Annotated in this window: 47 protein-coding genes (1 of these 47 only partly in view); 16 read left to right on the top strand and 31 right to left on the bottom strand. The window is 32.9% G+C overall.

Annotated features, from left to right (window positions below; genetic code table 11):
- Positions 1 to 66: 66 nt before the first annotated feature.
- The 12 genes from Q0921_RS10735 to Q0921_RS10680 form a co-directional block, all read right to left on the bottom strand.
- A complete protein-coding gene (locus Q0921_RS10735) occupies positions 67 to 1890 on the bottom strand; it encodes an RICIN domain-containing protein (protein WP_299256612.1) in 1824 nt (607 codons plus the stop codon).
- Between the two features lie 26 nt (positions 1891 to 1916).
- Positions 1917 to 4523 carry a T9SS type A sorting domain-containing protein gene (locus Q0921_RS10730; protein WP_299256610.1) on the bottom strand — a complete coding sequence of 869 codons (2607 nt, stop codon included), beginning with the start codon at positions 4521 to 4523 and terminating at the stop codon, positions 1917 to 1919.
- Between the two features lie 372 nt (positions 4524 to 4895).
- On the bottom strand, positions 4896 to 6707 hold the full coding sequence (locus tag Q0921_RS10725) for an acyl-CoA dehydrogenase family protein (RefSeq protein WP_299256608.1): 1812 nt from the start codon (positions 6705 to 6707) through the stop codon (positions 4896 to 4898).
- Between the two features lie 28 nt (positions 6708 to 6735).
- Positions 6736 to 7926: an acetyl-CoA C-acyltransferase gene (locus tag Q0921_RS10720; protein WP_299256606.1), complete on the bottom strand. Its 1191-nt coding sequence runs from the start codon at positions 7924 to 7926 to the stop codon at positions 6736 to 6738.
- A 16-nt stretch (positions 7927 to 7942) separates the two neighbouring features.
- Entirely contained in the window at positions 7943 to 8323 is a 381-nt protein-coding gene (locus Q0921_RS10715) for a four helix bundle protein (RefSeq protein WP_299256604.1), read from the bottom strand.
- A 39-nt stretch (positions 8324 to 8362) separates the two neighbouring features.
- The gene (locus tag Q0921_RS10710) at positions 8363 to 10768 is read right to left on the bottom strand and encodes a 3-hydroxyacyl-CoA dehydrogenase/enoyl-CoA hydratase family protein (protein ID WP_299256602.1); all 2406 of its coding nucleotides are present in this window, start codon (positions 10766 to 10768) and stop codon (positions 8363 to 8365) included.
- A 17-nt stretch (positions 10769 to 10785) separates the two neighbouring features.
- On the bottom strand, positions 10786 to 11241 hold the full coding sequence (locus Q0921_RS10705) for a MarR family transcriptional regulator (protein ID WP_299256601.1): 456 nt from the start codon (positions 11239 to 11241) through the stop codon (positions 10786 to 10788).
- A gap of 193 nt (positions 11242 to 11434) precedes the next feature.
- Positions 11435 to 13207 (bottom strand): long-chain fatty acid--CoA ligase, encoded by a 1773-nt coding sequence (locus Q0921_RS10700; protein ID WP_299256600.1) that lies wholly within the window; start codon positions 13205 to 13207, stop codon positions 11435 to 11437.
- Between the two features lie 268 nt (positions 13208 to 13475).
- Positions 13476 to 15887 (bottom strand): M14 family metallopeptidase, encoded by a 2412-nt coding sequence (locus tag Q0921_RS10695; protein ID WP_299256598.1) that lies wholly within the window; start codon positions 15885 to 15887, stop codon positions 13476 to 13478.
- 146 nt (positions 15888 to 16033) lie between these two features.
- Positions 16034 to 19702, bottom strand: a complete 3669-nt coding sequence (gene purL, locus Q0921_RS10690) for a phosphoribosylformylglycinamidine synthase (protein ID WP_299256596.1) — start codon at positions 19700 to 19702, stop codon at positions 16034 to 16036.
- Between the two features lie 147 nt (positions 19703 to 19849).
- Positions 19850 to 21766, bottom strand: coding sequence for an endonuclease (locus Q0921_RS10685; RefSeq protein ID WP_299256594.1), 1917 nt, complete (start codon positions 21764 to 21766; stop codon positions 19850 to 19852).
- Between the two features lie 20 nt (positions 21767 to 21786).
- A complete protein-coding gene (locus Q0921_RS10680) occupies positions 21787 to 22998 on the bottom strand; it encodes an RsmB/NOP family class I SAM-dependent RNA methyltransferase (RefSeq protein WP_299256592.1) in 1212 nt (403 codons plus the stop codon).
- 76 nt (positions 22999 to 23074) lie between these two features.
- Here Q0921_RS10680 and Q0921_RS10675 point away from each other — a divergent pair, with 76 nt between their 5' ends.
- Positions 23075 to 24142 carry an oxidoreductase gene (locus tag Q0921_RS10675; RefSeq protein ID WP_299256590.1) on the top strand — a complete coding sequence of 356 codons (1068 nt, stop codon included), beginning with the start codon at positions 23075 to 23077 and terminating at the stop codon, positions 24140 to 24142.
- Positions 24143 to 24300: 158 nt separating this feature from the next.
- Here the strand turns inward: Q0921_RS10675 and Q0921_RS10670 are convergent, their stop codons facing one another.
- The 9 genes from Q0921_RS10670 to Q0921_RS10630 form a co-directional block, all read right to left on the bottom strand.
- A complete protein-coding gene (locus tag Q0921_RS10670) occupies positions 24301 to 24744 on the bottom strand; it encodes a sensor of ECF-type sigma factor (RefSeq protein ID WP_299256589.1) in 444 nt (147 codons plus the stop codon).
- 10 nt (positions 24745 to 24754) lie between these two features.
- Positions 24755 to 25399 carry a hypothetical protein gene (locus Q0921_RS10665; RefSeq protein ID WP_299256586.1) on the bottom strand — a complete coding sequence of 215 codons (645 nt, stop codon included), beginning with the start codon at positions 25397 to 25399 and terminating at the stop codon, positions 24755 to 24757.
- 31 nt (positions 25400 to 25430) lie between these two features.
- Entirely contained in the window at positions 25431 to 25973 is a 543-nt protein-coding gene (locus Q0921_RS10660; protein WP_299257232.1) for an RNA polymerase sigma factor, read from the bottom strand.
- 684 nt (positions 25974 to 26657) lie between these two features.
- Positions 26658 to 28490, bottom strand: coding sequence for an ABC transporter ATP-binding protein (locus Q0921_RS10655; protein WP_299256584.1), 1833 nt, complete (start codon positions 28488 to 28490; stop codon positions 26658 to 26660).
- Between the two features lie 30 nt (positions 28491 to 28520).
- A complete protein-coding gene (locus tag Q0921_RS10650; protein ID WP_299256582.1) occupies positions 28521 to 30248 on the bottom strand; it encodes a phospho-sugar mutase in 1728 nt (575 codons plus the stop codon).
- Positions 30249 to 30375: 127 nt separating this feature from the next.
- Positions 30376 to 31323: a glycosyltransferase family 2 protein gene (locus tag Q0921_RS10645; protein WP_299256580.1), complete on the bottom strand. Its 948-nt coding sequence runs from the start codon at positions 31321 to 31323 to the stop codon at positions 30376 to 30378.
- Between the two features lies 1 nt (position 31324).
- Positions 31325 to 31834, bottom strand: a complete 510-nt coding sequence (locus Q0921_RS10640; protein WP_299256578.1) for a DUF4199 domain-containing protein — start codon at positions 31832 to 31834, stop codon at positions 31325 to 31327.
- A gap of 282 nt (positions 31835 to 32116) precedes the next feature.
- Positions 32117 to 32644, bottom strand: a complete 528-nt coding sequence (locus Q0921_RS10635; protein WP_299256576.1) for a DUF4199 domain-containing protein — start codon at positions 32642 to 32644, stop codon at positions 32117 to 32119.
- Between the two features lie 140 nt (positions 32645 to 32784).
- A complete protein-coding gene (locus Q0921_RS10630) occupies positions 32785 to 33315 on the bottom strand; it encodes a DUF4199 domain-containing protein (protein ID WP_299256574.1) in 531 nt (176 codons plus the stop codon).
- Between the two features lie 233 nt (positions 33316 to 33548).
- Between Q0921_RS10630 and Q0921_RS10625 the strand changes: the two genes are divergently transcribed.
- The 3 genes from Q0921_RS10625 (at position 33549) to Q0921_RS10615 (ending at position 35999) form a co-directional block, all read left to right on the top strand.
- Positions 33549 to 34025 carry a hypothetical protein gene (locus tag Q0921_RS10625; RefSeq protein WP_299256572.1) on the top strand — a complete coding sequence of 159 codons (477 nt, stop codon included), beginning with the start codon at positions 33549 to 33551 and terminating at the stop codon, positions 34023 to 34025.
- Positions 34026 to 34220: 195 nt separating this feature from the next.
- Complete coding sequence (locus tag Q0921_RS10620) at positions 34221 to 34472, top strand: type B 50S ribosomal protein L31 (RefSeq protein WP_299256570.1); 252 nt, start codon at positions 34221 to 34223, stop codon at positions 34470 to 34472.
- A 345-nt stretch (positions 34473 to 34817) separates the two neighbouring features.
- Entirely contained in the window at positions 34818 to 35999 is a 1182-nt protein-coding gene (locus tag Q0921_RS10615) for a GlmU family protein (protein ID WP_299256568.1), read from the top strand.
- A gap of 66 nt (positions 36000 to 36065) precedes the next feature.
- On the opposite strand, the gene Q0921_RS10610 is transcribed toward Q0921_RS10615, so the two are convergent.
- Complete coding sequence (locus tag Q0921_RS10610) at positions 36066 to 37166, bottom strand: hypothetical protein (RefSeq protein WP_299256566.1); 1101 nt, start codon at positions 37164 to 37166, stop codon at positions 36066 to 36068.
- Between the two features lie 124 nt (positions 37167 to 37290).
- Positions 37291 to 38922 carry an ABC transporter substrate-binding protein gene (locus Q0921_RS10605; RefSeq protein WP_299256564.1) on the bottom strand — a complete coding sequence of 544 codons (1632 nt, stop codon included), beginning with the start codon at positions 38920 to 38922 and terminating at the stop codon, positions 37291 to 37293.
- 172 nt (positions 38923 to 39094) lie between these two features.
- Here Q0921_RS10605 and mtaB point away from each other — a divergent pair, with 172 nt between their 5' ends.
- Positions 39095 to 40414: a tRNA (N(6)-L-threonylcarbamoyladenosine(37)-C(2))-methylthiotransferase MtaB gene (gene mtaB / locus Q0921_RS10600; protein WP_299256562.1), complete on the top strand. Its 1320-nt coding sequence runs from the start codon at positions 39095 to 39097 to the stop codon at positions 40412 to 40414.
- Between the two features lie 72 nt (positions 40415 to 40486).
- Here the strand turns inward: mtaB and Q0921_RS10595 are convergent, their stop codons facing one another.
- On the bottom strand, positions 40487 to 40789 hold the full coding sequence (locus Q0921_RS10595) for an N-acetyltransferase (protein ID WP_118457181.1): 303 nt from the start codon (positions 40787 to 40789) through the stop codon (positions 40487 to 40489).
- A 294-nt stretch (positions 40790 to 41083) separates the two neighbouring features.
- Between Q0921_RS10595 and Q0921_RS10590 the strand changes: the two genes are divergently transcribed.
- From Q0921_RS10590 to Q0921_RS10580, 3 genes are all read left to right on the top strand, one after another.
- The gene (locus Q0921_RS10590; RefSeq protein ID WP_299256560.1) at positions 41084 to 41743 is read left to right on the top strand and encodes an alpha/beta hydrolase; all 660 of its coding nucleotides are present in this window, start codon (positions 41084 to 41086) and stop codon (positions 41741 to 41743) included.
- A gap of 71 nt (positions 41744 to 41814) precedes the next feature.
- A complete protein-coding gene (locus tag Q0921_RS10585) occupies positions 41815 to 42762 on the top strand; it encodes a lytic transglycosylase domain-containing protein (protein WP_299256558.1) in 948 nt (315 codons plus the stop codon).
- Between the two features lie 70 nt (positions 42763 to 42832).
- Complete coding sequence (locus Q0921_RS10580; RefSeq protein ID WP_299256556.1) at positions 42833 to 43201, top strand: sulfite exporter TauE/SafE family protein; 369 nt, start codon at positions 42833 to 42835, stop codon at positions 43199 to 43201.
- 262 nt (positions 43202 to 43463) lie between these two features.
- Here the strand turns inward: Q0921_RS10580 and Q0921_RS10575 are convergent, their stop codons facing one another.
- Together Q0921_RS10575 and Q0921_RS10570 are read right to left on the bottom strand one after the other, a co-directional pair.
- A complete protein-coding gene (locus Q0921_RS10575) occupies positions 43464 to 44279 on the bottom strand; it encodes a redoxin domain-containing protein (protein WP_299256554.1) in 816 nt (271 codons plus the stop codon).
- Between the two features lie 149 nt (positions 44280 to 44428).
- Entirely contained in the window at positions 44429 to 44944 is a 516-nt protein-coding gene (locus tag Q0921_RS10570) for a DUF2892 domain-containing protein (protein ID WP_299256551.1), read from the bottom strand.
- Between the two features lie 171 nt (positions 44945 to 45115).
- Between Q0921_RS10570 and rpmH the strand changes: the two genes are divergently transcribed.
- The 6 genes from rpmH (at position 45116) to Q0921_RS10540 (ending at position 51254) form a co-directional block, all read left to right on the top strand.
- Positions 45116 to 45274, top strand: a complete 159-nt coding sequence (rpmH, locus tag Q0921_RS10565; protein ID WP_081414554.1) for a 50S ribosomal protein L34 — start codon at positions 45116 to 45118, stop codon at positions 45272 to 45274.
- A 108-nt stretch (positions 45275 to 45382) separates the two neighbouring features.
- Positions 45383 to 48235 (top strand): carbamoyl-phosphate synthase large subunit, encoded by a 2853-nt coding sequence (carB, locus tag Q0921_RS10560; RefSeq protein WP_299256549.1) that lies wholly within the window; start codon positions 45383 to 45385, stop codon positions 48233 to 48235.
- A gap of 113 nt (positions 48236 to 48348) precedes the next feature.
- The gene (locus Q0921_RS10555) at positions 48349 to 48840 is read left to right on the top strand and encodes a nuclear transport factor 2 family protein (protein WP_299256547.1); all 492 of its coding nucleotides are present in this window, start codon (positions 48349 to 48351) and stop codon (positions 48838 to 48840) included.
- 87 nt (positions 48841 to 48927) lie between these two features.
- Entirely contained in the window at positions 48928 to 50682 is a 1755-nt protein-coding gene (locus tag Q0921_RS10550; RefSeq protein ID WP_299256545.1) for a carbamoyltransferase, read from the top strand.
- Positions 50669 to 51082 carry a hypothetical protein gene (locus Q0921_RS10545; RefSeq protein WP_299256543.1) on the top strand — a complete coding sequence of 138 codons (414 nt, stop codon included), beginning with the start codon at positions 50669 to 50671 and terminating at the stop codon, positions 51080 to 51082. Before Q0921_RS10550 ends, Q0921_RS10545 begins: the two co-directional genes overlap by 14 nt.
- Before the next feature lie 10 nt (positions 51083 to 51092).
- Positions 51093 to 51254, top strand: a complete 162-nt coding sequence (locus Q0921_RS10540) for a DUF5989 family protein (RefSeq protein WP_299256541.1) — start codon at positions 51093 to 51095, stop codon at positions 51252 to 51254.
- 15 nt (positions 51255 to 51269) lie between these two features.
- Here the strand turns inward: Q0921_RS10540 and Q0921_RS10535 are convergent, their stop codons facing one another.
- From Q0921_RS10535 to Q0921_RS10525, 3 genes are all read right to left on the bottom strand, one after another.
- Complete coding sequence (locus Q0921_RS10535; RefSeq protein ID WP_299256539.1) at positions 51270 to 51965, bottom strand: methyltransferase; 696 nt, start codon at positions 51963 to 51965, stop codon at positions 51270 to 51272.
- Positions 51965 to 53485: a radical SAM protein gene (locus Q0921_RS10530; protein WP_299256537.1), complete on the bottom strand. Its 1521-nt coding sequence runs from the start codon at positions 53483 to 53485 to the stop codon at positions 51965 to 51967. Before Q0921_RS10530 ends, Q0921_RS10535 begins: the two co-directional genes overlap by 1 nt.
- 164 nt (positions 53486 to 53649) lie before the next feature.
- Complete coding sequence (locus Q0921_RS10525; protein WP_299256535.1) at positions 53650 to 54426, bottom strand: sulfotransferase domain-containing protein; 777 nt, start codon at positions 54424 to 54426, stop codon at positions 53650 to 53652.
- 136 nt (positions 54427 to 54562) lie between these two features.
- Between Q0921_RS10525 and cysC the strand changes: the two genes are divergently transcribed.
- Positions 54563 to 55093 carry an adenylyl-sulfate kinase gene (gene cysC / locus Q0921_RS10520; protein ID WP_299256533.1) on the top strand — a complete coding sequence of 177 codons (531 nt, stop codon included), beginning with the start codon at positions 54563 to 54565 and terminating at the stop codon, positions 55091 to 55093.
- A 154-nt stretch (positions 55094 to 55247) separates the two neighbouring features.
- Positions 55248 to 56294, top strand: coding sequence for an SGNH/GDSL hydrolase family protein (locus tag Q0921_RS10515; RefSeq protein ID WP_299256531.1), 1047 nt, complete (start codon positions 55248 to 55250; stop codon positions 56292 to 56294).
- A 28-nt stretch (positions 56295 to 56322) separates the two neighbouring features.
- Here Q0921_RS10515 and Q0921_RS10510 read toward each other — a convergent pair whose 3' ends face one another.
- Positions 56323 to 57510: a hypothetical protein gene (locus tag Q0921_RS10510; protein ID WP_299256529.1), complete on the bottom strand. Its 1188-nt coding sequence runs from the start codon at positions 57508 to 57510 to the stop codon at positions 56323 to 56325.
- 4 nt (positions 57511 to 57514) lie between these two features.
- Positions 57515 to 57671, bottom strand: the final stretch of a protein-coding gene (locus Q0921_RS10505) for a glycosyltransferase family 87 protein (protein WP_299256527.1). It continues 1385 nt past the right edge of the window; only the last 157 of its 1542 coding nucleotides appear in the window; the start codon falls outside the window, past its right edge; the stop codon is at positions 57515 to 57517.

Here is a 57671-nt window from a genome sequence, read left to right as displayed (position 1 = left end):
GGACTCATTGTAAGTTTGTGCTTTGACCAGCTTTGTGTTTATTAAAATTATGTAGGTCTATGTTTTTTAATGCTTAATTATTTTTTGGGTAGTAGTTCCATACCTGGTAGAAACCCTTACAATGTATAACCCAGATGGTAGTCTACTAGAATCAAAAGAAGTTGTTCCATTTTTGAAAACTCCGGAGTGTAATAATTTCCCTGTATGATTGAAGATAGTATACGAAGCTTCTTGGGAGTTTTTCAAATCAATCTGAAATCTATCAATTGTTGGACTTGGATATATAAGGAATTCACTAGTATTTTTAGTATCACTAACCCTATTGCTTGTTATTGGAGTAATAATCCAATGCAAGTTTTGACTAGTATTCGACGAATCCCAAAGTGCTATATTTTGACTATCTGATCCGCCAGAACCTCCATCTAGTGCAAACCCAGGGGCATTTCGTTTTATTAATTTAAACGCGCCACCACCAACGTCTACTTTTTGCCAATGCTGGTTTGGGTTATTTTCACTACAAGTCCATAAATATACATTCTGACCAGTCGCTCCATCACGATTTCCATCCATACAAAAGTTTGTCCCCTTTTTTTGGTAAGAATAATAACCATTTCCACGATCGATCTCAATCCATTGTTGATTAGCATTATTAGGGTTAGCTGACCATAAGTACACATTTTGTCCGTCTGCACCACTTTTATTACCATCTATAGCAAAGTTAGGGGCATTACGTTTTACGATATGCACTAATGAACTACCTCCAGTAGTACCTCCATCACTTTCGGTGATTTCAATATTAGATATCGTATACACTTCATCAGCGTAACTTGTTTTGGCTTCGATAATAAGCTCTAGTTTATTACCGCTGAGATTAGTAACTGAAAGCGTTTTTAAATCAAAAGCGTTTACATTTTTAGCAATGGTTTTTTGAGTACCTCCATCTATTTTATAATACACATTGATATAATCCGAATCTTCCATGTTTCCTTCCCCTTTGATATCCATGCTGATGTCTACTTTTGAAACACAAGAAATATCGATGGCTCCAGAACTGTAGTTTGCCGTTCTATTAGAAACCGTGAAATCATTATCTATCCAAGGTAAACTACATCCGGGAGGAGTAACGTCAGAAGGATTTACTATATCGTACCCATCTGAACCATTCCAAAGAGAAACATCATCATAAGTAACTGTTCTTGTCTCTCCACTAACGTACTCTTCATTAGCATAATTATACATACCCCATGAGCCAGGTGTCGAATAGGACTGATTATACTGACCATTTTCGTTCTGATCTCCAAAACCAATAGTCTGACCTGTTTTATTGAGCATTAGTTCGTCATCTATCCAAACCTGAACAATACCGTCACTAACATTTTTTAATTTCACGTGAATCACCACTTTTACAAATTGGTCTTTTGGAAAGTCAGGATAAATAACATATCTAGTAAAGTTTTGCCCCATATTATAGCGGTGTTGCCACCTAAGCGACCCATCACCAAAATATTGAAGCATAAAATAATGGTTTGCAGCTCCTTCTCTAAAACCCCAAGTTTGCATTAAGGACATTTCAGTATTTGGATTGTTTGCTAATGTATTGCCATGTACTTTTAACCAAAAGCCAGTCCAGAATTCTTGTTTAAATACATAGGCATTATCCTTAGCTCTAAACTCTGTTTTCTTAGAAGATGTTCCAGTTCCAGTATAATCACTCGGTTTCCATGTACATTCGAGAGCACCATCCTTAAAAGTCATTCTGTTAAGGTTTGTAGTTTCAAATGGTCCCAAAGTACCATTATTGAAGTCGTGTTTTAATAAATCTTGAGCGCTTAGCGTGGAGACTAATCCTAAGCACAATAAAAATGCTTTTAGATAAAATAATCGTTTCATAATTTATTTGTTATGATTTTTTTGGTTTATTTTTTAATTATTTTACTGGTAAGTACCTTGGATCTATTGGATACTTTTACGAGGTATAATCCCTTTGCCAATCCATTGACATTCAAAGAAATTGCACCTTCATTGATCACCCCTTTAAGTATGGTCTTGCCATTTATATCAATGATGGTGTACCTAGATATTTCTGTAGTGTTCAAACTAATATTGACCTGATCAACTACAGGATTTGGATACATAAGGACTTCACTAGTATCGTTAGTATCCGTATCTCTATTGTTTGTTATTGGAGTAATGATCCAATGCAAGTTTTGACTGGTACTAGACGAATTCCAAAGCCCAACATTCTGAAGATTAAATCCACCTGAACCACCATCGATACCAAGACTTGGATCACTACGCATAATCAATTTAAATGCACCGCCACCTACATCAACTTTTTGCCAATGTTGATTATGATTATTTTCACTTACTACCCATAAATACACATTTTCTTTATTATCACCTATACCACCTCCATCTAAGGCGTAATCAGTATCCATTTTTTGATAGGTATAGTAGCCATTACCTCTATCAATCTCAATCCATTGCTGATTCACATTATTCGGATTTTGACTATATAAATAAGCATTTTGAGTATTATCTCCTTCCCAATTTCCATCTATAGCATACCCTTTGGCATTACGCTTTGTAATATGTACTAATTTGGTGTTTGAGATACTAGTTCCATAAACTTCAACCTCCGCTAAATTCATAGTAGGTATTTCATTGGATTGTACTCTAATAGTCTGTCCAGTAGCTGATGGAATATCTATAATCATTAGAGGATTAGGAGTATCGGTGAATGTTTGTGAATATGTTGTATTACCGTTACCATCAAAAACTGATACGGTAAAGTTTGTTAATCTTCCTATACAGCAAGCATCGGTTCTATTATACACATGAATCTCATTAATGCTGAATTCATTTCCTAAATTTACTTCCCACCAAGCATTAGGACCTGTAGCCGCAATTACTGAATCTGCACCAAAAGCACCATTAGTATTACCATCATTTGCATACGCGGCTATTCCGTCATTTTGCGTTCCTGATTGCGAGGCTGTTCCATTTAAAGCTAAATTATCTCCATTATCAGGATTCGGATCAATAGAACCATTCACCACCAATGGTCGCTCTGCGGGTACTGCAGAGGTAAAAGTCCCAGCGCTTGCTTGGGTTGCTGTAATGGTAGTTTTACCTGGACCAATAATACGCACCTTACCATTTACTATAGTAGCTACATTAGTATTAGAACTTGTAAAAGATACCGCTAAACCAGAGGTGGCAGTAGCTGCTATAAAATCAGGATCACCAACTTCTTTTATTGGAATATCTGGAAATTCAATATATTGAGTTTCGTCAACAAAACTAGCATCTGCTGGCCTGGTATATGGTACATAATCTGGTTTAGGATCTATGAGCATTCTACGATTAATTTCCTTCATAATGTCCATTTCATCAGACATCATATGTCCGGCATCTCCATCTCCAAGATTTGGTGTTTCATTGGTGTTAGCAAAAGTGATCATTCCTCCATAATCCGTAATCCTCCTCACAAATCTATAAGCTTGTTCAGTATCAAAAACTATCGGTACTTGTGGAGAGTGCCATCTTTCTCTAATGGGAAACCAACCGTGTTTCAGTGCATTTTTTCCATTAAGAGATGAATATGATTCCGTCATTATATTGGGTATCATAAACTCCTCATATGACCATGAGTTTGGCGGAGCTCCTTGCCCTAATGGTACAATATGCCCATCTGTGAAATCGGACAAATCATCTGTTAGCTCATGTAGTTTTACATAATAATCTATAGGATTTGTGTCATTTATACCATCCGAATCAACAAAAATATCATTTCCATTGTGTTCTAATCTAATTCCGGCTCCTGATCCACATGCAATTAAAGCCGTTGGATCGGCTTCGCGTATCATCGCTACAAAATCTTCAAAGTTACCATCATCTCTTAGGGCAGATGTTGTGTCTAACCAGTATCCATCAGCATAACTTGCCGCGGCTTTTACAAAACCTTGTATGAGATGGCGGTACGCCAAATATTCATTTCCTCCAAAATTAGTATTATAATAATTGACCCAGCCTGTATTGATCTCATTAGTTGCTCTATCCAAATAATTGGTAGAAATGTATAGAATTATTTTCTTCCCTGAATTTCTTAAAAGCTGAATGGCTTCTACGGCAACTCCATCATTCTCAACACTAGGAATCATTGCAGGATGTATCTCATTTGCTACGTCTACATTGGTGTTTGCTCTTGTATTAAAATAATGGGAATGTGCAAAATACGATAGATTGGTAATCACGTGACCTGCTGTGGGGAGCTCATCTACTATTTCCTGAGCACCACTCATATAATTCTTTTCATTCTGATTAATTTCTGTATCTAATCTTTCTCCTCCAAAAACAGGAAACGTTACTCCCCAAGAGCCTGCAAGCAAATCCGTTTCTGGTTGTTGAGCTATTATTACATTGGAAAAGATTAATAAAATAAATAACAGACAACACTTATTAATAGTTGAAATAAGTTTGCCTTTAAAAAAGACCAATAAATTTTGATTGTTGATTTTCATTGTTGAGGTTTTGTTTTAAGAGTTGTTTTGTGTTTCTCAAACAACTTTTTAGAGAGACTGCACTAATTGAGTTGCTTGTAGTTTTGAGTTTTAAATTGGGTAACCAATTTAAAAGTTTCAATTTTACATAATTTATAATTGGTATGTAGTTACAGTTTAGAATTAGAAAGTATCTAACTAGAATTCGTCTTTAGTTAACATACAATTCAACTGGTATCGATAGAGATTTTTAATAATTGGTTTTAATTATAAATCTATTTTAGGACGAAACATTTGTTTAAATAAAAAACCGCCTTTCCCCAACAGAAAGACGGTTTCTTAAATCAAAATTAAACAACTTCCTAGTTTTAATCCTTAGGAACGGATAAATTATTAAGAAAAGCAGTATCCGTTTTCGGCAGCTACTTTATCAGCAATTTTATTTCTTAATGATACTACATTTGGTTGATTCGCATATTTAGTAAAACGTTTAAGTCCCATTAGCATCATACGCTGCTCATCACCTTCAGCAAAAGAAACAATTGCTTCTTTTCCTTTTTTGATCACGATATCTATTGCATTATAAAGATACAACTGAGACATTGCAATCTGAATTTCTTGAGAATCTTCTCCAAAACGTTTTGCATTTTTCTCAGTACGTAGAATCGTAGATTCTGCCATGTAGATCTCAATTAGAATATCAGAAGCGGCCATTAATAACTGTTGGTGCTCTTCTAATTGCGGACCAAATTTCTGCATTGCTGCTCCAGCAACCATTAAGAAAACTTTCTTCATTTTTGCAACAATCTCTTTTTCTTCTGCAAATAATGCAGAATAGTCAGGAGTGTCAAAAGAAGGAATACCTGTTAATTCGTCGGCAACTTTCATAGCAGGGTTTAAAAGATCTACGTGACCTTTCATTGCTTTCTTAACAAGCATACCTACCGCTAACATACGATTGATTTCATTGGTACCTTCATATATTCGAGAAATACGAGCATCTCTCCAGGCAGACTCCATAGGAGTATCTGCAGAGAATCCCATACCACCAAAGATTTGTAATCCTTCATCAGCTGTATTCTGAACGTCTTCAGAAACTGCTACTTTTAAGATAGAACATTCGATAGCATATTCTTCTACACCTTTAAGCTCCGCTTCCTGATGTGTGTTTCCTTCTGCTTGACGGATAGCAATTCTATCTTCAATATTTTTTGCAGCTCTATAACTAGCTGATTCATCAGCGTATGTATTAGTCGCCATCTCAGCAATCTTAGATTTGATAGCTCCAAAGTTCATTATAGGAGTTTTGAACTGAATACGCTCATTAGCGTATTTGGTAGCTTCTCCAATTACTCTACGTTGTGCATCCAAACAAGCCGCAGCTAATTTGATTCTACCAACGTTTAAAGCATTCATGGCAATCTTAAATCCGTTACCTCTTTCTGATAACATGTTTTCTACGGGAACTTTAGTATCACTAAAGAATACCTGACGAGTAGAAGAGGAGTGGATACCTAATTTCTTTTCTTCATCAGCCATAGAGATACCATTAGAAGGATCATTTTCTACAATAAACCCTGTAATGTTTTTATCATCTTCTATACGAGCAAAAACAATCATTACGTTACAGAATCCAGCATTAGAAATCCACATTTTCTGACCAGAGATCAAGTAATGTGTTCCGTCATCAGACAATACTGCTTTGGTTTTACCAGAATTAGCATCTGATCCAGCACCTGGTTCTGTTAAACAGTATGCTCCCATCCATTCGCCAGTAGCCAATTTAGAAACATATTTTTTCTTTTGTTCTTCATTACCATATAAAGAGATTGGCATAGTGCCAATACCTGTATGAGCGCCAAATGCGGTACTAAAAGATCCTGTTGCACCAGAAATATAATCACATACTAACATCGTAGAAACGAATCCCATTCCCAATCCATCATATGCCTCTGGCACAGCGACACCAAGTAGCCCAAGCTCACCAGCTTTTTTCATACACGCTTCTGTATACGCGTAATCCTTGTTTTCAAATTTTTCCCAATGCGCCCATAATTCACGGTCTACAAATTCTTTTGTACTATCACGCATCATTTTTTGCTCTTCAGAAAAATCTTCTGGAGTAAATACATCTTCGGCTTTTGTTTCTTTAACAAGGAATTGTCCTCCTCTAAGAATGTCTTTGTTTAAAGTTTCTGTACTCATTGTTTTATTATATTATCTCTATCGTTTCTTAATTCAAAAATTCAAAAATACCAGCAGCTCCTTGACCTGTACCAACGCACATAGTTACCATACCGTATTTACCTTTCATATCACGTTTACGCATTTCATCAAATAATTGTACAGATAATTTTCCTCCTGTACATCCTAATGGATGCCCAAGTGCGATCGCACCTCCATTTACATTTACAATATCCTGATTGATGTTTAGCTCACGCATTACAGCTAGTGATTGAGAAGCAAAGGCTTCATTAAGCTCAATTAACTCAATATCGTCTAGTTTTAAACCTGCTTGTTTTAAAGCTTTTGGGATCGCTTTTACAGGTCCAATACCCATAATTCTCGGTTCTACACCTGCAGCTGCATAGTTTACAAGTCTTGCAATAGGCTCTAGATTTAATTCCTTAACCATATCCTCACTCATAACCATCACAAATGCAGCACCATCACTCATCTGAGAAGAGTTACCAGCAGTCACACTACCTCCAAGTTCAAAAACAGGTCTAAGCTTCCCTAGTACTTCTTTACTAGTTCCTGCTCGTGGTCCTTCGTCTTTGGTTACAGTATATGATTTGCTTGCTTTTTTTCCGTTTTCATCTACATAGATTTGTTCCACGTTGATAGGAACAATTTGATCTTGAAAACGATCTTCTGCTTGTGCTTTTAAAGCTTTCATATGAGAATTATATGCAAACTCATCTTGATCTTCGCGCGATACATTAAATTGGTGTGCCACTGCTTCTGCAGTATTTCCCATTCCCCAATAATAATCTTCGTGACCAGATTTTGCTAAATCATAATTCAGTTCTGTTTTATATCCCGTCATTGGAACAGAGCTCATGCTTTCTGCACCACCAGCAATAATACAATCAGCCATTCCGGATTGTATTTTTGCAGTTGCCATACCAATAGTTTCTATTCCTGAAGAACAGAACCTGTTAACTGTTACTCCAGGAACATCAATAGATTCTAATCCCATTAATGAGATTAAACGTGCCATATTCAGTCCTTGAGATCCTTCCGGCATTGCATTACCAACGATAACATCATCGATACGACTTTTGTCTAGTTGAGGTAACTCTTTCATCATATGCTGAATAGTTTCTGCAGCTAACTCATCGGTTCTTTTAAATCTGAACACTCCGCGAGGTGCTTTTCCTACGGCTGTCCTGTATGCTTTTACTATATATGCGGTTTTCATTTTTTATAAATAGATTTTAGATATTAGTATTGAGTACTGAGATTTTGTTCGCAATACTTTTTTGTAATGAATAATTCATTTTTTGAACTTCAATCAGCAAGTCAATCGCATGTTGAACTTTTTCTTTTGACAAAAGATCTAGTTCTACTGTTAGCACTAATTGTGTCTGAAGTTCATAAGCCGAACCATTAGCAATACTCAAAAAATGTTTAAATTCTTTATTTGAATTTCTTCCACTGCCTTCTGCAATATTTGAAGAAATTGAAATTGCGCTTCGTTTTATTTGAGAAATTAATCCATATTTTTCATCAGAAGGGAGTTCTTTAGTTAATAGATATATGGATTTTGCCAAAACAATTGACTTCTTCCATATTTTTAAATCTTCAACTTTATGCATTACTTAACTTTCTAATTACTCAATACTTAATTCTCAATACTAATTACGTAAAGGTTTACCTTTTTTAAGCATATGTTCTATGCGCTCTAACGTTTTGCGTTCTGTACACAGAGACAAGAAAGCTTCACGTTCTAGATCTAATAAATATTGTTCTGTTACTAAGGTTGGTTCTGATAAATCTCCTCCAGCCATTACATAACCTAACTTATTCGCTATTTTATGATCGTGTTCCGAAATGTATTTACTAGCCTCCATAGAATCTGTACCTACTAAGAACATACCTAATGCTTGTTTACCAAGTACCTTTATATCCTTTCGTTTTACAGGTTGCGTATATCCTTGTTCTGCCATTAGTTTAGCATATGCTTTAGCAGTAGCAATCTGACGATCTTTATTTACAACAACAATGTCTTTCCCTTTCTGTAATAGATTTGTATCAAACGCTTCGTAAGCAGAAGTAGATACTTTGGCCATACCAATAGTTAAGAAGTGTTCCTGAAGTACATTAAGTTCTACATCATCTTTTTTGAAAAGATCTGAAGCTCTTAATGCCATTTCTTTAGAACCACCTCCACCAGGGATTACACCAACACCAAATTCTACTAATCCCATATATGTTTCTGCCGCAGCAACAACTTTGTCAGCGTGAAGTGATATTTCGCATCCACCACCTAGTGCCATACCGTGAGGAGCAACAATCGTAGGGATCGAAGAATAACGCATACGCATCATTGAATCTTGGAAATATTTAATTGCCATATTCAATTCATCATATTCTTGCTCTACAGCCATCATAAAGATCATTCCGATGTTAGCACCTACAGAGAAATTGGCAGCTTGATTACCAACAACTAATCCTTGGAAGTCTTTTTCAGCCATATCAATAGCTGTATTTAATCCTGCAAGAACATCTCCACCAATAGTGTTCATCTTACTTTGAAACTCTACGTTGAGTATTCCATCACCAATATCTTCTACAACAACACCGCTATTCTTGAAAACTTCAGATGATTTACGGATATTGTCTAAAATAATAAAAGCATCTTGTCCCGGAACTTTTACTTGCTCCTTTTTAGGAATGTCATAATAATGTGTAGCTCCATTTTTAACTGTATAGAAAGAAGTACTCCCTGAAGCGATCATATCATTAACCCAAGCAGCTGGTTCATGCCCTTCTGCTTTCATCATTTCGATTCCTTTTTCTGCTCCAATTGCATCCCAGATCTGAAAAGGACCGTGTTCCCAACCAAATCCAGCTTTCATAGCATCATCAATCTTATAGAGGTCATCTGTAATCTCTGGAATACGATTCGATACATATGTAAATAATGCAGCAAAACTTTTACGATAAAATTCACCTGCTTTATCTTTTCCTGCAACCAATACTTTAAAACGATCTACTACCTTATCAATAGTTTTAGTCATTTCTAAAGTAGCAAAGGAAGCTCTTTTGCTAGCTCTGTATTCTAATGTATCTAGGTCAAGAGAAAGAATTTCTTTTTTTCCTTCTGCGGAAACGTTCTTTTTATAGAATCCCTGTCCTGTCTTACTTCCTAACCATTTATTCTCCATCATTGTATTGATGAAATTAGGAAGTTTAAACAATTCGTGACGTTCATCATCAGGACAATTATCAGCAATCCCATTAGCAACGTGTACTAAAGTATCTAATCCAACTACATCAACTGTACGGAAAGTAGCAGACTTAGGACGTCCAATAACTGGACCTGATAATTTATCAACTTCTTCAATTGTTAATCCCATATCTTTTACCATATGGAATAAGCTCATAATACTGAATATACCTATTCTGTTTCCAATAAATGCAGGAGTATCCTTAGCAATTACAGATGTTTTTCCTAAAAATTGCTCTCCATATCCATTAAGGAATTCAAGTACTTCGGCAGAAGTATTTGGCCCAGGGATAATCTCAAACAATTTAAGGTATCGTGCAGGGTTAAAGAAGTGGGTTCCACAGAAATGTTTTTGGAAATCTTCACTTCTTCCTTCGTTCATGAATTTTATAGGAATACCCGAAGTATTAGAAGTAATTAATGTTCCAGGTGTTCTATGTTTCTCTAGATTTTCAAAAACTATTTTTTTAATATCTAGTCTTTCTACGACTACTTCAATAATCCAATCAACATCGGCTACTTTTGCAATATCATCTTCCAGATTTCCTGTAGTGATGCGATTTGCAAATTTTTGATGATAAATCGGAGAAGGTTTAGATTTAAGAGCGGCGGTTAGTGAATCATTTACTAACCTGTTACGAACCACTTTGCTTTCTAGTGTAAGGCCTTTTGCCTTTTCTTTATCATTTAATTCTCGAGGTACTATATCCAATAAAAGCACTTCTACGCCGATATTAGCGAAATGACATGCAATACCGGAGCCCATAATTCCTGAACCAACGACTGCAACTTTTTTGATGACTCTTTTCATTTTTTAACTTCTGGTTGTTAAGATGTTATAGATTCTTTTTTTGTGTATATTTTCTTGGTAGCAATGAGATCATTAATCAATTGAAATACTTCTAAGAAAGTATCAAGTTTTTCCTTTGGAACTTGCTTTCTTACAGCATGATCAAACGTAAAAACTACATCCTTTGAAAAATTTCTCATTTCTACTCCGAAAGGAGTTAGATATATTAGAACACCACGTCCGTCTTGAGGATTTTTCTTTCTAAAGATTAATCCTTTTTCTTCCATGGTTTTTAAAGTTCGTGATAAACTAGTGGCTTCCATGCCCATTTTAGGACCTAATGAGGTAGATGGAGTTCCATTTTCAGGATCAATGCTAATTAATGCAAAACCTGTTGCCATTGTACTACCTTTTTTACCTGCTTCTTCATTGTACATCTTGGCAACAGCCATCCATGTAGCACGAAGTGCATAATCAATCGTTTTTTCTCTCATTCAGAAAATTTGTTATGGTGTAAAGGTAAGAAAAATTTATTATGCACGCATAGTAAATTGTGTAAAAAATTGTGAAAAGAGAAAGTAATTTACATTTTTCTATTGAATTAATAAAAAAACTCCTCATAAAATGAGGAGTTTACTGATTTAAAGTTAAAGTTTTACACGATACATTTGTAATCAGTGAATTGAATTAGCCATAAATTTTACTATATAGATCTTGGTATTTTGCCTTGATCACTCGTCTTTTTAGTTTCATAGTAGGAGTGAGGTGTTCTGCCTCAATGCTCCATTCGTCTGATGTAAGTTCGAATCTTTTGATACGTTCCCATTTTCCGAATTTTTCGTTATGTTCGTCTACTTCTTCTTGAAAACGATCAATCACAGTTTGATTATTTACGATTTCTTGATTAGTGGTTCCAATTGGAATTCCTTTTCGGGTAGCCCAGTCTTTCACAAATTCAAAATTTGGTTGAATAAAAGCGGCTGGCATTTTTTCTCCATCTCCAATAACCATAATTTGCTCAATGAAACGAGATTGTTTCATAGCATTTTCAATTACCTGAGGAGCAATATATTTACCTCCAGAAGTTTTGAACATTTCTTTTTTACGATCTGTAATACGTAAGAAACCTTCACTATCTATTTCTCCAATATCTCCTGTGTGGAAATATCCATTTTTAATAACTTCTTTACTTTTCGCTTCGTCTTTATAATATCCGATCATTACTTGTGGCCCTTTTATAAGAATCTCACCATCTTCAGCAATTTTAACCTCTGTATCAGGAAGCATTTTTCCTACGGTACCAATTTTAAAACCTTTATCTCTAATATCATTCACGGAAACCACGGGGGATGTTTCTGTCAATCCATAACCTTCCATTACATTAATACCTGCAGCATTGAACACTCTTGCTAATCGGGATTGCAGTGCAGCACTTCCCGAAGCAATTACTTTTAGATTACCTCCTAATGCTTCTTGCCATTTACTAAAGATTAGCTTTTTAGCAATTCCTAATTTCTTTTCGTACCACCATCCATTAGCTCCGTATGGTTCATATTGCAGTCCTAATTCTACTGCCCAGAAAAATAATTTCTTTTTTACACCTGTTAGATCTGCTCCTTTTGCAATAATTTTATCATATACTTTTTCTAAGAGTCTTGGAACAGCAGTCATCATGTCTGGCTGTATCTCTTTTAAGTTGTCACTGATAGTTTCTAGAGATTCTGCAAAATAAATACCAATACCTCTATATTGGTATAGATACATTAACATTCTTTCATAGATATGGCAAACAGGTAAAAAACTCAATGCTTTAACCTCTCCTCCAAAATCTGCAAATCTTGTTGCACTATGCAAGGCGTTAGATACGATGTTCTTATGACTAAGCATTACACCTTTTGGTCTTCCAGTCGTACCAGAAGTGTATATTAGGGTAGCAAGATCATCTTCTTTTACAGAAGCCTTGATTTTTTCTACTTCTTCTTGATTGCTATCATCTTTTCCAAGTTCTAATACTTTTTTCCAGCTATCACAACCTTCAATATCATTAAAAGAATATACTCCTTTAAGAGAAGGAACATTGTCTTTTATGTTTTTTACTTTTTGTAAAACTTCATCATCCGATACAAAACAATACACAGACTCGGAATGGTTTAAAACATATTCATAATCTTCCTGAGAGATAGTAGGATAAATAGGTACATCCTGAGCAGCAATTTGTAATACACCGATGTCAATAATATTCCACTCTGTTCTATTGTTAGAAGAGATAATGGCTACTTTGTCATTTGGTTTAACACCTAGTCGTAATAAGCCACGACTTATTTGGTTTGCTTTTTCTACATATTCTTTAGTAGAAGTCGCAATCCACTTTCCATCATATTTTGTTATTAAAGCTTTGTCTAAATTGTATTTCTCTAGTTGATAATGTGGAAAATCAAATAATCTAGTAATTGTATTCATACTTTGTTTCAGATATGTTTTTAAAGACCTTTAAATTAAGCATTATGTTTTAAAAAATGTAACGCTTACCTATTATAATAAAGTTGCACAAGAAATTTGTTTAATATAATCAAAATTCTCTTCGTTTTATGTGCTAGAGAATTTAAAAATTACTATGCGCGCATAGTTTCGCAAATTATAAAAAATATAACAATACACAACCCTAATATATAAAAAAAGGAGCTATCTTTTGATAACTCCTTAAGTTTTATGGATTTTAATTGAATAATTATTGTTTTAAAATTTTAAAAGTTTTAGTATTTCCATTTATTTCTATTGTTAGGAAATACAAGCCAGAATTTAATTCTGAGACATCAAACTCTTGATCTCCAGAAGCTTTAATTTTAGTAGACACCTCTTGTCCAATTAAATTCCTTAAACGTAGATTAAAATCAGTAGTAGAGGGAGGTAGTATTTTTAGAAAATCTTTAACTGGATTAGGGAAAATTTTGAATTCGGAGAATAGATTATCCTGAAGACCCAATACATTTTGATTTATAGAATTAACAATCAGATCATCAAAAAAGAAACCATCACCTTCAGTATTACCGTCAGAAACAAATTGAAAACGAACCTTTATAGTTTCACCAAGATAATCACTAAGGTTAATTTCTTCCAATACCCAATCTGTCTGGCTTCCATCATATAATGGCTCACCTGTTGGTTGTCCTGCATTAATACTACCAGAATTTGTAAAGTTTCCACATTGAGGAATCCAAGAACTTCCGTTGTCTATTGAAACTTCGAATTGTGCATAATCCCAATTGTTCTCAATGTCCCATTTTGCATAAAATTGAACATTAGCAAAAGCAGCATCGCTAAGATCAATACTTTCAGTAAGTTCTATTGTTTTATTTTGATTAGCACTATAATTTCCTGAAGGTGATTCTGTTATCGAAGCATTTGATGATACAAAGGTGGCTGTTGTAGTAGACCAACCAGATTGTGTATACTCATTTAAATTATTAGCATTATTATTAACAATACTCTGAAGTGAACCATATTTTTTGGTAATGGTAATAGATTCGGTAATTGCACCACCGTCTATTTGTATACTATAAGAAATGTCATCCCCAATTTGAACTGAATTATTAATATTAATGAGAATGCTATCAGGTATATCTGTACCAATTTGTGTATTAGTATAATTTTTAGAATTGCCCACACTAGTAATATTACCGGATATAGGTGTTATGCTTACGGTGAAATTTCCGTTGCCTGTTACACCCAATCTTTTAAGTGTGTAATTAGCATCGAAGGAAGTGTTTTCTCCAATAAAGACGTTTCCTATACTTTCTATTTGCGCATAATTATTAGTCATTTTTGCGGCTGTAAGATTTAAGTACATCATTTCTTTACAAATTCCATCTATTTGGTTAAAAGCTGGCCAGAAAGCGGTACCTACTTCAGGAGTAAAAGAAAATATCTTATTATGTGGTTTTGTAGTTCCTCCATACATGAAGTCATCGCTATCTCCCGCAAACGGAGAATCTCTTAATGGGTTATAACCATTTTGGGATGTAAGTTCTGCTCCAATCGTTACAAAAATATCTTCGTCTGGTGTAGGGGTGTTTGCAGCATAAGAATAAGGGAAATATAATAGTTCACCAAAAGTGTGATTGTTAAGAGCGATAACAAAATTGTGTTGTTCTGTAAACCATTTCATTGCTTGATTTTCTATTTCAGAAAAAGCGCTATTACCGTGATATGTTTCACTATTTACGTTGTTTGATGAACCAGGACCGCTCCAAGTTGCGGTTGCAGATGTTCCATCAGGATAATGATCATAGTTCCGATTGTTATCTACACCACCATTATTTCCTGAAGCATCAAACCTGTTTTTCCTCCAGAATCCACCTCCATTTGGATTAGTAACTTGATTGTATAAGTATCCATCAGGATTTAAAACAGGAACAAAATATAGTTCAGTATTATCTACGATTTGTTTAATATCGGGATCAGAATTATAATTTTCTAATAGATACCACATATAATAGATAAGCTGAGACAAACTCGCAGGTTCTCTAGCGTGATGGATAGCATCATATAATATTTCTGATTCATTTTCATCTACATCGGGATTGTCAGAAATACGTACCCATTGTATCGTATTACCTCCTATTGGTGGAGTTACAGAATTATCCGGAGTACCATTAGTAACAAATGTGCCTATATCTGCTCTTGCAGAAATCAGTGTTGGATATTGAGCGCGCATGGCATCTAGATTATCTAACATTTCTTGGTAGGTTAAATATCCGCCCATGGATCCTAACGAAAAATTAGATGGAGTAGGGTAGTTCATCGTAGTTCCATTATCAGAAGGACAGCTTATATTTTGTATCGCTTTTTGTGTTTTGGCAATTTCATTTCTTTTAATAAAATCGGCTTCTACATCTTCTATTATAATGTCAACTTGGAAACCAAGATTTCGTGCAGTTTCAATTTCTATTGAAGAAAAATCAGAAATAATAAAAATTCCACGTTTATGCTGGCCATGATCCATTGGAACTCCAGCTTCCATAAGTAATTCGAAATTCTCTGAAGTATTATATGTAATTTTAGCTTTGCTATATGTTAGTTTTGTTTGAGAAATAGCAAAAGCCGAAACCAATAAAAATAGGGTTACGAATATTTTTTTCAAGGTTTACGTATTTTGGGTTAAAAAAAATGTTGATACTACTGTAAAAATACTGATTAAATTATCATCTGGTTATGAAGCATAAATCGGTAATACAGTTATTAGTATATAACAGTTTAATAGTGATAAACCCTAAATAAAAAATAAAATTACTTTGTGTCGTCAATCCATAACCTAGCATTTACAAAAGCTTCTATCCAGGGTGAAACTTCATCTTGCCTTCCTTTTGGGTAATTAGCCCAATTCCATTGGAATGTCGAACGCTCGATATGAGGCATCATTACTAAATGACGGCCTGTAGTATCAGACATCATAGCCGTGTTATAGTCTGATCCATTAGGATTGGCTGGATATCCTTCATATCCATATTTTGCAACTATGTTATATTGATCTTCGGATAATGGAAGGTTAAATTTTCCTTCTCCGTGTGAAATCCATACACCAAGTGTACTTCCTTCTAGAGAAGAAAGCATTATAGAGTTGTTTTTCTGAATTTTGACAGAGGTAAATCCACTTTCATGTTTGTGAGAATCATTATGGAGCATTTTTCCGTGTTCGTTATGTTCTGGATTGATTACTTCTAATTCCATAAATAATTGACACCCATTACAGATTCCTACAGATAATGTGTCTTCTCTTTTGAAAAAGTTATTCAAAGCAGTATTTGCTTTTTCATTATAAAGGAAAGCACCTGCCCAGCCTTTAGCAGAACCAAGAACATCACTGTTAGAGAACCCACCTACAGCGCCTATAAACTTAATGTCTTCTAATGTTTCACGACCAGAGATGAGATCGGTCATGTGTACGTCTTTCACATCAAAACCAGCCAGATACATAGCATTAGCCATTTCACGTTCAGAATTACTTCCTTTTTCACGAATAATAGCAGCTTTTGGTCTCTCTATTCCGTTCGAGATAATAGGAAGTTTTCCTGTAAACTGTTTTGGAAAAGTGTATTGTAAAGGTTGATTAGCGAAATTTTCAAAACGATCATTAGCCAGATTATTGGCGGTTTGCTTTTGATCTAAAAGGTATGATGTTTTAAACCATATTTTTCTTAACACCGCAATATCAAAATCATATGATTTGTCAATGTTTTTGATTTCTAATGAAGGTTTATTAGTTACTTTACCAATATTGAAAAACTGAATATCATTCTCAGAAAGTATAGTTTCTATATCCAAATCATTTGTACTTTGAAATACGATACCGGCGTTCTCCGAAAAGAGTAACTTGATAGCATCTTGTTCTCCTATTTCCGAAAGGTCTAATGTTGCACCTAAATTAATATCTGCAAAACATAATTCTAATAAAGTGGTAATTAAACCACCAGAAGCAACATCATGACCAGCTAAAATTTTGTTATCTTTTATTAATTGCTGAATTATATTAAAGGTGTTTTTAAAATTTTGTGCATCTTTAATGCTAGGAGCTTCTGAACCAATTTTATTAACTACTTGAGAGAAAGAAGAGCCTCCTAGTTTATAAGTGTCCTGAGATAAATTAATATAATAGATGTTTCCACCGTTCTTTTGAAGCACAGGTTCTACTACTTTGGTAATATCATTGCAATTAGCAGCAGCAGATATGATGACTGTTCCAGGAGAAATTACTTCTTCATTTGGGTATTTCTGTTTCATCGAAAGAGAATCTTTACCAGTAGGTACGTTAATCCCTAAATCAATAGCAAAGTCAGAAATTGCTTTTACAGCTTTATATAAACGTGCATCTTCTCCTTCATTCTTACATGGCCACATCCAGTTAGCAGATAAAGAAATAGATTGTAAACCATCTTTTAGCGGTGCCCAAACAATATTAGTTAACGCTTCTGCAATAGAGTTTTTACTTCCTGCTTCTGGATCGATAAGTCCAGAAATTGGAGAGTGACCTATAGAAGTAGCAATACCTTCTTTAGAAGTGTAATCCAAGGCCATTACACCACAATTATTAAGAGGTAATTGCAAAGGCCCGGTGCACTGTTGTTTAGCAACTTTTCCTCCGACGCAGCGATCTACTTTATTTGTGAGCCAATCTTTACAAGCAACAGATTCTAGTTGTAGTACTTGTTCCAAATAGGCATGAATATTTTCTTTTTGGTATGAAATGTCCTGATAGTTACGATCAATAGTTTTATCAATCATAATGGTTTTGGGAGAACTACCGAACATATCCTCTAAAGCTAAATCCATCGGTTTGTCACCTTTGGTCTTTGATTCGAAGGTAAATCGATCATCACCCGTTACATCTCCTACCTGATACATTGGAGAACGTTCTCGTTCTGTAATTCGTTCTAAAGTGTCAATATCTTTTTGTCCGATAACCAATCCCATTCTTTCCTGAGATTCATTACCTATAATTTCTTTGGCAGATAGTGTAGGATCCCCAACAGGAAGTTTATCAAGATCTATTTTTCCTCCAGTTTCTTCTACTAATTCAGAAAGACAATTAAGATGTCCTCCAGCTCCGTGATCGTGAATAGAAACGATAGTATTAACATCACTTTCTACCATACCACGAATGGCATTTGCAGCTCTTTTCTGCATTTCGGGATTAGAACGCTGAATAGCGTTTAATTCGATACCGCTACTAAACTCTCCAGTGTCTGCTGAAGAAACCGCAGCTCCACCCATACCGATTCGATAATTTTCACCACCAAGGATTACAATTTTATCTCCGATTTCAGGTTTATCTTTAAGCGCTTGTTCTGCTTTGCCATACCCAATTCCACCAGCCTGCATAATCACTTTGTCAAAACCTAGTTTACGAGCATCTTCTTCATGTTCGAAAGTTAGAACAGATCCAGTAATTAGTGGTTGTCCAAATTTATTGCCAAAATCTGAAGCTCCGTTAGAAGCTTTTATTAGAATGTCTACCGGTGTTTGGTAAAGCCATTTTCTTTCTTCCACTGATTGTTCCCAAGGTCTATTTTCTTCTAATCTCGAATAAGAAGTCATATAAACAGCTGTTCCTGCTAATGGTAAAGAACCTTTTCCTCCAGCAAGACGGTCTCTGATTTCTCCGCCAGAACCTGTGGCAGCACCATTAAATGGTTCTACGGTTGTTGGAAAATTATGAGTTTCCGCTTTTATTGAAATTACACTTTCAAAAGGTGTTTCTTGATAGAAATCAGGTTTATCAGCACTTTTTGGTGCAAACTGAGTGACCTTAGGACCTTTTACGAAAGCTACATTATCTTTATATGCAGAAACAATATCGTTAGGATGTGTTTCTGAGGTTTTCCTTATTAATTTAAAAAGAGAAGTAGGTTGCTCTTCTCCATCAATAATAAAGGTTCCATTGAATATTTTGTGTCTGCAGTGTTCTGAATTGACTTGAGAAAACCCGAATACTTCAGAATCTGTTAATTTTCTTCCAATTTTTTTGGCTACTCCTTCCAGATATTCAACTTCTTCTAAATTTAGTGCTAAACCTTCAGCTTTATTGTATGCATCGATATTGTCTATTTCTCTAATAGCTTCAGGTTTAATATCTATTTTATAAATATTCTGATTTAAACCAGTATATTTTTGAGAAAGCATTGGGTCAAAATCTGTGAAATCTTCTGATATTGATTGAAACTCTTCAATACGAATGATTCCTGTTATTCCCATATTTTGGGTAATTTCCACAGCATTAGTACTCCAAGGTGTAATCATTGCAGCGCGAGGACCAACAAAAAAAGCGTCAATAGACGCCAAGGATATTTTTGGTTGGTTGCCAAATAACCATATTAATTTGTTAATATTTTCTGTTGAGATTTCATCAGTGGTTTGTACCGCAAATATATTCTCATTTTGATTTCCGAAGAAGTGGATCATGCTTCCAGACTTTGTGTTATTTTTAATAAGCTGCAAATTTACTACTTTTAAATATAAAGTGTTGTATAAAGTCTTATCGGAATAATGGAGTTATTCACTAAATTTTTAGACAATAAAATAAAAGCGACCGAAGCCGCTTTTTGTATATTAATTAATAACAACCTTTTTGATAATACTCTTTTTGGAAGTGGTTAGCTCCAAGAGTAATATTCCTGGGGGTAGATCAGACAGTATGGTGTTTTCTTTTGTGGACAAAACATCGGTAACTAGGATTAATTTTCCTGTAATATCAAATACTCTAATTGCTACATTTTCAGAAATATCTTTTACATTAACAAATATAGTTCCGTTTGATGGAATAGGGTATACAGAAAAAGAGTTTTCGGATACATCAGGGTTGGATAATAGTGAGGCATCAATTATTTTAAAACTATCTACCGTCCAGCGAGTAGGTGATCCATCAGAATAGTATTTGAAGGCAAAATAAACTGTACCAGATATACTACTTATATCTACACTTTCAAAGAAAACTTCTTTTTCTTCGCTATTAGAGATGTCTGTTGGAATTGTGATATTTGGAACATTATTCCAAGTAGCAACGGTAGGGTCTCCACTACCAGTATAGTCATTAGAATATACTAACTCTAATATGGTTGAACCAAAACGATAATCTAAAAAGAAACTTAGTAGTTCAGTTCCCGAAGTATTAAAGTTAAAGCTATTCGTTGTAATTAACCAATCTTTACTGGCTACGTCTTCTCTAAAACCGTTTATCTGATATGCTCCAGAGTTATTTTGTCCAAACGATGTCTCGCATGACCAACTTTTATCACTTGCTTCATCATATGCCACAAAATTTACTGCAACTGTTGCACAATTTTCAAAATTCTCTTCGATAATGATATTATTGATTGCTGTAGTACCTGAAACTTCAGTACTAAGCGAAGAAGCGTTTCCAGATGTATCTCTGGCTAAAACAGAAAATCTATATGTAGTTTCAGGAGTTAGACTAATAATTGTAGCAGCGTTAGAAGTAGTCGTAGAATTATATACATCATCTACATAAATATCATAATTTAGTACTTCTACATTATCAGTTGAGGATGTCCAGGAAACATCAATAGTCGTTGAGGCTTCATTAGAAACCAAAACATTATTAGGAATGGTAGGAGCTTCCGTGTCTGGAGGTGTTATTGTCCAAATCATTTCTACGTATTCTGGATTGTTAATAAATGGGTTTGCATTTCCCTGATAATTATAAGAAGCATTATTTCTGTCCAATTCTTTTTGCGAAACAGGGTCTGCATTATGCCAGGAAATCAAAAGATTGATAAACCAAGCTTCATAGAATTGATCTATAGATCCATTCATTGGATTGTTTGATCCAGTATGGGGGTCCCAAGTTCCTGTTCCATCAGCAGGAGCATTTGTTGCTTCATCTTCATACCTGGTAGCAAAATATAATAAAGATCTTGCAATATCACCTTTAAACTCATCAATAGGTTCAAATACAGTTCCTACATAACCTGGAAATGAATTACTCCCAATTTTAGAACCATTATCAGATGTTTCTGTTGCAGAAGTTACTTCTCCAAATGGAAAATTACTTCTAAGACCATTAACAAATCCATCGGTAGGAATAACGTGATGTACATCTGTTCTCATTGGATTTAGACTATTAAAAAAACCTTGAGGAAACAAGTGTTCTCTGTTATAACAATCTCCTTCGAGACTAAACCCCGAGCTTCCACAGGCATCACCGGGATCAGTTCCCCCATTAGTATCGTGAGCATAATTATAAGAATCCATACTAGTTGGATTCTCGGAATACATATCTAAAACAGAATCGTCGTTTTCGAAGTATGTATCATTATCTGTTGTTTGATATGCTGTATATAACGCTCCATAACCTTGATCAATGTGACCAGTAGAGATAATGTTTTTTAATTCAGTTTTTAGAGTGTATCCAGTTAACCCATTAGCTGAATCATAATAATTAGCAGGTACTTGAGCAAAGCTAATAAAGCTTGTTAAAAATAGTAATATAAATAGTTGAGTTCTCATTGTTAATATAATTTTTCCAGTTATAGCTTACGTTCTAATAAAGCCATATAAAATCCATCAAACCCTGATTCTGAAGAAAGTATTTTTTTATCTTTCACAAAGATAAATTCTTTTCCTATTTCTTTGGTTAAGAATTTTTTAACCTGATCCTGATTTTCTGAAGGTAAAATTGAACAAGTAGCATATACTAATTTACCTCCTGGTTTTACCATTTTCGAATAGCTTTCTAATATTTGAGATTGAGTTTGTTTGATTTTTTCTAGGAATTCTGGTTGTAGTTTCCATTTAGCATCGGGGTTTCTACTTAAAACTCCTAATCCACTACAAGGAGCATCGATTAAGACACGATCCGCTTTACCGTGTAATTTCTTAATATCCTTGGTGCTTTCTATAGTTCTAGGTTCTATATTATGAGCACCTGCGCGTCTCGCTCTTCTCTTAAGTTCTTTTAGTTTATTACTATAAATATCCATAGCAATTACTTGACCTTTGTTCTCCATCAAGGCTGCTAAATGGAGTGTTTTTCCTCCTGCTCCTGCACAAGTATCTACTACGCGCTGACCTGGTTTTACTTCTAAAAAATCAGCAACTAGTTGAGATGAGCCATCTTGTACTTCAAATAGGCCTTTTTTAAAAGCTTCAGTAGAGAATACATTAGTTCTTTCCGTTAGCTGAAGCGCAGATGGATATCCTTTAATAAACTCGGTGTCTATATTTTCATCTTCAAGAATTCCTCTAAGTTTATCTCTGGATGTTTTTAAGGAATTAGCTCTTAGTACTACCGGTGCCTGTTGGTTTAAGGAAGCGATTTCTTTATCCCATTTAGCTCCTAACTCTTTTTCTCCTAATTCGTCCATCCAATCAGGGATGGATTCTCTGAATTTCCTTGTATTACTAAGTTCATCAAAGCGACCTTTGATACGTCTCGTTGGAGTCGGAGCAATTTGTTTCCAATCCGGCAATGTGATACCTCTTAGTGTTGCCCAAACAGCAAATATCCTCCAAAGATTTTCTCTAGAAAAAGGTTCAGAAACATCAGCGATTTCAGCATAAAGACGTTTCCATCGTACGATATCATAAGTGGTTTCTGCAATAAAACTACGGTCACGAGATCCCCATCTTTTATCGCGTTTCAGTAATTTTTGAACTACTTTATCAGCATAAGCTCCTTCATTAAATATTTCAGTAAGTCCGTCTATAACAGCAAAAACCAAAGTTCTATGTAAACGCATTGTCATTTTTTTTAAGGTTTGCAAAGGTAATCCTTTGCTTTAGAATAGTATTATATTTGATTCAAAAATATTGGGTATGAGATTTTTACTATTGTTATTAGTTGTAGCGCTTCATTTTAATTGTGGTTCTAAACAACAAAAATCGATTCAACATGATTTTTCTGAAGTAACTGTCGAAACAATTTTTAGTGATTCAACTAGTATCAGAGCTATCGTAATAGAAGATAATCTATTAATGTTTGCGGGTAGTAATGGCGTATATGGAACTTTTGAAATAGGAGATAAGCTTACTATCAAGAATAAAAAAATCGATACTTTAGATTTTGAAGGTAAGAAAGTTCACTTTAGGGCTATTGCAGATACGGAAACTGAGTTTTTTATGCTGAGTATTACATCACCGGCTTTATTATATAAAGTCAATAAAGTAACAGGAGCAATAATGTTGGTGTACAAAGAAGATCACGAAAAGGTTTTTTATGATGCTATAGCTTTTTGGAATAATAAAGAAGGAATTGCGATGGGAGATCCAACTGATGGATGTTTATCCATTATTATTACCACAGATGGAGGAGAGACATGGGATAAACTTCCTTGTGAAGATTTACCAGAAATAAAAGAAGGCGAAGCAGCTTTTGCAGCTAGTAATGGAAATATAGCAATAGTCGATAATCATACCTGGATTGTTTCGGGTGGAATAAAATCGAGAGTTTTTTATTCATCAGATAAAGGTGATAACTGGCAAGTTTTTGAAACTCCAATAATACAGGGAGTTGAAACAACTGGGGCTTATTCCATAGATTTTTATAACGAAAGTTACGGGATTATTTTTGGAGGAGATTATACGAAACCTGAAGATAACAAAAGAAATAAGGCAGTTACCGTTGATGGAGGTAAAACTTGGAATTTAGTAGCGGATGGAGTAGGAGCAGGATATAAAAGTTGTATTAGATACATACCCAACGGAGGTGGTAAAGAAATGGTGGCGCTAGGTTTTACCGGAATCTCAATATCTAATGATTCAGGAAATTCGTGGAAAGATATTAGTAAAGAAAGCTTTTATACACTTCGATTTATAAATGATAGTGTTGCAGTGGCAGCGGGAAAGAATAGAATAGCAAAATTACTTTTTAAAACAAAAAAGTAAATGATAGAGTGATTTCATTTACTTTTATTTAAAATCAGAAAGCTTTTTATTAGTGGTACACCTTGGCCTAATCAAAAATTGCGTAGAAACGAATCCAAAATAGATAGTTGAACTAATCACGTTTTTTGGTAGGATTTTTAAGTTGAACACTCCACAGTTTACTGTCTTTGCCGTCTATTCCTCAATTGTTTTAGAAGACGTTTGTTAAATTCCCTCTCTGCTTTAACCAGTTTTAGGATCTTTTTATGAGAAATGACTTGTCTTAGATCTTTAATTAATTTTTTATGCACATTTAGCTTTTGCTCTTCTCCCTTTAGGTGATTTCTTAAAAATTCTTCAGCTTCTTTTTCACTTATACCTTCTGAACCATCTGCATCTTTTATTAATTTAATAGATCTACGTTCTTCCTTTTTAAGGCTATCCATGGTCTCGTCATGCTCGTTATAAATAGGCCAAAACTGTTGAGCTTCCTTACTGCTTAAATTTAATTGTTCTGTTATATAGGCTATTTTTAAAGTTTTCACTCTTTCTCTTGATCCTCTTTGAGAATAGGAAACATTAATAGTAAAAACAATAATAAATAGTAATAGTATCTTTTTCATGTGTTTTTTTTTATTCAACATATATAATCTCATCAGACAGCTCTTCATCAGATAAATAATTTTCTAATTCTTCATCACTCAGTTCCGTATTACTAAATGTATCGCTTAAATTAGTTTCATCATCCAGTAATTCGGCAATTTCAGCATTACTTAATTCAGCATTTCCTTCCTCAAAATATTTCTGAATATCAGCAATCTCAATAGTGTCAAAACTAAAAGAATCATTTTCCTTATTTATCGAGATAGATATAATGATAGCAATCATGGCTGCAATGCTTGATACGTATAATATGTTCTTTTTAGAGAATAGTGATATTACCTTAGTTTCTTTATTTATTGTAACTGTCTTTTGTAAAATGGTTTTTTCCAGGTTTTCAAAATACTTTTCGGGTGTTGTTAAGCCTGTTTTTATTTTATTATCAAGTATAGAAGCTTTATCCCTCTCAGTAGAATTCAGTTTTTTCATAAGCTGATTCTCGAAAGTATTGAAATAATCATCAGGGGCTTTTAGGCCAGTGGATATCATGCCAGATAGTATGGAAGAATCTTTATCTTCTTTAGAAATTTCCTCCAAAAGCTTCTCTTCGAAATTATCGAAGTAATCTTTTGGAACTTTAAACCCTTCTTTGTTGTTATGTAAATTATTCTTTTTCACTATATATAAGACGATGTAAATGTAAAAAGGTTTAATTAGTTTTTAAGTATTCTTCAATTTTTTTAGAAGCGATATGGTACGAAGCTTTTAAAGCACCTTCACTAGTTTCTAAAATTTCGGATATTTCTCTGTATTTCAATTCCTGAAAATATTTCATATTAAATACCTGTTGTTGTTTTTGAGGTAATATAGCGATGGCCTTTTGTAATTTAAGTTGGATTTCATCTCCTTCAAAATATACATCAGCTTCCAGATTTTGGATGAGTTGTTGCTGTAATTCTTCATTACTAATATTGTGTTTTTTTGCCTTTTGATTTAAGAAGGTAATGGATTCATTGGTAGCGATTCTGTACATCCACGAATATAACTTACTGTCACCTTTAAACTTTGATATATTTTTATAGACTTTAATAAACACATTTTGTAATATATCATCGGTATCATCGTGGTTTTTCACCATGTTCCGAATATGCCAATATAATCTTTGCTTATAAACGGCAACAAGTTTGCTAAAAGCATTATTGATGTCTTTATCCGTTTGCAGGGCAGTAAGTAAGTTTTCTTCTTCTTGAATATTCAATAGTAAAAAATAGTTTTAGATGGTCGTTAGTATACGTTACTATGTTATAAGACTAAAATACATAAAAAAGGTTTAATGAGCTTTTGAAAATATTATTTGTAGGAAAAATGTAAGAAAAACCGTAATTACTTAGATTAAATGCGTTTTTATTTAGATAAAATGAATTAAAACTTGGTGGATTTAGAAATTTTAGTATCTTTACACTGTAATAATGAGTTATCACTTTCATTTTCCCCAAGATGAAAGTTTTTAATAAAAGTGAGTTTTAATTTTAGATTAAGCCCCTAAATTAAGATGATTTGTGTGAAGAAAAAGAGCGTGGAGACGCTCTTTTTTGTTTTCTATATATTCCTTGTAGGTTTTCTATTGTAATAGTTCAGTATTCAAATTTATTCGATAGAATGTAAGTTATAACTTACTTACTGATTTTTTTTGATGTGAAAAAATGTTAAAAAGCGTATTTTTTAGATTAAATGCATAAAATGTTTTGTCGTATTCTAAATTGATTGTATATTTACAAAGTAAAAATGAGTTAACGCTTTCATTTCCCCCAGAGTGAAAGTTTTTAATAAAAGTGAGTTTTAATTTTAGATTAAGCCCCTAAATTAAGATGATTTGTGTGAAGAAAAAGAGCGTGGAGACGCTCTTTTTTGTTTTTATGTGTTTAATATTCAGTATTTAACTATCAAAAGACTGCATAGTGACTAATTTATGATAAGCACCATTATTAGCTATAAGTTCTTCGTGAGTCCCTTGTTCTACAATATTTCCTTTTTGCATTACAACGATTAAATCTGAATTTTGTATGGTAGATAGTCTATGAGCGATTACGATACTAGTCCGGTTTTTCATCATATTTTCTAAAGCTGATTGTACCAATCGTTCACTTTCTGTATCTAAAGCTGAGGTTGCTTCATCCAGAATCATAATAGGGGGATTTTTTAGTACTGCTCTTGCGATAGAAAGTCGTTGTTTCTGACCACCACTTAATTTATTACCACTATCACCAATATTGGTTTCTATCCCTTTAGGAAGGTTTTTTACAAACTCCCATGCATTCGCTATTTTTAAAGCTTCTAGTATTTCTTCGTCAGATGCATTTTCGTCACCAACAAGTAAATTATTTTTGATCGTATCATTAAATAAAATAGAGTCTTGAGTCACCAATCCCATTAACCCTCTAAGGGAGTTTTTAGTGATATCTTTGATATCAATACCATCTATTTTAATGGCTCCTTTATTTACATCATAGAATCTAGTAACTAAATTGGCTATCGTGGATTTGCCACTACCTGATTGCCCAACAAGAGCAACAGATTTTCCTTTAGGAACATTAAGGGTGAAATTGTTTAATACATATTCGTCCTCGTATTTAAAAGAGATATCTTCTAAAAGAATATTATCTTCAAAATTATTCTTATCAACTGCTCCAGGTTTATCTTTTAATGGAGAATCTGTATTTAGGATTTCTAGCACACGCTCCGCTGCGGCATTTCCCTTTTTTACTCCATAGTTAGCTTTAGATATAGCCTTAGCAGGAGTTAAAATATTATATGCTAAGCCAATGTAGGCCAAGAACATTTCAGCTTCTAAAGTTTTACTAACAAATACTAGCCTCCCTCCATACCATAGCAATACAGAGATCACGCAAATTCCTAGAAATTCACTAGTTGGAGAAGCCAAATTTTGGCGATTCAATAAGGTATTTGAAAATTTTAAAAACCGTGATGTAGATTCTTGAAACTTGTTTCCAAATATTTTTTCAGCATTAAACCCTTTAATTACTTTAAGCCCTCCTAGAGTTTCTTCTACAATGGATAAAAAATGACCTTGCTCTTTTTGAACTTTATCAGAATGTTTTTTTAATGTTTTACCGATTAAGGAAATTAGAAACCCTGAAACAGGAATAAAAATGAATACAAAAAGTGTAAGTGTTGTACTCAGGTAAAACATGAATATCAAAGTAAAAAGAATAGTAAGGGGTTCTCTAACAATTAGTTCTAGAATTGATAAAAAAGAATGCTGTATTTCTAATACATCAGTAGAAATTCTGGCAATCGTATCTCCTTTTCGCTTTTCCGAAAAAAAAGATAATGGAAGACTGATAGTTTTTTCATACAGCTCATCCCTAATATCTCTTAATACACCATTTCTTAGGAATGTAATAAAGTACATTGCTAGATAATTAAAGAGATTTTTAAGCATGAAGATAGTAATAATAGCTATAATCATATAAGTGAGAACATATAATTCTCCTTTGGAAGCAACATTCTCAGAAATAAAAAGGTTTAGGGAATCCATTAAATAATCCTTAGAACTGGTGATGCCTTTCCATACAGGTTCAGGATATATCGTATTTTTTTCCTTATTAAATAATACCTTAAGCATTGGTATCAATGCTATAAATGACAACGCGCTAAACAGTGCATAAAAAATATTACATATAATATTTAGAATCCCGAAAGATTTATAAGGTTTCGCAAAGCGAAGAATTTGTTTAAAATAGTTCATTAATTATTCAGCAACGGTGATTGCTGCTATTTAAGTTAATTGTAAATCTTTTTTGATTGTTTCTATTTTACTATCTAATTTTTGTTGCACTTTATCAAAATCGCCCACAGTTGCTAAAGTTTCTTGTACACTTATATAGAATTTGATTTTTGGCTCAGTTCCGCTTGGTCTTGCAGCGATTTTACTTCCTGATTCTGTGTAAAAAATTAATACATTGGATTTAGGAATATCAATAGTTTGCTCCGTACGATCCTGAGTGTTTTTAGCAAGACTGGTTTGATAATCCTCTATCAATACTATTTTTTCATCGTTAAGCTGTTTCGGAGGATTATTTCTTAAATCAATCATTGTTTGTTTAATCTCCTCAGCTCCCTTAATTCCTTTTTTAACAAGAGAAATTAAACTTTCTTTATAAAAACCGTGGTCTGTATATAGTTTTAATAACTCTTTATAAAAAGAACTACCATGAGATTTAGTATACGCTACTATTTCACAAGCCAATAGGGTAGAAGTAACAGCATCTTTATCACGAACAAAATCACCAACCATAAAACCAAAACTTTCTTCTCCGCCACCAATAAAATGTTTTTCTGGGAAATCTTTGATGAGTTTAGCAATCCACTTAAATCCTGTAAGCACTTCTTTATATGCTACACCATATGCTTCTCCAAGATTTTTCATCATAGGAGTAGAGACGATAGTAGAAGCAATAAATTCATTACCGTTTAATCCTTTTTCTTTATAGTGTTTTAATAAAAACCAAGTCATTACGACCATGGTTTGGTTTCCATTAAGCAATTGTAATTCTCCATTATTATTACGAATAGCGATTCCTAGTCGATCACAATCAGGATCTGTACCAATCACAATATCCGCATCCACTTTTTTTGCTAATTTCATGGCTATAGCAAGGGCTTCGGGTTCTTCTGGATTTGGAGATTTTACCGTTGGAAAATTACCATCAGGAACTTCTTGCTCCTTTACGATGTGTACATTTTTATATCCTGCTTTTTCCAATGTTTCAGGAACGGCAGTAATAGAAGTGCCGTGTAATGAGGTAAATACAATAGTTGTATTATCTTTTGCTTCCTGAGTTGCAGCAAAGCTTCCATTTTTAACACTGTTTTCTATAAAAGGAGTATCAATTTCCTTGTCAATTTTTTGAATTAAATCACTGTTCGCATCAAACTTGATATCTGCATAATTCAATGAGTTAATTTCGGTAATAATCTCACCATCTTGTGGAGGAACTAATTGCCCTCCGTCTTGCCAGTAAACTTTATACCCATTATATTCTGGTGGATTATGACTGGCAGTTAATACAATTCCGCAATGACAATCCAATTCTTTTACGGCGTATGATAACTCTGGTGTTGGTCGTAAACTAGAGAAGAGGTATACTTGGATTTCATTAGCAGAAAATACATCGGCAACAAGTTGTGCTAATGTGTCGCTATTATTTCTACAATCATATGCAATTACAGCCTTTGCTTGTTCTCCAGGAAATTGTTTTTTTAAATAATTACTTAATCCTTGGGTGCTTTTTCCTAACGTATATTTATTTATGCGATTTGTTCCTACACCCATAATACCGCGCATACCGCCTGTACCAAATTCTAAATTCTTATAAAAGCTCTCCTTAAGAACTTCAGTATTGTTTTGTTTTAATTGTGAAATTTCTTCTTGTGTCTGAGCATCAAAAATAGGTGATAACCACTCTTCAACTCTATTGTTTATTAAGGAATCTGAAATCTGCATTCGTTTAGGTTTTGGTAGCAAAAATACTATTTAATTTTGTTTTGGAAGCCTTTCGAAAAAACATGTGTTCCCCTAAATTTAGGTAGTTACACGATTTTGATATGAAAGCTATACTGCATGTGTTGTTTTAGAGATGTATTTTCTCAGAAATGTTATATCGTTCTTTATCTCGCTTGCTTGTTAAAATAATTTCTCCTAGAAATCCAGCTAAGAAAAACTGTGTTCCTAATATCATGGATGTTAATGCAACATAAAATTCAGGTCGCTGAGCAATTAATCTTCCTTGTTTTTCTATAAAAAGTTTATCAATTCCCAGATACAGAGAAAAACAAAAGCCAACAATAAAAAGAATGGTGCCAATTAGTCCAAAGAAATGCATTGGACGCTTACCAAAGCGAGACATAAACCAAATGGTAATTAAATCTAAGAAACCATTTATAAAACGACTCATCCCAAATTTGGTTTTACCATATTTTCTTGCCTGGTGCAGTACTACTTTTTCACCAATTTTATTGAAACCCGCATTTTTTGCCAATACAGGAATATAGCGATGCATTTCTCCGTGTACATCCACATGCTTCACTACTTGATTTTTATATGCTTTTAGTCCACAGTTAAAATCGTGCAATTTTAGACCCGATGTTTTTCTTGCCGCAGCATTAAATAATTTGGAAGGTAAGTTTTTAGCGATTACAGAATCGTATCGTTTCTTTTTCCATCCAGAAATCAAGTCATAATTATCTTTGATAATGAGATCATACAATTCAGGAATTTCTTCTGGATTGTCTTGTAAATCGGCGTCCATGGTAATGACCACGTCGCCTAATGCTTCTGCAAAACCCGCATGTAATGCCTGGGATTTACCATAATTTCGTAGAAATTGTATTCCTTTTACATTTTGATCTTTTTTGGATAAAGTAGTAATAGCATCCCAAGATGCATCTGTACTACCGTCATCTATAAAAATGATTTCGTATGAATAAGAGTTAGATTGCATCACTTTTGCGATCCAATCATATAATTCGGTAAGTGATTCCTGCTCGTTAAGCAATGGTATTACAACAGAAATATCCATATTATTTTGATGCTGAATTAGTTTTATAAACGGAGCCTGCAATTAAAGATATCACAGCTCCTAAAAATACAAACCAAATTGTATACATAATGACACCAATATAAGATTTACTGGTATCTTGATTGGCGAGATTCTGTTTTACCTGATCCAACTGATCCGGAGAGAATTGTTCTGTGAATCGTAACTGTGTGTTAACTTGAAAACCAGGATCAATATACATATCATAAACATAGGCCATGGAACAGTAACATAATCCAGTCACTCCCATAATAATGATACCTGTTTTTAAAGTATCTATAATGGTTAAGGAGCCTTTTAGATTTTTATACTTTTTAATTACATATATAATAAGGACAATTTCTAGTATAAAAGCGACCAAAAAAGTAAGATAGTAAAGAATAGGAGAGAGTTCTGCTATTCTGGATACGTAGTCTAAGGCAACTCTGGCAATACCAGATAAAAGGGCCACAACAAGAATATAATTAAGAAAATTTTTATGAGAAACCCCCATTGATAATTTAGTAAAATGATTTGGTTGACAAATATAGGTATTACATCAATAGAAAATATGAACTCATCTTGACTTTCTGTTTTGAATCAAAAAATTGGCTTTTGTGTTATATTGAAGATGTTTTTTCTAAGTATAACAATAGCTACGATACTAAAATGTGGCAAAGTTAGAATACAAAATGTGAATTTTATAGGCTAAAGGAAAAATTATGATGAGTTCTGTAATAAAAAAATTGGATTGCCGTATCAGCAATCCAATTGTAATTTTTGAATTATATAAGTTTTAATATAAAGGTTCTTTCTTTTTTACCGCCAAACAAGCTAATAGACCAATGATGATATAAACAAGTATGCCATAGAACCATCCTTTTAGTTGAGAAACAAGACTGAATTGATTTTCTCCTTCCATTTTAGCTACCGCTTTTTCAATTTCGGACTCAGGAGCGCCAAATTTTTCCATAAATCCTACTGTAGATTCTATAACTTGTTCATTTATTCCTGTGGCTGCATCCGGATCGACCACCACATATATCAATATACTTACCGCTGAACCGATTAGAGTACCAATGGCAACAGTTATTAAATAAGATGTAAATGCTTCTTTGAAACCAATATATCCTCCTAAAAGTTTTCTGCTTTTTACAGCGGATACAATACCGAAAGTAATGATCATAAGGGATAAACCGATTCCTGCCATCCAGTTTGTGTACATGCCTTGATACATGGTGTACGCAATAACAGTTACCAGAGCGAGAATTACTCCTAATATGACTCCCAGAGATATAGCGTTAGATTTAACAGATTTTTCCATAATTATATTGTTTTGGTTATTTAGATATAACACATAAGTATACAAATGTAGCAAATTGTTACATTTTGCTTTTGAAAAAGATGATAATGGAAAATTCTGAATGGAGATAATTTTTTAGAACCTATTATTTATCAGTAGCACTAATTAAAAGGGTCTCGCTTTTTCCTGATGATAAGGCCGCCAATAAGACCGAATAAAATACCATTAATCAAATCTTCTGCAAGAGCAATTAAAATCATTCGAATGGGAGAAGTGTATTTTCTTGTGATCGCAATTTTTCTTTCAATATTTTCTTGGGTGAAATTGGTAGCAGTTTTTGCAATACGTTTGATTTGCTTGTCTTCAATTTGTGTAATAATTTCAGGATCTATTACTTTTATTAATAAAACCTTCCATAATATAGCGATTAATCCTCCTAACAAAGATATTCCTATACTAATCTTTAACGCTTCTCCAAGACTCATATAACCATTGTTATTTTTTTTAAAAATAAGCAGACCGGCAATGATGCTGGTAATAGTTATGAAAAAAAGAATAATTAAATGGAATACACCTTGATCGGTGTAATTACCGGTTAAGTAAGAGGTAAGACTAAAAATAATACTCGCTATCCCAAAAAGAACACCATATTTTAAGATATATTTTTTTGAAGGAATGCTCTTACTTTTCATTGTTTCCTTTAGTTGTTTTTGTAGAGTTTAAAACTCAAATATAATAAAATGTTAATAGTAAATTGCTTAATTTCTTCTTTTTTAATGGGTAATTATCGAAAAAAGATTATATTTACGTTATAAAATTACGGTTAAACCATCGTTTTTATTGTTTTTTACAAGTAAGACATAATAAAGATAAAAATGCATTTTAGCTGTTTTTTTTGACTCTTTAACTCCCGAAATATTGGCTTATGAAAACAAAATTACTTTATTTAACGAGTTTTTTACTTGTGTTTATTACTTCTTGTTCGTCTGATGAGAGCATTAACGGTTCTGTGGAACAAGAAAAAGATTTAAAGGTGAAAAGTCTTATTGAGGCTTTTGCGAAAGATGTAATTCCTTCTCCAGGTTTTTCTAAATTCATTGAAGAAGTACAAAACAAATCATCCTCTGGATTGACTACTGAAGAAGCTGCTCAATTGGAACAAGAATTTTTGAGTCGACAAACAGAAGAGTTTGTTGAGCTGTACTATTATGTATTAGCATTAGATTTATCTAAAGAAGAACTTAGAGGTTTTATAATTGAATATTTATCTATTATCAATAAAAGTTTCAAAGAGAATACGAAAAATGATACCGATGAGTGCGCAGCTGGTGGGGCTGGAGATGATGACTCTATTTTGTGGGCATTAATTCTTGCAATCTTTTGTGAAGAGAATAAAGTATGACAACAACATCTATTAATTTAATATTGTAAGGGCTTTCTAATAAAGAGAGTTAAATTTCTTTTAAATAAAAGAGTATTGCTGGTATCAAGACACTTTCTACAATAGAAATTTAAAATTATTAAAATAATTTTATTTAGGGTTGTTGTTTTATAAAAAATGTTTAAATTTGCACCTCGAAAATGATAATATAATACAATGAGAAAAGATATTCACCCAGATAATTACAGACTAGTTGCCTTTAAGGATATGTCGAACGATGAAGTTTTTTTAACTAAATCTACTGCGAATACTAAAGAAACACTTGATGTTGATGGTGTTGAGTATCCGTTAGTGAAACTAGAAATTTCAAGAACTTCTCATCCTTTCTATACAGGTAAATCTAAACTTATCGATACTGCAGGACGTATCGACAAGTTCAAAAACAAATACGCTAAATTCAAAAAGTAATTTAGTTCGTAAAAATTATAGGAAAGCCTTTCTTCATAGAAAGGCTTTTTTGTTTTTGGATGTTACCGTATTTTTGAAACTTGATGACATAGAGTAATTGAATTTTTGTAATGTAACTTGAATAGTAGATAGCGGTTTCATGTGGTTAATTACATCACTTCGAGTGATCCGCCTTAAGCGGATTGTATAGAGAAGCTTTCAAAAACGAAAATTTACTTGTCTTCGATACAATTTTTTATCAAAAATTACTCTGACTGACGTAAATTTTCTGATCATTATTCGCGTTAATATGGTGATATTGATAATCTGAGTAAAATAACAATACAAACTTTTCATTTTATAGCTATGAATTATATTCTTTTTGATGGGGCTTCCAGAAATTCACTACTTCCTTTTACATATACAAGACCAGTAGCTGATATCAGGATTGGTATTTTAACCATTCGTGAGAAATGGGAGCACTATTTGGGATTTACAACCTCTACAATTACCGAAGAATACCTTAGTGGTAAGTTTCCTATGGTAGAATTAGAAGAGAATGTAATGATCAATGCTTCTTATTTACCGACAGAGAATCTGGTAATTATGGTGAAGAACTTAGAGCCCAATCAAGCTATATTTTTTGAAGACGAGCCAATTGCTTTTTATGCAAAAGAAGATCAGGAAGTAGATTTTGATACCTATGATGTGATTCAGTATAGCTATGATGTATTTACGGTAAAATATACCTGGGATATTTTTTCTAAAAATGAAAGAGCAATCAAGGAAGATTTTGATTTACTCACTAAAGATCGCCAAAGTCAACCAATTCCGGCAAGTAATAATGTTATTGCGCCAGAAAATGTTTTCTTAGAAGAAGGAGCTAGATTAGAATTCGTAACACTTAATGCATCTGGAGGGTCGATATATATAGGAAAAGATGCAGAAATTATGGAGGGTAGTCTTATTCGAGGACCTTTTGCGCTTTGTGATCATTCGACAATTAAAATGGGAGCAAAGATATATGGAGGGACTACCGTGGGACCGCATTCTAAAGTAGGAGGAGAGGTCAATAATTCCGTGATATTTGGATATTCTAATAAAGGACACGACGGTTTTATAGGAAATACGGTAGTAGGAGAATGGTGTAATCTGGGTGCAGACACCAATACATCAAATCTTAAAAACAACTATGCTCCGGTAAGATTATGGAGTTATGAAACTGAAGGTTTTGCCAAAACAGGATTGCAGTTCTGCGGATTAATGATGGGAGATCATTCTAAATGCGGTATCAATACCATGTTTAATACGGGAACGGTAATCGGAGTTAATGCTAATATTTTTGGTAGTGGATTTCCACGTAATTTTGTTCCTAGTTATAGTTGGGGTGGAAATAGTGGATTTACTACCTATTTAACTAAGAAAGCTTTTGAAGTAGCAAAAGTAGTGATGTCCAGACGCGGTATTGAATTAACTGAAGAAGATCAGAAAATTCTGGAACACGTTTTTGAAGAAACGCAACCATGGCGTAAGAGTTATGATTCATAAAAAAAACACCCTCCATTTTTATGGAGGATGTTTTAACTTCACCTTCTTTAGAAAGACTTATTTAATTTACTTTGTGTAAAATGTTTGTAATGATATGCCATCATCTTGACTGTCAATTCTTAATTCAGAACCATTTACAAAGGTAGTCCCTGATAAATAAAATAAATAGCCAAACTCTTCAGTATAAGATTCTACCATGTCATCCTCAAAATAAATACTTGTTTCCTCAAAAACTATCAAGTTTAGTTTAGCTTCTTCCTCGTCATATGCCCACATACCTTTAACTGATTCTTCAGATCCAAAATTATCTTCTACGGGATTATTAACTACGGAACAAGAATTAGTACTTTCGCTAAAATCAAATTCTTGTTTTTGGAAATTTAGGTCTTTATGGGTAAAAGTACCATCGGCATTTAATGTTAAGTTAATTTCGGTAGAAGCATAACACCATCCTTCATTTTCTTCTACAACCAAAGTACTGTCATTGTTACAAGTAATTGTTCCCGGTCCTTCACAGAAATTAATATCCCCAAGTACAAAAGTTTGATTATTGATAATTTGTTTTGTGTAATTCCAAGTACCTACTAAATTAGGATTTCCTGCCCAAGCTTCAACTTCTACACAAACTTCTACAGGTTGGCTAATGTTACCTTCGGTATCGTAAATACATATTAAATAACAAAATGTTCCCGGAGATACTGCATCTTCAAAATCTACATCAATTTCCACTTGTTGATCGTTTGATTTGCTAAGTTGTTTGTTAAATAGCCCTTTTCTTTTATTGTTGTTAATTACATTTGATCTCCCTGGTACGGTAACGTTCCAATATTCAGCTGCCATTGTTCCATCAGATGATTGTAATTGAATGTATGCTCCTGCATAATTTGTTGGCGCACCAAACGAAATATCAAAACCGTTTTTCTGAAAACCGGATTGTGTTGTTTGATCCATAGTAAAAGGTAATGTCCCTGTAGGAGTTGGGGCATCACCAGCAACGATTGTTCCGTTGTTAATGATAATGTTTCCTGATACATCGTCAGGATTTAAAGCAATTTCTTCTATTGGATCAGGATTTACAGTTACAATTCCAGTACCTGAGTCATCATCACTACAAGATACGGCAACTAGAGATAGTAATGCTACTGCGCATAAATAGGATTTTTTCATAAGAATTAGGTTAAAAATTTATGTTAAAAAAATAATAATCGATGGCGAATATAGATAAAAAACATCGACTAAAGGTGTTTTTATACGATTAAATGCATTTTTTTTTGATCTGTAAAAATAGAGATTACTGGTGCTTCTCTTTCCAAACTCGTTTTAAGACTAAGAAGTTCTGAGGGTTATTAGTCAATCCTTTTACACTTTTTCCTGTAAAACGAACTACCTGATCATAATATAAAGGCACGATAGGAGCGTGGGAGATAATGATAGAATCCATTTTTGCATAATATGCTTCTCTTACTTCTACATCGGTAATAGAGAAACTTTCTTCGTAAAGTTGATCAAAAGTTTCATTCTTAAAATGGGTATAGTTAGGACCGTTAGGAGTGAAGTTTTTGCTGTAATACGGAGACAAGAAATTTTCTGCATCAGGATAATCCGCGATCCAACTGGCTCTAAAAACATCTAATTCTCCGCTCCATTTCTTTTTTCTAATGGTTGAAGGAGGCATTACATCGACAATAATATTTAATCCAATTTTTTCTAATTCACGCTGGATAAATTCGCAAATACTTTGGTAATTGCTATCTGTAGCAATACTTATGGTTGGATTTTTATTTCCGGTTAATTCGATATATTCTTTGATGAGTTTACGGGATTTCTCAGGATTATATTCATATCCTTTTTGATTATTGAATCCTGGTAGCCCTTTTGGAATAAAACCGCTGGTTGCGGGAGTGCCTACTCCGTTTTTTAGGTAGGTGATCATTTTTTCTCGGTCAAAACCATAATTGATGGCTTTGCGAAGTAGTTCTGATTGTACTTCTTCTTTTTCTCCATCAAGATAAAAACCGAGATACTCAGAATTTAGATACGACCCTTTAGATAAGTTTACCTGATCTTTGTACTTATCTCTAAGTTTACCACTAGGAGTGAGTAATTCATCTTTATATGATGCGTCAAGACTGTTTAAAAAATCAATATTTCCTTTAGCGAATTGTAGAAATTCTGTTTGCTTATCTGGTAAAAATGTTACGGCTACGGCTTCGAGATATGGTAATTGTTTTTCGTTTTTGTCTTTTTCAAAATAGAGCTCGTTTCGGCGTAGTACAAGTTTTATGTTTTCTTCCCAAAGCTTGAATTTAAATGGTCCAGTTCCTACTGGGTTTGCTCTAAAGTCAGTTCCGTAGAATGCTACAGCTTCTTTTGGCACTACAGAGCAATAGCGCATACTCATTAATCCCAAAAAGGCAGGGAAAGGTTTTTTTAATTGTATCCGAAATGTAGTATCATTAAGTGCTTTATAATTTGCTACATTTTTTAATACCCAATTTCCAGGAGATGCGACTTTGGGATCAATAAGTCTATTAAAACTATATTCAAAATCCTTTGCTATGACTACTCGAGTGCTGTCTTTAGTTTTAAAAGCAGTGTGTTTGTGAAACTTTACCTTATCTCTTAATATGAAGGTATAGGTCAAATTATCCTCCGAAATAGTCCATTTTTTTGCAATATCCGGTTGTACGTGTAATGAATCATCTAATTGTACAAGGCCATTGAATAATTGATTTGTAGCCCAAATAATTGGTGGATTTCTGGCAAATGCAGGATCTAAAGTGGAAATATTAGAATATTCATTGTATCTGAATACCAGATGATCTTTATCTTCCTTAGAAGAATTTCCACAAGAAAAGCAAAGAACACATAGGTAAACTATTGCTAAATAGTGAATTATAGAAGTTAATTGATTGGTTTTCAATTTTAGTAAACGGATTATTGTTGGTATCTTTGCACCCTTTAATTTAATAAGGGTGTCCTGAACTCGTTTCAGGGGCTAATTATTAATAGTATAATCCAAAATCAGGGGTGTATCATTCCTGTTTTTGTGCTATAAGCGTGTAAAGTTAAGAAGATACTGAAACAAGTTCAGCATGAATAGAAAAAAAGTCGCTTTTTATACCTTAGGTTGTAAACTGAATTTTTCAGAAACCTCTACGATTGCCAGAGACTTTACTAATGAAGGCTTTGATAGAGTAGATTTTTCTGAAAACGCGGATATCTATGTAATCAATACCTGTTCCGTTACGGAGAATGCAGATAAAAGGTTTAAAACTATTGTAAAGCAAGCGCAGAAGGGGAATCCAGATGCATTTGTTGCTGCGGTAGGATGTTACGCTCAGTTAAAACCAGAAGAATTAGTTGCCGTAGATGGGGTTGATCTGGTATTGGGAGCAACAGAGAAGTTTAAGATTACTGATTATATTAATGACTTGTCTAAAAATGAATTTGGAGAAGTCCATTCTTGCGAAATTGAAGAAGCTGATTTTTATGTAGGTAGTTATTCTATAGGTGATCGTACCAGAGCATTTTTAAAAGTTCAGGATGGCTGTGATTATAAATGTACCTATTGTACCATTCCTTTAGCTAGAGGGATTTCACGTAGTGATACTTTAGGTAATGTGCTGAAAAATGCGAAAGAAATTTCTGAACAAGGAATAAAAGAGATTGTGTTAACGGGAGTTAATATAGGTGATTACGGGAAAGGTGAGTTTGGAAATAAAAAACATGAACATACTTTTTATGAATTAGTGCAAGCGCTGGATGAAGTAGATGGTATTGAGAGATTACGTATTTCATCTATAGAGCCTAACTTACTTAAGAACAAAACAATTGATTTTGTTTCAAAATCGAGGACATTTGTACCTCATTTTCATATTCCATTACAATCAGGAAATGATGAGATACTAAAATTGATGCGTCGCAGGTATCTTAGTGGTTTGTATGTAGATCGTGTTAATAAAATTAAAGAAGTGATGCCATATGCTTGTATCGGTGTTGATGTCATTGTTGGTTTTCCGGGTGAAACAGATGATCATTTTCTAGATACTTATAATTTTTTATCAGAGTTGGATATATCTTACTTACATGTGTTCACATATTCTGAAAGAGAAAATACCGTGGCGGCTTCATTAGAAAATGTAGTTCCGCAAGATGTGCGAAAGAAAAGAAGTAAGATGTTACGTGGATTATCTGTTAAGAAAAGAAGGGCTTTTTATGAAAGTCAGATAGGAACAAATAGAACGGTGTTATTTGAATCTGAAAATAAGGAAGGGTATATTCATGGGTTTACAGAGAATTATGTAAAAGTAAAAATGCCTTGGAATCCTTCTTTTGTGAATACATTGCGCAAGGTAAGACTCAGTGATATTGATGATGAAGGAATGGTTAGGTTTGAACTTTTGGAGGAATAAACACAGAAACGAAATAAAGGACAAAAACCTGCCTATTAAGCAGGTTTTTATCCTTTATAAAAAGAAATACTTCTATATATTAATTCCTACGGGAAGTAAGTCTTTATATTTTCTTCTATTCTTTCGCATAAATTTAGCGATTATAGGGCTAGTAGGTACTAGTCGAATATTACGTTCTTCGATAATATTGAAGACCGCTACTATAAAATCTTCAGAATATCCTTTTTCTATTAGCTCATCAGGCATGATAAGTTTAGTCAGGAATATTTTTCTCTCTTGTTGAGCATACTCGATTTTTGCTTTTTGACCTTCAATAGTAGTTTCGAATTGTCTCAAAAATTCATTATCTACTATTTCTAATTCCACATCGCTCATGTTCTCCATATTTTTTTTAATTTACTATTTAATAAAAATTAAAAGTGGTGTTTTAAAATGTATAGTTTTTGACTTCAGAAGTTTAATAAATATTCTGAAATTAGCTCATGATTTGCATCGAATTTTGTTATTGTTTTTTTTAACCTAACTAAGATTTGTTAGTTCAATTTTTCCCTTTTACAATAATTTAATACACTGTTTACTTTTTTCTAATAAAGTATTACTATAATTTTGAATTGCAAAGATAAGAAAATTAGTGCGTTAAATGCATAAACCACTGTTAAAATAGCTAGTATGGAGGAAGTTACCCATGTTTATTTTGTTCCCGGTATGGCGGCAGACGTTTCTATTTTTGAAAATATAAGCCTTCCGGAAGATAGATATAAGACGCATACACTGCCTTGGAAGATTCCAGAGAAAAGAGAATCTATTGAAAAGTATGCTTTGCGTATGTGTGAAGAAATAGAACATAAAGAATGTGTACTTATTGGTGTTTCTTTTGGAGGGATGATTGTTCAGGAAATGAATAAGTATCTCAATGTTAGTAAATTGGTTATTGTTTCTAGTGTAAAAAACAAACATGAATTACCTAGAAGAATAAAGTTAGCAAGAAAAACTAAGGCCTATAAGTTAATGCCTACTTCATTGGTATCTAAGATAGATAATTGGGAAAAACTTGCTTTTGGTGATTTTGCAAAGAAGAGAGCTGCCATGTATCAAAAGTATCTTTCTGTAAATGATAAAACATATTTGGATTGGGCAATAGAGAATATTGTATGTTGGGACCAAGAAGAGTCAATAAAAGGTATTGTTCACATTCATGGAGATAAAGATCTTGTTTTTCCTATTTCTCATATTGACGACTGTATTAAGATAGAAAAAGGTACACATGTGATGATTATTAATCGTGCTAGATGGTTTAACCAACATTTGCCAGAAATAATTGGGAATTAATTACCAATATTCCAATATTTTACATTATTTTGGAAACATAGAAATTATTCCCCAATAAAACCTACTTAAAGATGAAGATGATAAGAAAAGTGCTATTTTTTTTAGGCGTGTTATTTACCTTTGGTATTTTAGTGAACGCTACGCAACAAGAACCTCAAAAACCAATTGCTCAAGAACTTTTAGAAGAAAAATTGATCAACGACTATAATGTCTACGCTGTACCTATGCCGGACAATATGAATTTTGCCGGAGAATTGGTGCCTGTCGAAAATCCAGATATTCGCGAACGAATGGATAGAGAACTTTTAGTGAATACCTATTGGCAATCTAATGGATTATTGCTTTTTAAACGGGCTAATAAATATTTTCCTATTATAGAACCAATTCTAAAAGAAGAAGGAGTTCCTAATGATTTTAAATATCTAGCTGTTATAGAAAGTAGTTTGACTCAGGCAGTTTCGCCAGCTAGAGCAACAGGGTTTTGGCAAATACTAAAAAATACAGGAAAAGAATATGGCTTAGAAGTTAATAATAATGTGGATGAAAGGTATCATATCGAAAAATCGACTAGAGTTGCTTGTAAATATTTAAAGAGTGCGAAAAAACGTTTTGGAAGTTGGACATTAGCAGCAGCGGCATACAATGCTGGTCCTGCAGGTATTAATAAGCAATTAAAAAGACAGAATGCAACTACATATTACGATCTTCTTTTAGGACAAGAAACAGGAAGATATGTATTCAGAATTACTGCAGTGAAAGAAATATTAAGCAATCCTAAAAAATATGGATTTAACTTTACGAAGGATGATTTGTATGAGTATATACCAACATTTAATGTTTTAGTAGACGAGCCAATTACAGACTTTAATGAATTTGCTGCTAAGTACAATATCAATTATAAGATTTTAAAACTTCATAATCCTTGGTTACGAGAGACAAGCCTAAATAATGCAACAGGCAAAGAGTATTTGATCAAAATTCCTAGAGAAGGGTATTATAAGACTGGTGTAGGGCAATAACCTGAATATTTGGATTAAATAATTCAATCTTTTTATGGCGACATAACTACAATTATTGTAAAATTGTGTTATGGATACAATGACGATTATCTCACTTGTAGTGATAGGTTTATTGGCTGGTTTTTTAAGTGGAACTATGGGAGTTGGAGGAAGTGTGGTTATGATACCGCTTCTAATCTTATGGGTTGGTTTTACACAACACCAGGCACAAGGTACAAGTCTTGCAGTGCTCTCTGTTCCGGTTACATTGTTAGCAGCTTTTAATTATTATAAAGAAGGTCATGTAAACCTGAAATTTGCTGCTATAATAGCAGTAACTTTTGTTTTAGGAGGCTATTTGGGAAGTAAATTTGCAATTTCTGTTAATCAGACCGTACTGAAAAAGATCTTCGGGGGCGTACTGTTATTGGTAGCATTCAAAATGATTTTCGGGAAGTAATAAAGCTAGTTTTTTAAACTATTCCATTCTTGTTGATTATAAATGTTAGATAAATAACTGAAGTTCTACTTTGGGTTGGTTGTCGAAAATCCCTTTGTTTTAATGAAATCTACTTTTTTATATAATAACTATATTGGTACATTTTAGCATCTTGGAGATCCTTTAAATCGTACTAGTATTTTTTATAATCTATTTGATAACTAAATATAAATCCAGGTATTAAGAATAGAATCAGATTCTTCAAATGCAGGAAGTATATATCTTAATTCCTATTGTTGTTACCAAGAGAATCTTTCTCTCTTCGGTAACGTTCGTATTCTTCGTCTATATCTCGTTCTTCTTGTGAGCGTGAGTCTTTTTCTTTAGTTTCTTTTTTCTTTTCCTCTTCTGAAGCAGTTAATGCGCCCTTGGTATCTAGGTCGGCAATCAATAGAGAAACTCCTTTGGATAAAGAATTATAATGAATTGTATATGAGTTACTGAGGGTTTCGCTAGAGTGATGTGTCTCAATTTTACGAATGTCTAATAATTTTTTATCACTATCCATAAAATACATCATAGGAAAACCAAGAGAATGTTTTAAATTATTAATGATGTAAGAGTTTTGATTCGTCTTTTCATTTACATATAGTAACTGGATGTTATCACTGTATTCACCAACTTTTTCTTTCAGTCTTTCTTTCGTATCCCAAAACAAGACAATAAAGTCTATTTGATCATGAAATTTATCAGATAAGTCGTTCAAAGCAGGTATTTCTCCTATTCCTGGAACACACCAAGTGGCATATGTAATGAGAAAAATAGGTTTTTCTATTTCTTTAAAAGAAATAGATTCCCCTTTCATAGGACTCATTTTAAAATCGTCCATATAAGTACCTACAAAATGATTCTGAACAAGTGAATCAAATAAAAATTTAGCATACTCAAGATCTTGATCCTTGTACGCTTCATTACTTTTTAGGTTGTATTTTTTAATATGGGCTGCAACAGCAACAGAAAAAGGAATCTCTCTTTCCAACTGTGCATAAGCACTTCCAAAATATAAAAAGAGTATTCCTAGAATTAATATTTTCTTCATTACAACTTTATTACGGTAGCTAAAGTACTATAAAGTCTTTAAAAATAACAGTTTTAGCTGGGTAAAACCATTTTTTTGCTTGTTTAGTACCAGACTTATTTTCCCTTTTAACTAATTAGATAACGCAATTATAGGTACAATTAGTGTGCCTAAATCTTTTTCATTTGCTGTTTCATCATGGTGATCTGCTCCTTTAACATTCCATGTTTATCTAGTTTCTTAGCTTCTGTTAGGAGATTTTGTGCCTCTCTTTTTCTTCGTTTGGTCATAGCGATCCCAGCAAGATTGAGCTTGGCCACTGCAAGATCCTGATTCATAGATAAACCTAATTTAATAGCTTTTTTTAGGTATTTTTCTGCCTGTGTAATATTTGTTTGAGATAGCATAATACCCAGTAAATAGTTATAATACCCGTGTTGCTTAGTTGTAAGAGCAGTTTCCGGGTTTTTAATTCTATCCAACCATTTCTTGGCTCCAGCAAAATCTTGTTTACGCAATCTTAAGAACGAAAGAAGAATTAATTCATTTTTAAAATATAAAAAGACAAAAATTGAAGCCAGTAAAATCAGCATTATCCCGTTGCCAATATATCCTTCTATCATCTGCCAAATGGCCGTTCCAACAATTAATGCTGCGATTACTAATTTAATATTTTTATTGTACATGAAATGTGTTATATTTTTTGTCGCGGCAAAGGTAGTAAAAACAATTAAAAATATTTTGATATTTAGGTTTGTGAAAGTAAAAACTCTTTGTATATTTGCCCGCAGTTTTGGGATTACATCCCATTAGTTTAAAAAAAGATATTTCAAGAAGATTTATAAAGATAGATAGCAATGAAAAGAACGTTTCAACCATCGAAGAGAAAGAGAAAAAATAAACACGGCTTTAGAGAGCGTATGGCTTCTGCTAATGGTAGAAAGGTACTTGCTCGTAGAAGAGCTAAAGGTAGAAAAAAGCTATCTGTTTCCTCAGAATTAAGACATAAGCACTAATGATTTTAGTGTAATGAAAATATTAAGGTGTTACTTTTAGGAGTAACGCCTTTTTTTATATCTAGTCGATTCCTAAAATATTTTTAATACTTCAATACCAACACCAAAATGCCAAAAAACGAAAAACTCAAAAGTATATTGATCATCGGATCAGGACCAATTATTATAGGTCAGGCATGTGAGTTTGACTATTCAGGTTCACAAGCTTTACGTTCTTTACGAGAAGATGGAATAGAAACGATACTAATCAATTCTAATCCAGCAACGATTATGACGGATCCTTCAATGGCGGATCATATTTATTTAAAGCCATTAAATACCAAATCTATTATTGAAATCCTTAAGGAACATCCACAGATTGATGCGGTATTGCCAACGATGGGAGGACAAACTGCCTTAAATCTTTGTATTGAAGCAGATGAGAAAGGAATTTGGAAAGATTTTGATGTAGAGATTATAGGTGTTGATATCGATGCCATTAATATAACAGAAGATCGTGAGCAGTTTAGAGAACTAATGCTTAAGATTGGGATCGGAATGGCGCCACAAGCTACGGCAGGATCTTATCTAAAAGGAAAAGAGATTGCTCAAGAGTTTGGTTTCCCATTAGTAATTAGAGCATCATATACACTAGGAGGTGCTGGAGCATCTTTTGTTTATAAAGAAGAAGAATTTGATGAATTATTGACTCGAGGATTAGAGGTTTCCCCTATCCACGAGGTAATGATTGATAAAGCATTAATTGGATGGAAAGAATATGAATTAGAACTACTAAGAGATGCGAATGATAATGTAGTAATCATTTGTGCAATCGAAAATATGGATCCTATGGGAATTCATACAGGAGATTCTATAACCGTTGCTCCGGCAATGACACTTAGTGATAAAACATATCAACGTATGCGTGATATGGCTATCCATATGATGCGTAGTATTGGTGATTTTGCAGGAGGATGTAATGTACAGTTTGCCGTTAGCCCAGATGAAAATGAAGATATTATTGCTATAGAAATTAATCCTCGTGTATCGCGTTCTTCGGCATTAGCATCCAAGGCAACAGGATATCCTATTGCAAAAATTGCAGCAAAACTAGCTATTGGTTACACATTAGATGAATTAGATAATCAAATTACGAAATCAACATCAGCTTTATTTGAGCCGACCTTAGATTATGTAATTGTGAAAATCCCTCGTTGGAATTTTGATAAGTTTGAAGGTTCTGACCGAAGATTAGGGCTTCAGATGAAGTCAGTAGGAGAGGTAATGGGGATTGGTCGATCTTTTCAAGAAGCTTTGCATAAAGCAACACAATCTTTAGAAATAAAGAGAAACGGGCTTGGGGCAGACGGAAAAGGTTATAAGGATTATGATCAGATTATAAGTAAGCTTACGTATGCTAGTTGGGATAGAGTTTTTGTGATTTATGATGCGATCCAAATGGGGATTCCGTTAAGTAGAATCCACGAGATTACTAAAATAGATATGTGGTTCTTAAAGCAATATGAAGAATTACATTTATTAGAAAAAGAAATTTCTACATATACGATTCAGTCATTGACCAAAGATCTAATTCTTGAAGCGAAACAAAAAGGTTTTGCAGATAGACAGATTGCACATATGCTGGGTTGCTATGAAAGCGAAGTTTATAACAAAAGGGATGAATTAGGAGTAAACAGAGTTTATAAGCTAGTAGATACGTGTGCTGCAGAGTTTAAGGCAAAAACGCCATATTTTTATTCTACTTTTGAAGCTGAAATAGAAACTCCTGAAGGGGAAGTTCTTGTTTCTAATGAAAGTATTGTAACAGATAAAAAGAAAATTGTTGTTTTAGGATCAGGACCTAATCGTATTGGTCAAGGAATTGAATTTGACTACTGCTGCGTTCACGGAGTATTAGCTGCTGCTGAGTGTGGATACGAAACGATTATGATCAATTGTAATCCAGAAACAGTTTCTACAGATTTTGATACAGCTGATAAATTATATTTCGAACCAGTTTTCTGGGAACATATTTATGATATCATTAGACATGAAAAACCAGAAGGTGTAATTGTTCAGTTAGGAGGACAGACAGCGCTAAAGCTTGCTGAGAAACTAGATCGTTATGGAATTAAAATCATTGGTACAACATATCAGTCATTAGACCTTGCAGAGGATAGAGGTAGTTTTTCTACATTGTTAAAAGAAAACAATATTCCTTATCCTGAGTTTGATATAGCAGAAACAGCCGATGAAGCATTAGAAGTTGCTGATCGTTTAGATTTCCCGCTTTTAGTGCGTCCATCATATGTATTAGGAGGACAAGGAATGAAAATTGTCATCAATAAAGAAGAGTTAGAAGAGCACGTTGTTGATTTACTTCGAAAAATACCAAATAATAAATTGTTACTGGATCATTATCTGGATGGTGCTATTGAAGCCGAAGCAGATGCAATTTGTGACGGAGAGAATGTATACATCATCGGTATTATGGAACATATAGAACCTTGCGGAATTCACTCTGGAGATTCTAATGCTACCTTACCGCCATTCAATTTAGGAGAATTTGTAATGCAGCAAATTAAAGATCATACACATAAAATTGCGTTAGCTCTTAATACTGTTGGGTTAATTAATATTCAATTTGCTATCAAAGATGATATTGTGTATATTATAGAGGCAAACCCTAGAGCATCTAGAACCGTTCCTTTTATTGCAAAAGCATACGGAGAACCTTATGTAAATTATGCTACTAAGGTAATGTTAGGAGAGAAAAAGGTTACAGACTTTGATTTCAAACCACACTTAGATGGGTATGCTATCAAACAACCTGTATTTTCTTTTAATAAATTTCCGAACGTAAATAAGAAATTAGGACCAGAGATGAAGAGTACAGGAGAAAGTATCTTATTTATTGAGGATCTTAAGGACGATCAGTTTTATGATCTGTATTCGAGACGTAAGATGTATTTAAGTAAGTAATTATTTAAGTAATATTAATATAAATCCCGCTTTATGGCGGGATTTTTTTTGTTAATAACTATGTCTTAAAACTAAAGAAAGTTTTAAATTTATACTTTATCAATAACGTATTTATGACTAGATTTTTTATTTCTGTTTTTATGTTTTTCACCTGTATTATGATTGGACAGGTGAATAGTTTGGAAATTCAAAAACTCATTGATCAAACGGTTTGGGAACCGTTTCAGAAAGCATATGAAGCAATGGATGCAGTATCATTAAATGCGATATATGCAGATGAGGTATTACGGGTTACACCAGAAGGGATTGATACTAAGAATGCGTTTAAAGATAAGAACATAGAACGCCTAAAAGCTTCTAAAGAAAGTAATACAAAAATAAAGCTAGATTTTTGGTTCGATAGCAGACATACTAATGAAGATACTTCGTACGAAGTTGGTTTTTATAAAATTGGTATAACTACAGACGATAAAACTCAATATATCTATGGTCAATTCCATATTGTATTAAAAAAGATCAATGGTATATGGAAAATAACACAAGATTGGGATACAACCACAATTAATGGAGAATCCATAACTGAGAAAGATTTTAATAAAAAGTAGATTTTATATATGTAAGATGTTTTAAAATCGCTGTGTTAAAAACAGATATAATATTTTGGTTTTGTATTTTTAACTAAAAGACATTTAGTGAGTACATATATTTTAGGGATTTCAGCTTTTTATCATGATTCAGCGGCTTGTTTACTTAAAAATGGTCAGATCGTGGCGGCTATTCAAGAAGAGCGATTGAGTAGAAAAAAACATGATGCAGGTTTCCCTGAGCTTGCCATCGATTATTGCCTTTCTTCTCAGAAAATTACTATTGATGATATACAACTGATTGCTTTTTATGAAAAACCTTTTATGAAATTTGATCGTATTATTGATACGTATGCTCGTAAAACACCTTTTGGTTTTCGATCTTTTAAGAAAGCAATTAAAAGCTGGACTTCGGAGAAATTATGGATTCCTAATATTATTCAGAAAAAACTAAATTATAAAGGTGAAATTATATACACTGAGCATCATGAAGCTCACGCAGCTTCCGCCTTTTTTGTTTCACCGTACAAAGAGTCCGCAATATTAACGATTGATGGTGTAGGAGAACGGGCCACTATAACAATAGCTAAAGGAGTTGATAATAAAATTGATAGTATCGCAGAACAACATTTTCCACATTCGCTAGGATTGTTTTACTCTGCTTTTACATATTACTGCGGTTTTAAGGTAAATTCAGGTGAATATAAATTAATGGGATTGGCCCCTTACGGAAAACCAATATATAAGGATATTATTTATAAATATTTTATAGCAATTGACGAAGAAGGAGTACTAACGTTGAATATGAAATATTTTAATTACGAAGCAGGATTAAAAATGACTACTAATGCTTTTGATAAAGTATTAGGGAATCCTGCTCGAAAATCAGAAAGCAATATGTCGCAGTTTTATAAGGATGTGGCGCGTTCTGCTCAAGAAGTTTTAGAGGAAATAGTTATACAATTGGCTAAAACTGCTAAAAAAATAACGGGATCCGAAAATTTATGTATGGCAGGTGGAGTAGCACTAAATTGTAAAGCTAATCAGGAATTATTAAAACAAAAAGTGTTTAAAAATATATGGATACAGCCTGCATCAGGAGATTGTGGCGGAGCTTTGGGAGCTGCGCTGATAGGGAATTATCATTATAAGGGAAATAAACGCAATGTTATAAAAGACTCTCCTATATATAATGCGTATTTGGGTAACTCCTTTACAGACGATGAGGTTGAAGATGAATTACAAGAATTAACAGTTCAATATAATCGGTTGCCTTTACAATCTGTAATTAAAAAAACGGCTGAATATCTAAATAATAAAAATATCATTGGATGGTTTCAGGGTAAAATGGAATTTGGTCCTCGTGCATTGGGTGCTAGATCGATATTAGCAAGTCCGAAATATCAGGATATGCAATCTCATCTAAATCTTAAGATTAAAAAAAGAGAGGGATTCCGACCTTTTGCACCTATAGTAATAGAAGAAAAGGCAGATCAATGGTTTGAAATTAAAGGAACGTCAAAGTATATGTTATTCACATTTGATGTAAAGAAATCTAAAGAAATACCTTCGTGTACACACCTTGATAATACAGCAAGAGTACAAACGGTGAGTGAAGAAGATAATCAAAGAACCTATGAACTGTTAGATCAGTTTGAACAATTATCTGGTTTACCTGTTCTCATAAATACTTCATTTAATGTAAGAGGTGAGCCTATAGTAGCAACAATAGAAGATGCTGTACGATGTTTTTTTAATACAGATATGGATGTCTTAGTCATTGGTAATTGTATAGTAACCAAAGGAGATAATACTAATTTTGATATGAATATTCTAAAAGATGTTAGCTATGAATTGGATTAAACAGTCATTGTCCAAAGCAATACATAATAGTTCATTGCATAAGATTCAGATACAATTTTTAATCATTTTGATTATTGTAGCTATAAGCATTATTGGATATCAGTTTTATACGAAGCATTGGACTCTAAATGTTACATTAACAGGTGCAGGAATTATTGCATTAGCTTTTGGAATTTTATATAAAAACCTGGTGATTTTGAAACCAATATTATTAATTTGGCTATTATTTGGGTTACTATTAGGAGAAATTACGTCTACAATAATATTAGGGTTTATCTTTTATTTTTTATTCTTTCCTATTACTTTTATATTGAGAGTTGTACATCGTAAAAAACAAACAAACCATCCGCGTTGGATTACAAGAGAAAATGATCAAGTTGATTATAAAAAGTTGTATTAAATAAAGAGTTATGAGTTCAAAATTTTCAATATTCCTGGAGTTATTACGCTTTTTAAAACAACAAAAAAAGTATTGGTTAATCCCTATTATTTTGGTTACTGTTCTTTTAGCTGCTTTGGTATTACTGGGAGAGAATTCTGCGGTAGCTCCTTTTATTTATTCTTTGTTTTAGAACGTAGTATCTGTTTTAAGAATTTACTTTTTTATTATCTCTTAAATGTGTTTCCCTTTTAATACTAAAAATATAATTTTTTTCACCAGCGACTTTTTTTTCTAGAACTTTATCAAAAACTAAACTTGATACGTGTGCCAGACTTTTTAAGTGTTCTATCTCACAATCTTCGGATAGAATCATATAGACTATTGAACTTGGATTGATATGATCCGAAAGCTGTATAAATAACTTTTTGAAATATTCGAAGTCACTTCCACAAAACCATGCTTTTTCTTTTATGTTTTTTGGTGCTTTAGGGTAGTATGGAGGATTGATAAGTATGTAATCAAAAGTTCTGTTTTTTAAATCATCAAACAGGTCAGATTGTACAATCTCTAGCGTTAATTGATTTTTGTCAGAAGCCTTTTTTAAGTATTTCAGAGCAATAGGATTGATATCTGAAGATGTTGTTATAGCTCCTTTTTTTGATGCATATAGTGAAAGGATTCCTGATCCACAACCAAGCTCTAATACAGTTTTTTTGTCTAACTGCTTTGTTTTTAAAAAAATCAGGAATATTTTAGTGCTTAATGTAAGATGTGGAGGGAACACATCAGGATGTACAATCACTTCGATACCTTCATACGTATATTTTCTTGGTTTTAGATAAAATATTTGTAAACCTAATTTTAGGAATGGATGGGTTATTTTTTTTAAAAATTGTCTCATTATTCAGAATAAAAACCTTGTATTTCTGGTTGTCGATATTTCCAGATTTTATGTAATGCTTTTATTTCATATGGATATTTGTAGATCTGATTTTGATAACGTACTCCAGCAATTGTACGCAATATTTTTTTCTTCATTCCTTTAATCCTAAAATCAGATGCAGTTGGGTAGTATCCGTTTAAAACAGTTTCAAAATTTTTGATTTTATCTACCATCTCTGGAGTTAACCAAGGTGTCAATGGGTTTTTGCGAAGATCAAATTTTTCCCATTCGGGATTGAGCCAATCTTCTAACTTTTTAGGAAAGCTAAAACCTGCTTTCTGGATTTGTTCGTACAATTCTGAACCTTCTGTGGCTACAGGGCTATAGAGATAGATAATAATTTCGGAATTAGGATTTAATTCTTTAATCTCTCTTATAAATTGTATATCCCAATTAATCTGATTCATTACTTTTTCCGGAGAATCTGCGGGCATTCCTAATACAAAAGAAAATTCTGGAATAATACCAATCGGAGCTAATCGTTTAGCAAAATCTTTAATGGTTTGCCCAGTTTGTGTACCTCCTTTGTTCATTTGTTTGAGTATGTCATCATTACCTGTTTCAGCACCTAGAAATATCATTTTGCATCCAGCTTGTTTCATAGTAACAAGATCTTCATCACTATATTTATTGATAGTATCTATTCGCCCTTCTCCCCACCAAGTAATACCATCATTCATAACTAAATTAGAAAACTCCACAACTCTTTTTCTGGATGTAAAAAAGTTATTGTCGTGAAATTCAATAGCATCAATACCATAGGTGTCTTTAAAATACTTAACATCATCATAAACAGTTTGAGCAGATTTAGCCTTCCAACGCCCTTCATAAATAGGAACTACAGCACAAAAAGAACAGGTAAAGGGACAACCTAAACTAGAATGGTATGAGAATGTCTTTTCTCCCAAAAATGTTCTACTGAGATAATGTTCCAAATTATAAAATTTGTTTAAATGTTGATAAGGTAGTGCTGGTAAAGTGTCCTGATCTAATAACTTTTCTTTTGGTGTCTGAATTATGTTTCCCTCATTATTCTGATAAATTAAATTTTTGATACTTTTAATTTCTGAAGAATCATTATGTTCTAAAGCATCCAACAACGCAGGAAAAGCGACATCTCCAGGACCATTAACGATGTAATCTACAAAGTCAGATTCAATACATGCTTTAAATTGGTTGGAAGCAAAATAACCGCCCCAAATAGTAGTACATTTTGGAAATTGTTCTTTTATCTTTCTAGTAAAAGGAATCGCCTGTTTTAACTGAGGTCCCGGCATGACTGTAGAACAAAAGTATTTAAATTCTCCAGTATCAAAATAGCTTTTGATTTTTTCCCACGGATCACTTTCTAGATTTCCATCAATAAAGACAAAATCATATTTCCCATATATTGAAGCACCAACCTGAAGAATAGAATTAGGAATTCTATGTTTAGCATTTGCACTTCTTGGGTTGAAGATAATGAGTTTGTTTTTCATATTGATAAGCTTTTAATTTGCTTTCATTTCTTATTAAAAAGTAATATTATAAAATTCAGTGCTTGTTTTAGGTTAATAGCTCCAATTTGCAATTTCCTTATTTTTCCTGAATGAATCTATAAGAACTTAATAATTGTATTAGTTTTTTTAACTCGGTAAAGTTCCTATAGTTGATAGAAGGGATTACAATCTTTTAATTCTTTTTTGAATAGCGCTATTTCCCTATCCGTAAATTCTTTTTTCCAATACCCTTGAGATCCATTTCTAATTAATTTTTTCAGAGAGGAATTATTTTTGTTCGAAACTTCTTGTTTTCGTTTTTGAAAGGATTGTTTATTTATACTCTCTTTAATGTGTTCACTAGTTGATTCTATTTGTAAATAATCCAATATTTGATTGCATTCAATTTCAGGAGACTCTAATAGGTCTTCATATTTGACAAATAAAATTTCTTTACCAAAATACTTTTTGTAATGTTCTTTCCAAGGAGTTTTTAACCAGTAGTTTACATCTTTTCCTCCATGTAAAAGAGCTTCGTTCATTAATTTTTTCTTTGTTTTTTTTGGCATTAATTTATTCAGTACTTTTTTTAGAAAATGATTAATCATTTTTATTCTAAGTAGTTTTATAAATGGGAAATAGGATATGGTAAAGTTAAAATAATGTATTCCAGAAATAACGATATCTCTTGGATCTCTTATGACATAAATTATTTTATGAATTTTAAGAGGTGATACCTTTTTGATTTCATCATAGGTGTGGTGAGATTTATAACATTGATATTGCGATATTCTTTCTTCTCCTTCTTCATATAATGAAGTAATGTTTTCATAACCCCAATCTCCGTTTAGTGGACATTTTATTAATTCTGCTATTAATCTACTGGCCCAAGTTGTTCCGCTTTTAGGAAATCCAACAATTACGATGTTTTTTTTGGACATTAATATGTGATTTTTTTATTGGGAAATAAGATACAAATAAGATTTAATATTACCTTAGTTCTAGGCAATCTCGGATTTTAAAAAAAAAATATTTGAGAATTGTAAAAGCATTAAAATTAGAAATTCGAAAAAATCTATGAATAAGAACAAGCAAACTCCTAGATTAGTTTGGTTTACAGGGTTATCAGGTGCAGGTAAAACTACCCTTGCAAATGCTTTGCATAAAAAATTGTCAGAACAAGGTTTTAGTTCGTATGTCTTAGATGGGGATAATATTAGATGCGGAATTAATCGAGACCTATCATTTTCACCACAGGATCGTTCAGAAAACATAAGAAGAGTTATTGAGATCGCATCACTTTTTTTGGATGCAGGAATTATTGTTATTACGGCGTTTATTTCTCCTTATGAAAAAGATAGACAAAAAGCTAAGAATAAGATAGGTAAGGCTAATTTCATAGAGGTATATCTTAGTACTCCCTTAGATGTTTGTGAATCTAGAGATGTCAAAAACTTATATAAAAAGGCAAGATCAGGAGAGATAACTGATTTTACAGGTATTAATGCTCCATATGAAGTTCCAATTTCTGCAGATATAAAAATTGATACATCTAACCTTAGTATTGAGAAATCTGTTGATAAAATATTAAAGTGTGTTTTCAAATAACAAGACTAAATGCGCAAATATAATTTTATAGAAAAATATACTTAGTATTCTATATATTGATTATAATATGAAAAAAATAATCCTGTCACTTGGGTCAACTGTTTTCACTCTTTTTATCATAGAGATTTGTGTACGAATTTTTTACCCTCAAATTATGGAACATGACAAAATGTTTGAATATGATAGTAGTTTAGGTTGGAGGTTTATCCCTAATAAGAAAGGAACAATTATTTACCCAGATGAGGCTCATCATTATATGAAAACAAATAATATTGGTTTTCGTGATTCGGCTATTCCTAATGCAAATGATACCATAAACAAAATCTTAGTGCTGGGAGATTCTTTTGTGAGTAATATATCTGTTAAAGATGAGGAAGTTTTTACAGAAGTTCTTGAGAAAAATGTTAATAACACAGCTGTGTTAAACTTTGGTGTTAATGGTTATGGACAACTCCAAGAGTATTTAGTAGCAAAGGAGTGGGGGCCGAAGATAAAACCAGATCTTGTGATACTAATGATTTATGTTCGTAATGATTTTACAGATAATTTTACAGATAATAATTGGGGTAATACTCAGTTAAATTATAATCGACCATCTGCTTCTTGGAATGAGAATAATCAGGACCTTGTTATAGAAGAAGTCTCTCCCATAAAAGAAGTAGTTTCAGAAACCTCTGGGAAAATATATCATAAATTACACTTGTATCATTTTGTTAAAACGAGAATAAATGTTATTCGTGCTAAATTTTCTAAAAATAAACGTATTAAGCCATCTTTTTTTACGCCTCCCGAGTTATACCTTTGTAAATCGGAATTTTCTGAAAATACTAAGTTAATGTATTTAAGAATGGAAAGAATTCTACTTAAAATATCTAATTATATAAGGGAAACAGAAACTCCATTACTATTCGTTATAGCACCTTCTATTGTACAAGTTGAAGATGAATTATGGAAATCAACAGTAGCCAGTATTTCAGAAAATAAAGAAGAATATATACGGTCATTACCAAATGATCTATTAATGAGTTTTGCCAAAGAAAACAATTTACAGATGTTTGACTTATTGCCAATATTACAATTAGAAACGCGTAAAGGGAAGAAGCTGTATAATCCTAAAGAGCAGCATTGGACTGCTGAAGGTAATCTAATTGTAGCACAATCTTTATTAAAGTATTTGAGAAACACCTCTCTTGTTAAATAATAGGTGTAATAATAAATCAAAATATTCCTTATACTGTTTTTATAGACTTTCTTCTAATCCATAACCAAAGAATGATCACAATGCTCCATTGTCCTATGACTTTTAGAATAAGTGCTCCATCCATATCCCAGAATTTGATTAGATAGTATCCTAAAATAATTTGGAACAATACTAATATTGATGCAATTATAGCAATTTCGTTTTGCTTGTTTTTTTTATAATATTCATTTACCAGTAAAACATGCAAAAACAGTGGTATCATAATTATAAAAGCCAAAATATATTGCATTTTAGTAAAATGTAATTCATATAGTAGTGTGATAGAAGTGTACATTATTACTATCATTACTAAGGCAAAACCCCATCCATACCAGAATAACTTTCCTTGTAATTTACGAATCAACGTATTTTTAGAACGATACAAGTTTTTTAAAAAAGGATTTAGCGCAAAGGAACTTGCCATTTGTGCAAGGGTCAAAAAACTTAGAAATACCTGATATTTACTTAAAGTGTTTAGGTTAAAAAAATAAGTGCCATAATAGGCATCAACTTTTACACGTATGGTTCCAACTGCAAGAGGTATAAAAAAAGGCATAGATTGTTTAACATTATCAAACTGAATTTGAAATTTAATTTTTCTAAATACACTCTGATAAAAAATAATATAACACATTAATCTTACACCTTGCCCTAGAATAATTATGAGGATTAATTTTTTTAAGTCTATCGTGTCAATAAGAATTAAACAAGAAGATGCGAGTATTAGATTATAAATTATTTCTACTCCAATATTAAATTTAAAATCTCTTTGATATAAAATTAAAACTTTAAAGGAATGAGTAGCAAATTGTAATGTTATTAAAGCGAAAATTAATACTTCTAACTCTTTAAATATAGGAATAAAATAAATGATAAAATAACTAGGAATAAGTAATATACTCCTCGCAATACTGTTGTTCCACCAATCTTGATTTATAGTAGATGGAGAATTACTAAAAGATTTTAAAAGAAAATCCTGACTACCAAAACCTAGAAATAGCAGAAAGAGATTACTCCAGATCAATATTTCTGTATACTTACCCCATAATTCTGTACTGCAGTATTTGATAATAATAAAAGAAAGTAAAAGAATAGAAAATACCCCAAGAATTTGACTTAAACTATAGAGAGATATAGTTTTTAGTCTTGAAAATATTTTACGATTCTTTAAAGCCATAGAATTAGTCTAAGGTAAGAGGAATACTTCTTAATTGATAAAAACCAATACCTTGATTTAAATCTGATAAATAGATTAAAATTTCTTGATTGACTACTGATGGTTTTAACTTATTATCATCATTAAATGTTATTTGCTTTCCCTTATAATATATTTGATTA

Source organism: uncultured Aquimarina sp., from assembly GCF_947496855.1.
In the GTDB taxonomy this organism is placed as follows: domain Bacteria; phylum Bacteroidota; class Bacteroidia; order Flavobacteriales; family Flavobacteriaceae; genus Aquimarina.
Note: the sequence above shows the minus strand (reverse complement) of the source record. Positions and strands in the feature narration are given on the sequence as shown.

Bases quoted from the DNA above. Each gene is read 5' to 3' on its own strand.
- Q0921_RS10710 (WP_299256602.1), bottom strand. From the start codon at position 10,768: ATGAAAAGAGTCATCAAAAAAGTTGCAGTCGTTGGTTCAGGAATTATG.
- Q0921_RS10515 (WP_299256531.1), top strand. From the start codon at position 55,248: ATGGAACATGACAAAATGTTTGAATATGATAGTAGTTTAGGTTGGAGG.
- Q0921_RS10585 (WP_299256558.1), top strand. From the start codon at position 41,815: ATGAAGATGATAAGAAAAGTGCTATTTTTTTTAGGCGTGTTATTTACC.
- Q0921_RS10580 (WP_299256556.1), top strand. From the start codon at position 42,833: ATGGATACAATGACGATTATCTCACTTGTAGTGATAGGTTTATTGGCT.
- Q0921_RS10610 (WP_299256566.1), bottom strand. From the start codon at position 37,166: ATGAAAAAATCCTATTTATGCGCAGTAGCATTACTATCTCTAGTTGCC.
- Q0921_RS10735 (WP_299256612.1), bottom strand. From the start codon at position 1,890: ATGAAACGATTATTTTATCTAAAAGCATTTTTATTGTGCTTAGGATTA.
- Q0921_RS10725 (WP_299256608.1), bottom strand. From the start codon at position 6,707: ATGAGTACAGAAACTTTAAACAAAGACATTCTTAGAGGAGGACAATTC.
- mtaB (WP_299256562.1), top strand. From the start codon at position 39,095: ATGAATAGAAAAAAAGTCGCTTTTTATACCTTAGGTTGTAAACTGAAT.
- Q0921_RS10630 (WP_299256574.1), bottom strand. From the start codon at position 33,315: ATGAAAAGTAAGAGCATTCCTTCAAAAAAATATATCTTAAAATATGGT.
- Q0921_RS10615 (WP_299256568.1), top strand. From the start codon at position 34,818: ATGAATTATATTCTTTTTGATGGGGCTTCCAGAAATTCACTACTTCCT.
- Q0921_RS10650 (WP_299256582.1), bottom strand. From the start codon at position 30,248: ATGCAGATTTCAGATTCCTTAATAAACAATAGAGTTGAAGAGTGGTTA.
- Q0921_RS10705 (WP_299256601.1), bottom strand. From the start codon at position 11,241: ATGAGAGAAAAAACGATTGATTATGCACTTCGTGCTACATGGATGGCT.
- Q0921_RS10555 (WP_299256547.1), top strand. From the start codon at position 48,349: ATGACTAGATTTTTTATTTCTGTTTTTATGTTTTTCACCTGTATTATG.
- Q0921_RS10645 (WP_299256580.1), bottom strand. From the start codon at position 31,323: ATGGATATTTCTGTTGTAATACCATTGCTTAACGAGCAGGAATCACTT.
- Q0921_RS10570 (WP_299256551.1), bottom strand. From the start codon at position 44,944: ATGTACAATAAAAATATTAAATTAGTAATCGCAGCATTAATTGTTGGA.
- Q0921_RS10685 (WP_299256594.1), bottom strand. From the start codon at position 21,766: ATGAGAACTCAACTATTTATATTACTATTTTTAACAAGCTTTATTAGC.
- cysC (WP_299256533.1), top strand. From the start codon at position 54,563: ATGAATAAGAACAAGCAAACTCCTAGATTAGTTTGGTTTACAGGGTTA.
- Q0921_RS10635 (WP_299256576.1), bottom strand. From the start codon at position 32,644: ATGGAAAAATCTGTTAAATCTAACGCTATATCTCTGGGAGTCATATTA.
- Q0921_RS10670 (WP_299256589.1), bottom strand. From the start codon at position 24,744: ATGAAAAAGATACTATTACTATTTATTATTGTTTTTACTATTAATGTT.
- Q0921_RS10640 (WP_299256578.1), bottom strand. From the start codon at position 31,834: ATGGGGGTTTCTCATAAAAATTTTCTTAATTATATTCTTGTTGTGGCC.
- Q0921_RS10680 (WP_299256592.1), bottom strand. From the start codon at position 22,998: ATGCGTTTACATAGAACTTTGGTTTTTGCTGTTATAGACGGACTTACT.
- Q0921_RS10720 (WP_299256606.1), bottom strand. From the start codon at position 7,926: ATGAAAACCGCATATATAGTAAAAGCATACAGGACAGCCGTAGGAAAA.
- Q0921_RS10675 (WP_299256590.1), top strand. From the start codon at position 23,075: ATGAGATTTTTACTATTGTTATTAGTTGTAGCGCTTCATTTTAATTGT.
- purL (WP_299256596.1), bottom strand. From the start codon at position 19,702: ATGATCCACTTCTTCGGAAATCAAAATGAGAATATATTTGCGGTACAA.
- Q0921_RS10655 (WP_299256584.1), bottom strand. From the start codon at position 28,490: ATGAACTATTTTAAACAAATTCTTCGCTTTGCGAAACCTTATAAATCT.
- Q0921_RS10700 (WP_299256600.1), bottom strand. From the start codon at position 13,207: ATGAATACAATTACTAGATTATTTGATTTTCCACATTATCAACTAGAG.
- Q0921_RS10575 (WP_299256554.1), bottom strand. From the start codon at position 44,279: ATGAAGAAAATATTAATTCTAGGAATACTCTTTTTATATTTTGGAAGT.
- carB (WP_299256549.1), top strand. From the start codon at position 45,383: ATGCCAAAAAACGAAAAACTCAAAAGTATATTGATCATCGGATCAGGA.
- Q0921_RS10540 (WP_299256541.1), top strand. From the start codon at position 51,093: ATGAGTTCAAAATTTTCAATATTCCTGGAGTTATTACGCTTTTTAAAA.
- Q0921_RS10590 (WP_299256560.1), top strand. From the start codon at position 41,084: ATGGAGGAAGTTACCCATGTTTATTTTGTTCCCGGTATGGCGGCAGAC.
- Q0921_RS10535 (WP_299256539.1), bottom strand. From the start codon at position 51,965: ATGAGACAATTTTTAAAAAAAATAACCCATCCATTCCTAAAATTAGGT.
- Q0921_RS10545 (WP_299256543.1), top strand. From the start codon at position 50,669: ATGAATTGGATTAAACAGTCATTGTCCAAAGCAATACATAATAGTTCA.
- Q0921_RS10715 (WP_299256604.1), bottom strand. From the start codon at position 8,323: ATGCATAAAGTTGAAGATTTAAAAATATGGAAGAAGTCAATTGTTTTG.
- Q0921_RS10625 (WP_299256572.1), top strand. From the start codon at position 33,549: ATGAAAACAAAATTACTTTATTTAACGAGTTTTTTACTTGTGTTTATT.
- Q0921_RS10595 (WP_118457181.1), bottom strand. From the start codon at position 40,789: ATGAGCGATGTGGAATTAGAAATAGTAGATAATGAATTTTTGAGACAA.
- Q0921_RS10620 (WP_299256570.1), top strand. From the start codon at position 34,221: ATGAGAAAAGATATTCACCCAGATAATTACAGACTAGTTGCCTTTAAG.
- Q0921_RS10730 (WP_299256610.1), bottom strand. From the start codon at position 4,523: ATGAAAATCAACAATCAAAATTTATTGGTCTTTTTTAAAGGCAAACTT.
- Q0921_RS10525 (WP_299256535.1), bottom strand. From the start codon at position 54,426: ATGTCCAAAAAAAACATCGTAATTGTTGGATTTCCTAAAAGCGGAACA.
- Q0921_RS10510 (WP_299256529.1), bottom strand. From the start codon at position 57,510: ATGGCTTTAAAGAATCGTAAAATATTTTCAAGACTAAAAACTATATCT.
- Q0921_RS10530 (WP_299256537.1), bottom strand. From the start codon at position 53,485: ATGAAAAACAAACTCATTATCTTCAACCCAAGAAGTGCAAATGCTAAA.
- rpmH (WP_081414554.1), top strand. From the start codon at position 45,116: ATGAAAAGAACGTTTCAACCATCGAAGAGAAAGAGAAAAAATAAACAC.